Origin of the sequence: Deinococcus indicus (genome assembly GCF_002198095.1) — a bacterium.
Classification (GTDB): Bacteria; Deinococcota; Deinococci; order Deinococcales; family Deinococcaceae; genus Deinococcus; species Deinococcus caeni.
On sequence record NZ_NHMK01000009.1, the window covers coordinates 1 to 55,094 of the forward strand.

Below are 55,094 nucleotides of genomic sequence, written 5' to 3' on the forward strand. Positions count from 1 at the left end.
GGTGGTTTTCTTCGTGTCGCGCAGACCGATGATTTCCACTTCGTCCTGGACCTTCACGACGCCACGCTCCACGCGGCCGGTCGCCACGGTGCCACGACCGGTGATCGTGAACACGTCTTCGACGGGCATCAGGAAGGTCTTGTCGGTGGCGCGCTCGGGGGTGGGGATGTAGCTGTCGACGGCGTCCAGCAGTTCCCAGATGCGGTCAACCCACTTGTCTTCGCCGCGGGCGGTCTTGGGGTTGGCCTGGAGGGCTTCGAGGGCCTGCAGGGCGCTGCCCTTGACGACGGGGAGGTCGTCGCCGGGGAACTCGTACTTGCTGAGGAGTTCGCGGACTTCCATTTCGACGAGCTCGAGGAGTTCTTCGTCGTCGACCATGTCGACTTTGTTCATGAAGACGACGATGTAGGGCACGCCGACCTGACGGGCGAGGAGGATGTGCTCGCGGGTCTGGGGCATGGGGCCGTCAGCGCTGGACACGACGAGGATGGCGCCGTCCATCTGGGCGGCTCCGGTGATCATGTTCTTGACGTAGTCGGCGTGGCCGGGGCAGTCAACGTGGCTGTAGTGGCGGGTGGGGGTGTTGTACTCGACGTGGGCGGTGTTGATGGTGATACCGCGGGCTTTTTCCTCGGGGGCCTTGTCGATCTGGTCGTAGGCCAGTTTTTCGATGGTGGGGTCCGAGGCGGCGGCGGTGAAGGTGATGGCCGCGGTGAGGGTGGTCTTGCCGTGGTCGACGTGACCGATGGTGCCCACGTTCACGTGGGGTTTGGTGCGTTCAAACGTTCCTTTAGCCATGTGTGTGTCCTCCTGGAGTGGAACTGCCCGCAGTGCAGGCAAGCCTTGACAGTGTACAAGTCCGCCGCGGAAACGCAAAGTGCCTTCGGGAAGGCTGGCCTCAGGGTTCTCACGCCGGATCAGGGGAAGAGGGTGGGTAAGAGAAGACGCGACCCGCAGGGTGCAGGTCGCGCCGGTTGTTGGAGCTTCTGATCGGGTTCGAACCGATGACCTCTCCCTTACCAAGGGAGTGCTCTGCCACTGAGCTACAGAAGCGCTGGGAAAAGCGGGAAACGAGACTTGAACTCGCGACATTCAGCTTGGGAAGCTGACGCTCTACCAACTGAGCTATTCCCGCGTGATCGTGGTGGGCAGGGGCGGATTCGAACCGCCGTACACGTACGTGAACAGATTTACAGTCTGTCGCCTTTAACCACTCGGCCACCTACCCGGATTGTCATACCCACTGTCTCGAATCTAGCACGCTCGGGCCTATGGAAGTCCTTTGCGCTTGGAGCCACCCAGGAGAATCGAACTCCCAACCTTCCGATTACAAGTCGGGTGCTCTACCAGTTGAGCTAGGGTGGCACCGTCCCTGTTCGAATGCTGGAACAATGTCCGGCCTCTGAGTGCGGTCGCTGCGGCGCTTTTCGGCGCGTTCACTTCCGGCTGTGAATAGTAGCAGTCACCCCCGAAGGTGTCAATCATTCCCGTGAGGCGCCCCGCCCCCCTCCGGCCCCTGCACCCTGCCACGCACCGTCCGGACGGCTCTGGGACGCCCTCCGGGGCCTGCGCGCGCCGGGCCGGCGTTGCGCCGCCTACCCCACGTTCCCGCGCCCTTGAGCAAACCCTGAACGAGGCGGTGGTATGCGCCATGTGGCGCATTTCTCCCTGAGTCAGCGGGCGTATGCTGACCCGCGCACGGGACCGCGCAGCCGCCCCGCCCGGCCCTGGCAGGCCAGAGCGGCTGAGGCCCCCTGAAAGACCACCTGCCCCTCCCCGCCCGTCCTCACCCGCCTGTTCCCACGAGGTTCCCCTTGGACAGTTTCCGCACCCTGATCCCGTACCTGCGGCTGCACCAGCGCCAGTACGTGATCGGCCTGATCGCCGTCGTGATCGCCAACTCGTTCAGCCTGCTGCCGTACTACTTCATCCGCCTGACCATCGACGGCCTGACCGGGCAGGTGGACACCGACCCCGCCACGACCGGCATCACGCTCGGCACCGCCGGCCTGTACGCGCTGGGCATCGTGGGCGCCGCCCTGACCTCCGGGGCGTTCATGCTGCTGATGCGCCGCATGATCGTGATCGCCTCCCGCCAGACCGAGTACGAGATCCGCCGCGACCTGTTCGCGCACCTGCAGGGCCTGGACAAGCCCTACTACGACCGCGCCCGCACCGGCGACCTGATGAACCGCCTGACCGGCGACCTGAGCGCCGTGCGCGAGATGCTGGGCTTCGGCGCGTGGCAGATCGTGAACATCGTGTCGGGCTTCGTCACGGCCTTCGCGGTGATGTTCAGCCTCAGCTGGCAGCTCACGCTGATCGTCCTGGCGATCGTGCCGGTCATCGTGGGCGTCCTGACGTACCTGGCGCGGCAGATCAACGTCCGCCACCGGCTGGCGCAGGAGCAGAACTCGCTGATCGCCGCCAAGGCCCAGGAGAACTTCAGCGGCGCGCGTGTCGTGAAGGGCTACGCCATCGAGAACCGCGAGATCGACGACTACCGCGCCATGAACCTGGAGTTGCTGCGCCGCAACATCGCCCTGACCAAGGTGGACGGCCCGCTGCGGTCCTTCATGAGCCTGCTGCTGGGCCTCGCCTTCGGCGTGATCCTGCTGGTGGGCGGACGCCTGATCCTGGCGCCGGACAGCACCTTCACAGTCGGGATGTTCGTGCAGTTCGTCGGGACCCTGGAACGCCTGACCTTCCCGATGCTGATGGTCGGCTGGATCACCGGCGTCACGCAGCGCGGCCTGGCCTCCTGGCTGCGCCTGAAGGAGATCTTCGACTCGCAGGCCCTCGTGCGTGACGAACCGGGCCGCACCGACCCCACGCTGCGCACCATGACCGGCGACGTCACCTTCGAGAATGTCAGCCTGCGCTACGGCGACAGGACCGTCCTGAACGGCGTGAACCTGCACGTCCCCGCCGGCACCTTCCTGGGCGTCACCGGCCCCACCGGCAGCGGCAAGACCGTGCTGGCGCAACTGCTGACCCGCTCGATGGACCCCACCGCCGGGCGCGTTCTGGTGGACGGCCAGGACGTGCGGGTCCTGCCGCTGCGCACCCTGCGCGACGCGATCAGCGTGGTCCCGCAGGAACCGTTCCTGTTCAGCGACACCATCGCCAACAACATCGGCTTCGGCCTGGACAACCGCGACCTGCCGCCCGTCCCGACCGGCGTGAGCGTGGTCGGCGCGCCCCCACCCGACGACATTCCCCAGCAGCCCGACCCCGCCCGCGTGCGCGAGGCCGCCCGCCTCGCCGGCCTGACCGAGGACGTGGACGGCTTCCCGCAGGGCTTCGACACCAGCCTCGGCGAGCGCGGCGTGACCCTCAGCGGCGGGCAGCGGCAACGCACCGCCATCGCCCGCGCCATCGTCCGCGAACCCCGCATCCTGATCCTCGACGACTCGCTGAGCGCCGTGGACACCGAGACCGAGCGCCGCATCCTGGACGGCCTGCGCGAGATCAGCCGGGGCCGCACGGTCATCCTGATCGCGCACCGCGTCAGCACCCTGCGCCACGCCGACCAGATCGTCGTGCTGGAGGAAGGCCGCGTGACCGAACAGGGCAGCCACGACGAACTGCTGGAACGCGGCGGCCACTACGCGCAACTGGAGCGCCTGCAACGCCTCGCCAGTGACCTCGACGCCGACGACGAGGCTCCCCTCGACCCCGAGGCGGCCGCCGACCGGCTGGAAACCGCCCCCACCCCCGAACAGGTGACCCGATGACCCGCCCCGACGCCACCGACGCCTTCCAGAAAGGCTTCGACACCCAGCTGACCCGCCGCATCCTGCACTACGTCCGCCCGTACCTGCCGCTGGTGATCGGCGGGGTGCTGCTGGCCCTGCTGATCTCGCTGGCCGCGCCAGTCTTCGCGCTGATCCAGCGGCACGCCATCGACACCTACCTGTCCCCGCTGGCGCTCGGCACGGCCCCCGACCGGGACGTGCTGCGGCGCGGCCTGACCGGCGCGGCCCTGCTGTACATGGGCCTGAAGGTCGTGGAATTCGCCCTGCAGTACGCCTTCACGCTCGCCATCGGCTACCTGGGCCAGAACGTGCTGCGCGACATCCGCGCCGACGTGTTCGGCAAGTTGCAGCGCCTGCCGCTGGCGTACTTCGACCAGAACCCGGTCGGCCGCCTGATCACCCGCGTCACCAGCGACGTGGACGCCATCAACCAGTTCATCACGGGCGGCCTGGTCAGCCTGATCCAGAGCAGCTTCATCATCGTCGTGTACGTGGTCATCATGCTCAGCGTGAACTGGCAGCTGGCGCTGATCTCGTTCACGGTGCTGCCCGTCCTGTTCCTGGCGACCAACTACTTCCGCGCCCGCCTGCGCGACGCCTTCCGCGAAACCCGCACGCAGCAGGCCACCGTGAACAGCAAACTGAACGAGAACATCACGGGCATGCTGACCGTGCAACTGTTCGGCCGCGAACGCCGCAGCGCCCTGGACTTCAACCTGAGTAACCGCGCCCTGCTGAGCGCCAACGAGAACTCCGTGAAGTGGTTCTCGCTGTTCATGCCGGTCGTCGCGGTCCTGGGGCAGGTGGCCGTCGCGCTGATCCTGTACTTCGCCGCCCGGCAGATCCTCGGCGTGGACGCCAGCGGCGCCCTGGCCGGCGCGATCACGGTCGGCACGCTGTTCGCGTTCGTGCAGCTCTCGCAGCAGCTGTTCCAGCCCATCCAGGACCTCGCGGACGTGTTCAACAACCTCCAGGCGGCCATGGCCAGCAGCGAACGCATCTTCGGCGTGCTCGACACCGACGAGAGCGTCAAGGACAGACCCGACGCCCGGACCCTCACGAACTTCGAGGGCAGCGTCGAATTCCGCAAGGTGTGGTTCGCGTACGACCAGACCGTCACCGCCGACACCCCCGACACCGACGACCGTTGGATCCTGCGCGGCATCGACCTCGACATCCGCCCCGGCGAGAGCGTCGCCCTGGTCGGCGCGACCGGCGCCGGCAAGACCAGCGTCACCGCGCTCGTCAGCCGCTTCTACGACGTGCAGCGCGGCAGCGTGAACGTGGACGGTATCGACGTGAAAGACCTCGCGCAGCACGACCTGCGCCGCCACGTTGGGGTCGTGTTGCAGGACGTGTTCCTGTTCGCCGGGACCATCGAGAGCAACCTCACCCTGAACAACCCCGACATCCCCCACGAACGTGTGATCGAAGCGTGCCGGTACGTGGGCGTCCACGACTACATCCTGAGCCTCGACCGTGGCTACCAGACCGAGGTCCGCGAACGCGGCGCCACCCTGTCCACCGGCCAGAAACAACTGCTGGCCTTCGCCCGCGCCCTCATCCAGAACCCGGACATCCTGCTTGTCCTCGACGAGGCCACCGCCAACGTCGATACCGAAACCGAACTGCGCATCCAGCAGGCCCTGACCCGCGTCATGCAGGGCCGCACCAGCATCATCATCGCCCACCGCCTCAGCACCATCGAACACTGCGACCGAATTGTCGTCATGCGCCGGGGCCGCATCGTCGAACAGGGCAGCCACCACCAGCTGCTCGAAAAGGGCGGGTACTACGCCCGCCTGCACCGCCTCCAGTACGCGCAGGCCGACGCCGCCGACTGAATACAGGGAAGCGGGGCGCGGGAGGGCAGTGTCGATTGCCTCCCGCGCCCCGCTTCCCTTGGCCCTTACCGGTAAGTGATGGCCAGCGTCACCTGCGCCCCCTCGCCCAGCGTGAGGTAATCGCTCAGGCCGTTGCTGCGGGCAGTGCCTCCCACGAACGCCAGACGGACCTGGGTGCGGCCGGTCCTGTTGATGGCCGCCAGACCGGCCGCATTCAGGGGCGCGCTGAGGGTCGTGCCGACCCCTGTGCTGGCCGGCGCGCTGAAGGTGACTGCGCTCGCCGCCGTGACGGCCGCCGCGAAATCATCCGTGCCCAGCGTGCAGGCTGCGCCCAGGCACCCGCCCTTCACGTCCCCGTGCAGCGCCGCCCCGCCCGCCCAGGGGTTCCCGTTCAGGGCGAGACTGTAGCGCACCGTGAGGACCGCGCCCGTCACCGTCGCCTCGTCCGGCAGGCTGGCCGTGTCGAACGACAGCACTCCCTTCCACGGGGCGTCGGCGTTGTCGCCCACGCCGATCCCGCCGGACGCCACCACGTAACCGCCGGTCGTGGCGGACGGCGTGTTCGCCGCCACGTACCCGTCCTGGGAGGCCACGGAACCGAACGACACGGACGTGTCGGGCGCGGCCGTCAGCGTATACGCCGAGGTCTGCGTCGCAGAGACGTTCCCGGCCACGTCCACCGCGGACGCCCGGACCGTGCCGCTGCTGCCCAGGGTGAGGCTGCCTCCGCCTGCCAGCGTGAGCCGCGTGGCGCTGCTGGTCGGGTCGCTGCCGTCCGTCGTGGCGTACACCGTGCCGGGCTCGTTCATGGACAGCGTGACCGTCAGCGGCGCCGCGTAGGTGCCCGGTGCGGGCGACACGCTCAGGACCGGCGCGGTCGTGTCCGGCGTCGTGCCGCCTCCACCCGTGCCGCCCGCACTGAAGAAACGCCACATCTCCGCGCTGGCATCCGGCCCTTTCGGGTCCGTGTACGACCCGGCGGTGCTTCCGCCACTCCAGGCGTGCCCCATGCCCGTCACCGACCACTGCTCGACCACGCCGCCCGCGAAGGACTTCACGCTGTACGCCCGGCCGCCACTGACCGTGCCCGAACGGGTCGTGACCTGCGCCACGCTGCGACTCCCGTTGTCCTGCCCGTCGTCGGCCCAGTCGTTCGTCTGCACCCACTGCGCCGACACCTGATCACCGTTCACGGGGGACACCGTGTAATCGCTGCTGCCGTGAAACACGATGGTCCGCACGGTCCGCCGGAAGCTGCCCATCGCGCCGTACGCGGCCGTCCCCTGCGCGTCCGGGTCCGGGCCGCCACTGCTCATGGCCGTGAACGCCGCCGCAGAACCCGTAGCCGCCCTGAACTCCAGCCCCGACGCCACGCCCACGGCACTGAACACGTCCGGGTACGTGGCCCCCATGATCACGCTCATGGCGGCGCCGGCCGACAGTCCCGCCACGTACACCCGCGCGGGGTCCACGTTGACGCGGCCCCTTACAGCCTCCACGACGGCCCGGATCGCGGCCGGTTCGCCCTGCCCGCGCGCCTGATGCGCCGGCTCGAACCAGTTCCAGCACCGGCTCTGATTGGCGCTGCTGGGCTGCTCGGGGTACACCACCAGGAATCCCTGCGTGTCCGCGAGGTCGTTCATGCGGGTGCCTGCCGCGAAATCGGCTGCCGACTGCGTGCAGCCGTGCAGCATGACCACCAGCGGCCGCGCCGATCCCGTTCCGAGCGGCGGCGTGTACAGCGTGTAGGCGCGGGTCACGCCCGAGCCGGTGGCGCTGCCCGTGGTGGTGGTTCCGGTCGCCTGGGCGCTGTACGCGCCTGACGGCAGGGCGGTCGCCCCAGGAACCGCAGGAGAGGACGAGGGAGCCTGCGCGCAGGCAGCCAGCAGCGGAAGGAACAGCAGGGCGGCGCGGTTCATGACGGACCTCACGTGGGCGCGGCGCACCCTGCGGCCGGAACAGCCAGAGGGCCGGTACGGGTCGCCGGAAGAACGGGTTGAGACTGACCGGCCCATCCTACGGGCCAGCCGTCACTTCCCGGTTACAGCCGGGGCAGGGGACGGGGCAGGCCCGGCGTGAGACACTGCCACGCCTGCCCCGCCGATCCGCTGCGATGACCGTTCGTGCTACAGGTACGCCAGTTCCCAGCCGTCCACGCCGTGATCCAGTCCGGCGCGCAGCAGGGCCAGTCCGTCCGGGGCGGGGTCGCGGCGGTGGGGGAGGGGCGCGGTCAGGGCCTCGAAGTCGTCCAGGGCGTGCTTGGCGGGCGCGTGGCGCACCCCGGTCACCGTGCCGGCCTGCACGTCGTACGCGGCGCCGTACAGGTTGCCCTTGCGGGCGTCCATGGACACCGCCTGCGGTCCGTCGCCGCTCACCAGGGCTTCCAGGGTGCTCACGCCGCGCACGGCCGCGCCCCAGACCCGCGCGAGGCCCAGCGCGTAACTCGCGCCGACCCGCACGCCCGTGTACGAGCCGGGGCCGGTGCCGATGACCACCAGATCGGCCCGCAGCGGCAGGCCCGCCTCCGCGAACAGTTCAGCGAGGGCGCCGGGCAGCTGTTCGGCGTGGGCGCGGCCCACCTCGCGGGACAGGGCGCGTTCGCCGCCGGGCCAGCGCAGGGCCAGCGTCAGCCAGGGCGTGGCGGTATCCAGGGCGAGAATCACGGTGGGGGCGGGCGCGGCGGCGGAACTCATCGCCGGGCATTCTAGGCCCCTCGGGGCGGGCGCTGTCACCCCGGCGGGAACGTCCGCTGGACCCGGTGTAAAGCGGGCGGGTGGTATGCTCGGTCATCATGACGAACATCGCCAAAGGGCTCGAAGGCGTCCTCTTCACGGAGAGCAAACTCACGTTTATCAACGGGACCGAAGGCATCCTGACCCACCTGGGCATTCCGATCCAGGAGTGGGCGGAGAACAGCACCTTCGAGGAACTGTCCCTGGCCCTGCTGAACGGCGCCCTGCCCACCGCCGCGCAGCTCGCCACCTTCGACGCGGACCTGAAAGCCAACCGCGCCATCCCCGACGCGCTCGCGCAGGTCATCCGCGACATGCCGCGCGGCGTCCACCCCATGCAGGCACTGCGCACCGCCGTCTCGTACCTGGGCCTGCTGGACCCCCAGTCCGAGGACACCAGCGCCGAGGCCCGCCGCGCCATCTCGGTGCGCATGATCGCGCAGTTCTCGACCATCATCGCCGCCATCAACCGCGCGCAGGAAGGCCAGGAGATCGTCGCGCCCCGCATGGACCTGACGCACGCCGGGAACTTCCTGTACATGCTGACCGGCAAGGAACCCACCCCCGAGCAGGCCCGCCTGTTCGACATCGCGCTCGTGCTGCACGTCGATCACGGCATGAACGCCAGCACCTTCACCGCCATCGCCACCAGCAGCACCCTGTCTGACATGTACTCCTGCATGACCAGCGCCATCGGCGCCCTGAAAGGCCCGCTGCACGGCGGCGCGAACGAGGCCGTCATGGACATGCTCGACGAGGTCGGCACCCCCGACAAGGCCGAGGCGTACATCAACGCCAAACTGGACTCCAAGTCCAAGATCATGGGCGTCGGGCACCGCGTGTACAAGTACTTCGACCCCCGCTCGCGCGTGCTGCGTGACTACGCCGAAGTGGTCGCCAACAAGGAAGGCAAGAGCAACTACTACCAGATCCTGGAAACCATCGAGAAGGTCGTCGTGGACCGCATCGGCTCCAAGGGCATCTACCCGAACGTGGACTTCTACAGCGGCACCGTGTACAGCGACCTGGGCATCCGCAAAGAGTTCTTCACGCCCATCTTCGCGCTGGCCCGCATCAGCGGCTGGTGCGCCAGCGTGATCGAGTACACCGGCGACAACCGCCTGCTGCGCCCCGACGCCGTGTACACCGGCGCCACCGACGCGCACTACGTGCAACTGCAAGACCGCCAGTAACCGGCAGGGCAGGACTGGCAGGCCGCCCTGGTTGGGTGCGCCTGCCATCTGTCTTTTCACCGCTGCCCGCGCCCCGCCCCCTGTTCAGCCCTGCTCGGGCACCGACCTGTTCAGGCGCTGAGCGGTTCGACCACCCACGCGCCGTAGTGGTTCACAAAGTGCGCGCCCGACTCCCGGAAGGCCTGCGCGACCTGCGGCACCTGCCCCGGCTGTCCGGCCACGTCCACGCTGAGCAGGATCTCACCCCAGCCGAGCGCCTCGGCGTAGCGTTCCACGTGCGCGCGCTCGTCGGTCATGCCCTGCATCAGCCGCAGCAGCCGCGCCCACAGGCCGTGGCGGCGGCCGTCGCAGTCCAGGGCGGCCGCGCCGTCCTCGCCCATCAGCAGCTGCACGGACTGCCCTGCCAGCCCCAGGCTCAGCAGCCGCTGGGTGCAGGCCTGCACGTCCTCCAGGGACCGGAACAGGCCGTACACGCGCCCGCGACTGAGCATCGTCAGGTGCATGGGGGCCGGGCGGGCGGCCCGTCCGGCGGGGGAGGGACGACCAGGGGTGGATCGGGTCATGGGAAACCACCTTCGCGTGCCGGGCACGCCTGCGGGACGGGGCCGAGGGGAAAAGACGGCCTGGAAGCGACCGGACGGACGCCGCACCTGCATGAAGTTGACGCCGCCAGGGTACCCGCCCGCCCGTGGCGGGACCATAGGGGAAGACACACACCGCCGCCCTCCTGACCGGGGGCGGCGGTGCAGGAGCGCGGCGGTGTGGGCGGGCTGGCTGTCAACGCGACAGGCGGGAGCCAATCCGGCGGCGGTGCCGGCCGGTCAGGCGCTCATGCCCCGGCTGCCGTGCAGGGTGCGTTCCACGGACTCCGTGACCTCCGCCTCGAAGCGGCGCAGGTGCTCACGCAGGCGGTCCATCTCGGCCACGCCCAGGTCCGGCATCCACAGGACGCTGCGGCCCAGCACCGCGAAGGTCAGCGGCGCGTCCTCGTCGGCGTCCTCGTCCGGGTCGACCGGGTCGAGGTTCAGCGCGCCGTAGTCCAGACCCTGGTTCATCAGGTTCATGCCCATCAGGATGTCCGGCAGGCTGTCCTCCTCGACGTACAGGTCGAGGTCCAGGTGCAGGCGCACGATCACGCCGCCCTGGTGGTCCGGCTCGGCGAACAGCGCCACGCGCGTCTCGCCGTCCTGAATCAGGGCTCCGTCCTCGACCGCCTCGACAGTCAGGCCGCTCTGTTGCAGCGCCGCCATGATGCGCTGCAGTTCCGACTGGGATGCTGTCATGCGCCGGAGTATAAAGCGCAACCACGCCCGGGACGGTCACGGGGTCCACGGTCCGTGGGGGGAGAGAGGTGATGGTTGAAAGTTGATGGAGGGGAAAGATCTATCAACCTTCAACCATCAACCTGAACCCCTCATACGGACTCCGATTGAATGGGCTGCAAAGCCCGTTCAATCCGAGCGGATGCGAGTGGGAGCCACACGGGTTCCGGACGTGGAGCCGGCAATCCGGTGCGGTTCCGGATTGTCGGCGAAACAAACGGAATCCGTATCAGGCGTGGTACAGCCACACGCCGCGCGGTTCGTTCCAGGTTCGGTACAGCTGCCCCAGCAGGCGCAGGTGCTCCAGGTGCGCCAGCGTTTCGGCCAGCGCGAAGCGGCGCCCCGACACGTTCAGTTCGCGGTTGAACATGACCAGCGACAGTTCGTAGGCGGTGCGGGACTCGCGGGCCGCCTCGGCTTTCATGAAGTCCAGCCGTTCGTGGTGATGGCCACGCAGTTCACGTGCGCGGGCCTGCACGCCCTCCATGACCGGCCCGTGATGCCCGACGACCGCGCGGGCCGGGTTCAGCGCCTCCAGTTTCCCCAGCGTCTGCAGGTAGTCTCCCAGCGGGTCCGGGCGGGTGTACGCGTACAGGCCCACGTTCGGGCTGATGCGCGGCAGGATGGCGTCCCCGGCGATCAGCACGCTCTGCTGTTCGTTCCAGAGGCCCAGGTGGCCGTCCGCGTGACCCGGCAACCACAGCACCTCCCACTCCAGGCCCGAGAGGGTGACGTGCTGCCCTTCACGCAGCGGCTGCACGCGGGTCGCCGGGTGGACCCTCTCGCGGCCCCGGCGGTTGTCGGCGCCCATGTCGTTCAGGGACTCGGCGGGCAGGCCGTGGTCGCGCATGTGTTTGAGGTGGCCGGGCAGCCACTCCTCCCACAGGTGCCAGTAGCGTTCGCCGCGCCCGATCTCGACGTCCAGCATGTGGACGGACGCGCCGCTGCGTTCCTCGACCACGCCCGCCAGTCCGTAGTGGTCCGGGTGGTGGTGCGTGATGATCACGCGGTCCACGTCCGACCAGTGCAGCCCCAGGGCGCCCAGGCCGTCCTCGATGGCCTGCCGCGCCTCGGGCGTGTCGAGCGCCGTGTCGATCATCGTGACCGGCCCGCCCCGGGGACGGTCGATCAGGACCGTCACGTACTTCATGGGGTACGGAATCGGGACCTGCAGGGCGTGCAGGTCGCCCAGAACGTGGGTCAGCAGCGGGGCGGAGGGTTCGGCAGTCATACCCGGCAGCGTAGCGTCTGCCCCGGCGTCCGGACCGTGCGAGGCGCGGATCAGGCGCAACCGCACGGGGAACACGTCGCGCCGCCGGGCGCCGGGGCCACGGGTAGGCTCAGCGGACCTCGCAGCGGTACCCGTCGCCCGTGACGCTGCACACCAGCGCCGTCACGCGGCTGGCGTTCACGCGCACCAGCAGGTTCTGCGCCTTCAGGGTCCGGTCGGCGGGTACCACGTTCACCGGGAACACGCCGGGCCGCGCCGGGAGGTCCAGCGGCGTCTGCCCGACCGCGCGGCCCTCGACGAACACGCTGGCCGGCACGTCGCTGCGGACAGTGAGCGTGCCGGTCACGGGCCGCAGGGTCGCCGCGACCTCGGTGGTGGTGTCCGCCTGAACGCTCACGCGCTGCGTGAACGGCTGGTACCCGCCCAGCGACACGCCCACCGTCACCGACCCTTCCGGCAGGTCCGTCAGCGTGACGGGCGCCGCGCCGACCGGGCGGCCGTTCACGCTGACCTGCGCGCCCGCCGGGGACGCCAATACCCGCAGCGTCCCCAGCGGCTCGACCCGGTAGACGGTCGTGGCGACCGTGTACGCCCCGCGCGGCAGGCGGGCTGCCGCCGCCTCGACGGCGCGCGACACCTCGGTGACGCTGCGCGCCCCGGCCGCGCCGCCCAGGTCCAGGGGTTCCAGGCTGGCGACCGTGAACACCTGCGTGAACCCCCGCGTGCCCGGCAGCGCGGCCGTGACCGGCACGCCCGCCTCCACGCGCACGGTCGGCTGCACCAGCGCGCCGCCCGTCGCGGGCAGGACCACGCTGGTCAGGAACGCCGCCCGGTCGGACTGCACCCGCAGCGCGCCCGGTCCCGGCAGGCGGTACAGGCCCTGCTCGCCCGTCACGGGCCCGGCAGCCGGGGTGGCCGGCGCGGCGCTGACCGACAGTTGCGCGTCCGGCTGCGCCCGCAGCGGCGCGGGCACGCAGCCCACCAGCAATCCGGCCAGGATCAACCCGGCCCACCCCCGTCCACCCGCGCCCCGACCCTTCACACCCTGACCCTTCATGCCCCGAACCGTCATGCCCGCAGCGTAGACCATGCCGGCGCGGCGCGGGGTAAGAGTGTCCGATATGGACTCCGATTGAAGGGGCTGCAAAGGCCCTTCAATCCGAGCGGAGCGAGAAGGAGAGGAACGGGTTCCGGGCGTGGAGTTGGCAACCCGGCGATGTTCCGGGTTGTCAGCGAAACAGACGGAATCCGTCTGACGCGACCTTGAGCGTCTGCCCGAAAGAGAGGCGCGGCCCCCGCCTGAACGGGAGCCGCGCCTCGGATGGATGGGATTACTGCAGGCGCTTCATGATGGCCTGGAGGCTGGCGCTGTCGGCCCAGCTCATGCCCTTCTCGACGTACATGCGGGCGGTGGCGTTGTCGCCACGCTGCAGCGCGAGGAAGGCGAGCTTGGCGGCGCTCAGGGAAGCCCACTGCTTCTCCTGGTCGTTCAGTTCGCCCAGGCGGTTCCAGGCGTTGTACGCGTTGATCCACCACTGGGTCTTGGTGTACAGCTGCGCGAGGTACGCGCCGTAGTCACGGTTGCCGGCTTCCATGCTGGCGGCGTAGTAGGAGTGGTCCACGGCGGCCTTCCACAGCGTGCGGTCGTAGAAGGGCACGGGGTAGGCGACGTCCGCCTGCACGGCGTACTCCTGAGCCTTGGCGAAGTTCTCGCTGGCGCTCATGGCGGCCGGGCCGGTCATCTCCATGTCGGTGGTGGGGGCGGTGTCCTGCGCGGCGGCGAGGCCAGTCAGCGCGAACGCGGTCAGCATGAGAATCTTCTTCATAACAGTTCGCATCTTAGGCCGTACCCTGACAGGCGTCCACACCCCGCCACACGCCATGGCCCTACCGTAAAGGGACTGTAAAGGAGCTTACCTTCAGATGAGGATCACCCACATACTTGCCCTTTCCAGCCTGATGACACTGGCTGGTTTTGCCCAGGTGTCCGCCCAGCAGGCACCCGCCCAGACCGCCCCGAAAGTCGCGGTGTTCAAGGAACTGCGCGTCATCTCCGGCGTGACCGTCAGCCCGAACGGCGACCTGACCTTCGTCGGCTCGGACGCCCGCGTGCGCCGCACCGACGCCACCGGCAGCGAGAAATGGTCGTTCCTGACCGGCGACATAGGCCGCGCCTACCCGGTCGTGACCCCGCAGGGCGTGACGATCACCGCCTCGTACGACGACCACGTGTACGCCCTGGACCCCGCCGGGAAACTGCTGTGGAAGACCAAACTCGACGGTGACATCTTCGCCACGCCCGCCCTGCGCCCCGACGGCAGCGTGATCGTCGCCACGGCCGGCGGCAGCGTCCACGCGCTGGACCCCGCCGGGAAGACCCTGTGGACCTTCAAGGTCGGCGCGCCCGTGTTCAGCAGCCCGGCCGTCGCCGCCGACGGCACCATCTACTTCGGGGCGCAGAACAGCCGCATGCACGCCCTGACCCCCGACGGCCGGCTGAAATGGACCTACGCGGCCGGCTCGCTGGTGTTCAGCAGCCCGGCCATCGGCGCGGACGGCAGCGTGTACTTCGGGTCCAGCGACCGCCGCCTGCACGCCCTGAGCGCCGACGGCAAACCCCGCTGGACGCACCTGACCAACCTGTTCGTGAATGCCAGCCCCATCGTGACCAGCGGCGGCCTGGTTGTGGTCGGCAGCTACGACGGCAACGTGTACGCCGTGAACACCAGCGGTGAGCTCGAATGGACCTACCGGGCCGGGGCGGCCGTCGCCGGAACGGCCGCCGAACTGAGCGACGGCAGCGTGGTCGTCCCGGACCTGTCCGGCACCGTCCACGCCATCGGTAAGGCCGGGCAGGGCCTGTGGCAGATCCGCACCGGTAAGAAGATCGACCTGGGCGTGAGCGTCAGCGACCAGGGCAGCGTGTACTTCGTGACCGACGGCGGCGGCCTGAACATCCTGCAGAAGCAGCGGCCACTGGCCGTGGCGCCCTGGCCCACCTTCCACGCCACGCCCGCCGCGTGGGGCCGCGCGCCCAGCGAGGCCGAACTGCAGGCGCAGGCGCAGGCCCGCCGCGCCGCCGCCACCGCCGTCATCAGCGTCCCGAAACCCACCGCGCCGGTCGCCGTGACGCCCGCCCCGCAGCCGGTCACGCCCAGGCCCACCACCCCGGCCCCCACCACTCCGGCTCCCACCAGCCCGAATCCCTCGAACCCCGCGCCCAGGCCCACGACCCCGGCACCCGTCACGCCGGCACCCGTCACGCCCGCCCCGGTGACGCCGGCTCCCGTCACCCCGGCCCCCGTGACCCCGGCTCCGGTCACGCCGCCCCGCCCCGCGCGGACGCCCGCGCAACTGGCGCAGGACGCCGCCGCCCGCGCCCGCAGCGCCGACGGACAGGTGTTCCTGCCGCTCACCGAGGCCGCCGGCGCACTGGGTCTGAGCGTGCAGAACGTGACGGTCCGCACCGCCACCCTGACGGTCGGCGCAGAACGGGTACCGGTCACGGTCCGCACCTTCGGCCGCGAGGTCTTCGTGCCGCTCGCCGCGCTGGGGGACCTGCCCGGCACCCGCACCCGCCTGACCCCCGGCGCGGTGGTCTTCACGCGCGGCACCCAGGACGTCCGCTTCCCGCTGAGCGTCCCGGCCCTCGTGCCGCTTCAGGGTAAACCCGAGTTCCTGGGCCCCCTCAAGAAATCCTGATACGGACTCCGATTGAATGGGCTGCAAAGCCCGTTCAATCCGAGCGGATGCGAGTGGGAGCCACACGGGTTCCGGACGTGGAGCCGGCAATCCGGTGCGGTTCCGGATTGTTGGCGAAACAAACGGAATCCGTATGAGACGGACCGCCGCCCTGCACCCCGACACACTGGCGTGCGGGGTGCAGGGCGGCGCGACAAAGACCGCACCCGCCTGCTTTGAAACAGGCGGGTGCGGTGTGTGGTGGAGCCAAGCGGGATCGAACCGCTGACCTCGTCATTGCGAACGACGCGCTCTCCCAGCTGAGCTATGGCCCCACGGGCGAGAGGGAATCTACCACGCTCCGCGCGCCGCGCGCAAGGGTGCCGGGCGCGGTCAGCTCACATGGACACGCTTACCTTCTGTTCACGTCCGGGCGCTTACACTCGCCTGCATGAGTGCGCCCGCCACGCCCGTCCCCGCTGCCCAGGGCAGCGACCGCTTCGCCCACAAGTTCGGCCAGGAGGGGATCACCTTCGACGACGTGCTGCTGCAACCCCGGCACTCGCAGGTGCTGCCGCACGAGGTGAACATCGAGGCGCAGCTGACCCGCCGCGTGCGCCTGAACATCCCCTTCCTGTCCGCCGCGATGGATACCGTCACCGAGACGAACATGGCGGTCGCCATGGCCCGCGAGGGCGGCATCGGCGTGATTCACAAGAACATGCCCATCGACGCGCAGGCCGAGATGGTCCGCAAGGTCAAACGCTCCGAGAGCGGCATGATCGTGGACCCCATCACGCTGCCCCCGCACGCCACCGTCGGGGACGCCGACCGCCTGATGGGCGAGTACCGCATCAGCGGCGTGCCCATCACCGACCCGAACGGGAAGCTGCTGGGCATCATCACCAACCGCGACATGCGCTTCGTGGACGACCTGAGCACCCCCATCCGCGACGTGATGACCAGCGAGAACCTCGTGACCGTCCCTGTCGGCACCACCCTGGAAGAGGCGCAGGAGATCTTCAAGCGGCACCGCATCGAGAAGCTGCTGGTCGTCGAGAACGAACTGCTGCGCGGCCTGATCACCATCAAGGACCTGACCAAGCGCGTGAAGTACCCGCGCGCCGCCAAGGACAGCCTGGGTCGCCTGCGCGTCGCGGCGGCCATCGGGGTCGGTGCCGACCTGATGGACCGCGCCGGGGCGCTCGTGCAGGCCGGCGCGGACGTGCTGGTGCTGGACAGCGCGCACGGCCACAGCCAGGGCATCCTCAGCGCCCTGAGCCGCGTCAAGGAAGCCTTCGACGTGGACGTGATCGCCGGGAACGTCGCCACGCGCGCCGGCGCCCGCGACCTGATCCTGGCCGGCGCGGACGCCGTGAAGGTCGGCATCGGGCCAGGCAGCATCTGCACCACCCGCGTCGTGACCGGCGTGGGCGTCCCGCAGATCACCGCGATCTTCGAGGCGAGCGCCGCCGCCATGGAAGCCGGGATTCCAATCATCGCGGACGGCGGTATCAAGCAGACCGGCGACGTGCCCAAGGCGATCGCCGCCGGCGCGAACGTCGTCATGATGGGCAGCATGCTGGCCGGCACCGACGAGAGCCCCGGCGAGAGCATCCTGCGCGACGGCCGCCGCTACAAGAGCTACCGCGGCATGGGTTCCCTGGGCGCCATGGATCAGGGCAGCGCCGACCGCTACTTCCAGAGCGGCAGCCGCAAGTTCGTGCCCGAGGGCATCGAGGGCATCGTGGCGTACAAGGGCACCGCCGGCGAGGTCATCTACCAGTTCGTGGGCGGCCTGCGCAGCTCGATGGGGTACTGCGGCGCTCCGGACCTGCAGACGCTGCGTGACGAGGCGCAGTTCGTGCGGATCACCGGCGCCAGCCTCGTGGAGAGCCACCCGCACGGCGTGACCATCACCAAGGAAGCGCCCAACTACGGCGGCCGCTGACCAGCAGCGGGGCAGGGGGGGGCGCGGCGAGGGGTTGCCGCGTCCCCCTGTCTGTTGCACCGCCCGGCCCTTTTCCCAGGGCGGCTCTTGCACCCTGTCCCAATTGACAGACTGTCATCAGGGGCGAGGGGTAGGGTAGGGGCATGCGCCTCCTGACCGCCCCCCGCGAACCCGTGAACGCCCTGACCCACTGGGGCGGCGCGCTCGCCGCGCTGATCGTGCTGGGGCTGTTGCTGAGCTGGGCGCACGCCCGCGGGCTGGTGCTGTGGCCGTTCGTGGTGTTCAGCGTCAGCATGGTCGCCCTGTACGCCGCCAGCGCCAGCTACCACTCCTTCCGCCCCGGCGAACGGGGCCTGCTGTGGCTGCGCAAACTCGACCACGCCGGAATCTTCCTGCTGATCGCCGGAACGTACACCCCGGTCGCGTACTTCGGCCTGTCCGGCCCCTGGCAGGCGGCCGTCCTGTGGATCATCTGGGGCGTTGCCCTGAGCGGCATCACCCTGAAACTCGTCACCATGAGCCTGCCGCGCTGGATCAGTACCGCGCTGTACCTCGGGATGGGCTGGCTGGCCGTGGCGTTCCTGCCGCAACTGGCCCGTAACCTCCCGGCCGCCGCTCTCTTCTGGCTCGCGGCGGGCGGCGTGATGTACTCCATCGGCGCCGTCGTGTACGGCACGAAACGCTGGAACCCCCGCCCCGGCGTGTTCGGCTTCCACGAGATCTGGCACCTGTTCGTCCTGGCCGGCACCGCCGCGCACGTCGTGATGATGTTCCACCTGCGCTGAACCTCAAGGAACGCTCAGCCGAAGATCTGAAGCAGAACGTTGGTCAGAGTGATGCGCAGCAGGTTAATCTGACTGCCGAGCAGGTACAACACTCCAAACACGACGATAAAACTGTAGGGCTGGCGCTCGAAGTCGTCCAGAGAGCGCCCCAGCGACGGGACCAGACCACCCAGAATTCGACTGCCGTCAAGCAGCGGGATCGGGAGCAAATTGATGACCGCCAGCAGGACGTTGATGCTGATGATGTACTGGAAAGCCTGCGTCACGGCCTCGTTCTGAGGCAGAAAGCGGAACAGCAGGATGAATCCGATAGCAATCAACAGGTTGACGGATGGCCCCGCGGCCGCAACTGCCACCCTACCCCAGCGACTGAGGCGGGCGGGGTTGATGGGTGTGCTGGCAAACCCGAACCCAACCAGAACCAGCAGCAGTATCCCGATGGGACTCAGGTGTGGAATAGGGTTCAGAGTGACCCGACCAAACTGCCTTGGTGTTGGGTCGCCCAGCCGATCTGCAACGAAGGCGTGACCCATTTCGTGTGCAGCCAGGGAGAGCGCCAGCACCACCAGGACTGTGATGAACACGCTGGGTTCGCTGAGTAGAGGAAGGAGGCCAATATTCATTGCGCGCATTCTATTGGGTGTTTCAGGTCAGACATTGCGAGCCAGGAATGCCTTCAGCGCCCCGCGCTCGTCGTCGGCGCTGCGGACCTGCCCGGCGCGGCGCAGCCCGGCCAGGTGCGACAGCGCCTCGCCCACACCCCGGCCCGGCGGGACACCCAGGGCCACCACGTCCTTGCCGGTCAGGGGTTCGTAGGCGTCCGGGCGCAGCAGGGCGCGCAGTTCGCGTTCCGGCGTGCCGTCCGGGAAGTGGGTGTCGGACAGCGCGCGGGCCAGCAGCGCCCCCGGCCGGTCCCCCAGGTTCAGGCGCCCGGCCAGTGCCTCGGGGTCCGGCGCGGCGTGCAGCAGCGCCGCCGCGTACGCCGTGAAGGGCGCCGCCGCCCCCGCGTCCCGGCGGGCGTCCAGGGCGTCCAGTAGCGCCGTGTCCGGCAGCAGCGACCCCGCGCCCCAGCCGCGCAGCACGCCCGCCGCGCGGCCCGGCCTGGGCTCGTGCAGCAGCAGCCGCAGTTCCGCCCACAGCCGGGGCGTGCGCCCGGCCATGTCCAGCGCAGCCGGCACCTGCCCGAGCAGTTCCGGCGCGGCGGTCAGGTCCAGGCGCGCGGCCAGTCTCGACCCGCGCACCAGCCGGCTGGCGTCCTCGCGCAGCGAGTCGCCGTGCAGGGGCCGCAGCCGCCGCGCCCGCAGGTCGTCCAGGCCGCCCGTCACGTCCAGCAGCGTGGGCACCCCGGCAGGGGAGAGGTGCAGCGCCAGCGCATTCACGCTGAAATCCCGCCGCCGCAGGTCGTCGGTCAGCGAGCCGGGCAGTGGCAGCGGATTCCCGCCCGGCACTGGGTACACCTCGCGCCGCGCCCGCACCAGATCGGCCGCGCGGCCGTCCGGCAGGGTCACGGTCGCGTTCCCGAACGCCGGGTGAAACACGAACGGCAACCCCGTCGCGGCGGCCAGGGTTGCCACATCCGCGTCCGGCACGACCACGTCCAGGTCCAGCGGGGTCACGCCCAGCAGCGCGTCCCGCACCGCGCCGCCCACCAGCGCCGCGCCACCCGGACCTGCCTGCGCCGCCACGTCCAGCAGCCACGCCCGGTCCTCCGGCCGCAGCGCCGCCCAGACGGCCCGCGCGTTCCCGCCGCCCTCAGCGGAACGAGGTTTCATCCAGCGTGACCTTCACCTCACGCGACTCCCCGGCCCGCACGACCGTCAACGTCACGGTGTCGCCCTCCCGGCGGTCGATCAGGCCCGCCTGCAGGTCCTCCAGCGCGTCCACCGGGTCGCCGTCCACGGCCGTGATCACGTCCCCGCCCAGGCGGATCGCGCCGCCCCGGAAGGACTCGGTGCGCGTGCCGCCCCGCAGGCCCGCCCGCGCGGCCGGCGTGCCCGGCGCGACTTCCCCGATCACCAGTCCCCGCTCTGGCAACTCCAGTTCCCGTTTCCCCTCGGACGACAGCACGCTCAGGCCCACCGCCAGCACCTGCTGCTGCCCGCGCACCAGCAGGCCCGCCGTCACGCCCAGCGTCGGGGCGCGCACCTCCTGCCCGTTCGCCGCCTGGAGGCGCGGCAACAGGTTCTTCGCGGTGTTCACCGGAATCGCGAACCCCACCCCGGCACTCTGCCCCACCCCGGTCGCCTGCCCGCTCGGCGAGTAGATCTGCGTGTTGATGCCGATCACGCGCCCCCCGCTGTCCAGCAGCGGCCCGCCACTGTTCCCCGGATTGATCGCCGCGTCCGTCTGAATCGCCTTCTGCGTGATGCCCTCGGACGCGCCGCTGCCCGAGAACCCGATCGGAATCTGCCGCGCCGTGCTGCTCACGATGCCCTCGGTCACGCTGAAATCCAGCCCGAACGGCGCGCCCATCGCAATGGCCTTCTGCCCCACCTTCAGGGCGTCGCTGTCACCCAGCGGAATCGGCCGGATCAGCTTCGCGTCCAGGCCCACCGGGCGGATCAGCGCCAGATCGTACTGCGGGGCCAGCCCGATCACGCGGGCCTCCACGCTCTGCTCCTGCCCCATGACCCGCACGCTGATCTTCTGCGCCGCGCCCGACCCGGACTCGCCGGCCACGACGTGATAGTTCGTCAGAATGTCCCCCGCGTCGTTCACGAAGAACCCGCTGCCCAGCCCGCGCTGCACCTCGCTGCCCCCGAACATCCCGAACGGATCGCGGCCCATCACCTCGTTCTCGGTGCTGATGAACACCAGCCCCGGCTCGAACCGCCCCACCACGTCGATGGTGTTCTGCTCGTTCTGAAGCCGCGCGCCCGCCTCCGCCGCGACCGGATCGGCCGCACCACCCACCGCCGGAGCCTGCGCCCCGCCCACCGGCACCTGATCGCGCAGCAGCGTCGCCCCCAGACCCAACCCCACCAGTACCAGCACGATTCCCACACCACGACCCTTCATGAGAGGCATTATCCGCCAAGGAGCGGATGCCGGGTGGGGACGCGCTGTGGTGTGCTTCATGCATGAACCCTGAGCGCGCCACGCACGACCTCCGTACGCAGCTGGGAGACTTCCTGGCCGGACACCGCCCGGACGGCGTCTTCCACGTTCAGCCCGGTGGTCCCGGCAACGTGCCCGCCCTCGCCGACCTGGACACCCCGGAACTGCACCTGGACCTGCTGCCCGACCCGCCCACCCACGAGCAGCGCGCCGCCCTGACCCACCTGGGCTACCAGCCACAGACAGAGCGCACCTGGACGCACCCCGGCGGCTGGCGACTGATCCTGTGCGACCACACCAGCGGCTGGCGCGCCGAACAGGCCGCGCTGCAAGGCGTGCTGCGCCACGACCCCCACGCCGCCCGCACCTACCGCGCCGCCTTCACCGCCGCCGGCCGCGACCACGCCGACCACACCCTGCGCCCCGCCGCGCTGACCCACCACGCCCGCACCGTCGGCCTGACCCCCGCTCGGCAGGTCGCCCGTCTGCTCGCCCCACTGGACGCCCCCTGGATGATCGCCGCCGGATACGCCCTCGACCTGCACCTGGGCCACACCGCCCGCCCCCACGACGACCTCGACGTGATCCTGCCCCGCGACGCACAGGCCCGGCTGCCCGAACTGCTGCCCGGCTGGCGGCTCGACGCGCCCATCGACGGCACCTACCGGCCCTACACGGCCCCCCTCGACCCACCCCACCACCAGATCCACGCCCGGCACCCCGACCTGACCGGCGTCCTGATGCTCGACCTGCTCCTGACCGACCTGAGGGGCGGCACCTGGCACTACCGCCGCGACCCCCGCATCACCCTGCCTCTCGACCGCGCCCGGAAAGTCAGCCCCGAAGGCCTGCCGTATCTCGCCCCGGAAGCGGTCCTCCTGTTCAAAGCCGGAACCGCCGGACGCGACCCACGCGGCAAGGACGAACAGGACTACCAGCGCGTCCAACCCACGCTGACTGCCGAAGCCCGCGCCTGGCTGCACGGCGCCCTGACCCACACCCGACCGGACCACCCCTGGCTGACCGGACTGGAATGACAAAACCGCCCCCGGAGGGGCGGCGTGCAGAGGGGACGGGATCAGTTGGCCGCGCAGCCGTTCACTGAAGAAGAAGTATTCCTGGGTGTGGGCGTCCCGGTGGCGAAGTCACTGTTGTTCTGATTTGTGTCCGTACAGCCACCTCCACCACGCAGCACGCTGGTGGTGTTGCTGGGGGCCGCTGCGGGTGCCGCGCCTTCGTACTGATTGGCGGTAGTACCCGCTCCCACAAAGTCCAGGACGTTCCCGCCACTGACGGACCCGGCCGTCGAGGGTGGGAATGCGGAAGACGTGGTCAGGGCGACTTTGAAGGAGGTGGCACCCATGTTAAAGGTGCAGTTGGTCTGGTCCGGATTAGGCAGAGTTGGTGCCGTCGTGCTTGCGCCAGCGGCACACTGCACCAGATAGTAACGACCCGGTGCAAGTGTTACATCATTCAGGGCCAGAGGGGTGGCACTGAACGTTCCTGTAGCGCTGGTCCAGTGGAGATAAAGGCCATTGAGGCTCAGGGAGGCGGCAGTCGGGTTGAACAGTTCAATGAAGTCATTACGGTAGGGCGCTCCAGTGTTCCCGCCACCCCCGTACGCTTGGCTGATCACGATGCCGCTCGGTCCGGCAGTCGCTGTCGTGACGGTCACCGTGAAGGTGGTGGTCGCGTCGCTGATGCCGGTGCCGCTGCCGGTCACGGTGACGGTGTAGGTGCCGGCGGTGGCGCCGGTCGCGTTGACGGTCAGGGCGCCGCTGTTGCCGGTGCCGGGCTGGGTGGTCACGGTGAAGGTAGGGGCGGTGCCGCTGCCGCTGACGCTGGTGGCGAGGTTCACGCTGCCGGTGTAGTTGCTGCGGTTGACGTTGATGGTGTTCGTGGTGCTCTGGCCTGCCACGACGTTCACGCTGGCTGTCGCCGGGGAGAGGCTGACGCTGCTGGTCGGGGTGATGGGCGTCTGGGGGGTCAGGTTCAGGCCGATCAGCAGGGGGTCGTGGTCGCTGCTGCGGAAGGCGTTGGCAGCGTAGAGGCTGGTCAGCTGCCCGGCGCTCTTGAATTCGGTGTTGTAGTCCAGCACGGTGGGTTCGTCGGCATTGATGTGCCACTTAGTCTGACCCGTGACCTGAGTGGCGAGGCTGGCGCTGCTGGTGGCGTGGTCCAGGCTGCCCCACTGACCGTCGAACTGGTACGAGTAGCTGCTGTTGCTGAACAGGTTGGTGTACCCGGCCGTCGCCAGGATGGAGAGCGGTTTTTCCATGGCGTAGGCGTTGTAGTCGCCCATCAGGAGGATGTCGGACTCACCGGTGCCGGTGGGGTCGGTCGCCAGCCAGTTCACCAGGACGGTGGCGGCGTTCTCGCGGGCCTTGTACCCGTTCCCCTGACCGTCGCCTGCATCGGCATCAGCCAGCCCGGAGCAGGAGCTGCCCTTACTCTTGAGGTGCAGGGCCACGGCGGTGAAGCGGCCGCCGTTCGCGTTGCTCTGGAAGGTCTGCGCCCAGCTGGGACGGTTGCAGGTGTCGGTGTACTTCGGATCGAAGCGGTTGTCGAGCAGCGCGAGATTCCCGACGGGCGTGACGGCGGTCGGCTTGTAGATCATGGCGAGGCTGATGGCGTCCGTGCCGACCTTCGCGCCGGGGTTCACGTAGGCGTACGTTCCAGCCCCCAGGGTCGCGTTCAGCTTCTGCACCAGCAGGGCCACGGAGCTGTTGCTGCCCTTGTCGAAGTCGTTCTGGATTTCCATCAGGTTCAGCACGTCGGCGTTCAGGCCGCTGATGGCCGCCACGATCTTGTCCTGCTGGCGCAGGAACTCCTCGCAGTTGTTCGCGCCACGGGCCGCGCTGCCGCCCACGCCGTTGGGCGTGCAGCCCGTGTTGCTCGTGACGAGAGACGTGAAGTAGTTCAGGACGTTCATCGCGCCGACGCGCAGGTTGCTGTTGCCCACTGCTTCCGGGGCGTTCAGGCGGGGGTTGACCGGGTCGAACTGAGCGCTGGTGGTCATGACGCGGTACATGAAGTTGCTGCCGCTGCGGTTGCCGAAACCGTCGTGTTCGTAGTGCAGGACGCCGGTGGCTGTGCCGCGGTCACCGCCTCGCAGGGAGTTGCCTGCCGAGAGCGGCTGGCCGTTCAGGCCATAGATCGGATCGGGATTCTGCTGGAGACTGGAGTTGTCGATGCGCAGTGTCTGGTTGGGCAGGTTGCTGGCATAGGCGCTGTACCCGGAAACGCTGGGCGCGTTGGTCTGCGTGTAGTTCGTGATGCGGTTGGCGGAGAGATCCACATTCCCGAAGCGGCCAAGCGTGAAATTGCTGGTCACGGTGCCGGTCGTCGTGACGAGCATGCCTTCAAACCGCTCGCGCTGCGAGACGGGCAGGTTGGGGGCGATACTGGCCGCCTCGGGGAGGGGGACGCCCGAGCTGAGCGTCGTCACGGTCGGCGCGGTGAGCTGCGTGGTCGTGAGGGGAGCCGTCACGGTCACCGGCGGATTGTTGCCGGAGGCTGGATACGTGTAGGTGCTCCTGTATTCCGTGACGGTGGCGCCGACGCGCACCCGGTCACCCACCTTCACCGTGGGGCAGCTGGTGTCGCAGAACACGAACACGCCGTCACTGGTGGTGGCGTCACCGTCGGCGTCTATGCCTTCTTCCTGGATGAAGAAGCCTTTGAGGGAGTCCGTGACGTTTGCGGTGTTGACAGAAGTGACGACGCCCTCGACGGTGACGTTCTGGCCGTTCAGGGGGCTGGCGGCGTCGCCGCTGGGCGTGCTGCCCTGCACGCTGGCGACGTTGGTCAGGGCGACCTGTCCGGGCGCGTCGGCCACGGCGAACACCAGTTTGAACGCGAAGGGGTCGGCGTCGCTGATCTGGGTGCCCTGAAGGGGAACGCGCGCGGCGAACGTGATTGTCTGGGACATGCCGGGAGCGAGCGCGCCGCCTTCCCAGCCCTGGTGGCTGAGGCCCGCGACGCTCTGCCCGGCGGGCGTGGTGACCTGCAGGCCGCCGGTATCCAGGCCGCTGCGCAGGGGCGTGGCGTTCGGGTCGGCCTGGATGGTGCCGCCCGAGACGTGGTGGGCGACTTCGACCTGCATGCCGGCCGCGCTGACGGGCGCGCCGGTGCGGGTGCGGACCTCGCCGAAGGGGGTGGCGCCGCTGGTACCGCCGGTTCCGTCGGTGTCCACGGGAATGTAGGTGGGGAGCGTGATGGGCGTCTGGGTGGTGTTCGTGACGGTGAAGGTGGCGGTCATGTGGACCACGCGGTTCGCCTCGTCCACGACGTTGGACATGCTCGTCCGGTTGAAGTTCAGTCCGCCCGTGATCTCGGTGGCCTGGGCACTCAGGCTGCCGGCGGGACGGACGGTGGCCTGGGCGGACGGGCCGTTCAGGCCGTTCACGTTCAGTTCGTACAGGCCGAGGACGCGGGCGGTGTTGGGCGTGGGGGCCGGCGCGGTGGTGGGGGTGCCGGTGGTGGCGCAGCCGCTCAGGGCGAGCAGGCCGGCCAGCAGCAGGGCGCGGGATTCAGTACGAGCCACGGTTGTTCTCCTGTCCCGGCAGGCCGGGGAAGCGGTTGAAGCCGACAGAGCCGATCAGGGTGACGGCCTGCCACGCGCCGAGGTCCTGCACGCGGGGCGGCTCGTAGTGGAGGGGTGTGCCCTGCTGGTTGGTGGGGCTGGGGGGGCTGGACGGTGGGACATGGTTCATTCGGACTCCTGGGTGACGCCTGGATAAGAATTCGGAACGCAGGTCGGTGCGGCCGGACAGCCCCTGGCAGACAGGGGGGTCTGTCGGTGTGGGTGGAACGGGAAGTCGCATGGCAGCAGGCGAAGCGGGGGGTACCTTAAGGTCTGACTGTCATGGTTTGTTCAGAATTCTCCGGCAGAATCTCGCGCCCGGACGGTGGACGTCAAGGGCGCCGAGTCACCTGCGTGTGGCGGCGCGCGGCTGCGCTACCCTGCCTGCCATGTGGCGCGGAAACGAGGATGTGCTGGTCACGGACCTGGACGACGAGCTGGTCCTGATGCACGCGGGCCGGAGCGAGATGTTCAGCCTGAATGCGGCCGGGCGGCTGCTGTGGCAGGCCCTTCCGGCCAGCGAGGAGACCCTGATGGACCTGTTGCGGCGCACCTTCGGTCTGGGTGACGTGCAGGCCCGGTCGGACGTAAGCGCGGTCCTGCATGAGCTGGTGGCCCGCGACCTGATCCGGAAGGGCTGAGGAGAGGGGCGGCGTGCGCTCACCCGACCCCCTGGCTGGCGCGCCGGGTGACTGGCGCAGCCTGGACGCCCGCGTGAGGGCCGCGTCCGGTGTGCCGGGTGACTGGATGGACGTCCTGCGGCGTGACTGGGGGCTGGGGTGCGCGGCGCCGGTGGACGCCGGGGAGCGGCAGCTGGAGGTCCGGGTGGGTGACTGGTCACTGGCGCCGCCTGCCGCGACCGGGCGGCAGGTGGTCCTGCCGGACGGCGTGGCGCGGGTGCAGGTGCTGGGTGACGAGTTGTGGCTGGAAGACCGGCTGCACGTCCGTCTGGGCGAGCGGCGCAGCGTCCTGACCTGCGCGCCGCAGGGAGCCGCCCCGGACCTGTGGGCGCTGGCGTTCACCGAGGCGCACCGGGCAGCCGGGTGGGTGCCGCTGCACGCCGCGCTGATCGCCGGGCGCGGTGGGGTGGTGGCGATCACGGGACCCAGCGGGGCCGGCAAGACGACCGCCTGTCTGCGTCTGCGGGCGGCCGGCTGGACGGTCCTGGCCGAAGACCGCGCCTGGATCGGACCGGACGACCGCGCGGCCGGTCTGGACCGCACCCTGCGCGCCCTGGACGACAGCCTCGCGCGCTTTGCGCCGGAGCTGTTGCTGGACGGGCCGGGCGTCACGCGGGACGCGCGGGGCAAGCGGGTGCTGCCGCTGACCGTGCCGCCCGTGTCGCTGCCCCTGACGGCCGTACTGCTCCTGGGGCATCCGGGGCCGCTGGGGCCGGCCGACCGGGTGCGGGAGTTCTGGCAGGCGACCGGCGTGCCGATGGGCGCGTCGGGCCAGCGGGCGGTCAGTGCCGCCGCGCAACGCCTCGTCAGGACGGTTCTGTGGCGTCCGGCTGGCCGGGAGCAGCTGCTGTCGCTGGTGCCGGATCTGCTGGGCGCACCGCTTCAGGAGTAGCCGTGACGGATTCCGGTGGGTACGTGAACAGCACCCGGAAGGTCTGCCGGTTGAAGTCCTCTCCGTAGATTTCGATGATGCCGAGGGTGTCCTCGACCCAGGCGTGACCCGTGATCTGGGTACCGTGCCGGGCCGCGCCGCTCACGAACACGGCCGGGTGACCCAGTCGGCGCAGGGCGCGGTACGTGGCGTATGCGCGCGGCACGCACACCCCGACCTTTCGCTGGCGGGGGTGCAGGGCCTGGGTGATCAGCCGCGCGTTCGTGACGGCGCGGTCCAGCCGGGCGGGGTCCAGCGGTCGGGTCGGGCCGGGCGGGGTCCAGCGGCGCAGGTGGTCGCGCGGATCGCCGCCACGCCGCACGGCGGTCATGGCGGCCAGCACGTCGGCCGCCGCCTGCGGCACGCCCGGCAGCAGGAACGCGGCCCGCTGGACGCGCAGCCAGTTGCGCCGCAGGACCGGGGTCAGCCCGTCCTGGCATAAGGCCCTGGCCAGGACCGGACCGGTACGGGCGGGGTCGAGGCTCAGGTGCCCGGGGTCGCACAGCTGCGCGAACGCCGCCCAGGTGTGCGTGGCGCCCAGTTCGGCGGCGCGGGCGGCCAGTTGCACGTTCCCGGCGGGGCCGGTCAGGGCGTGATGTTCGCGCAGGCGTTGCAGGTCCAGCGGGTCGGCGGGTTTCAGGCCGCCGGTGTCGCCGCCCCAGCTGCGGCTGACGGCGAGTGTCGCGACCAGCTCGTCGGTCGGGTGGGGCCGCCAGACGCGCAGGCCGTCCCAGTCGCGCGGCCGGGCGGCCGCCCAGACCTGCCGGGTCAGGGCGACGGTGCGGCGGCGGCCCGCGTACCAGTCGGGAATCAGCCAGCGGTGGACGTCCAGTCGCGTGTGCCCGCCGGGACTGAACAGGTGCATGGTCTCGTGCGTCCAGCGGTCGGGGTGCGCGTGCTGCCCGTCACTGCTCCAGCCGCGCGCCAGGGCCAGGTGCGCCGCGCGCGCCACAGTCACGGGGTCGCCCGGCAGCAGCAGGTCCACGTCGCCGTAAAAGCGTTCGGTGCGGGTCGCGTACGCGAACTCGCTCAGGGCGAAGCCCTTGAACAGCAGCGCCGGAATGCCCTCCGCCTCCCAGGCGCGCAGCAGGTCACGCAGTTCGGCGCGGATCAGGGCGTGCCGGGCGCCGAGGGCCAGGGCGCCGGCCCTCAGCGCTCCCCGCAGCGGGTCCTGGGGGTGCAGGCGCGCGCGCACGGCGCCGTCCAGTCCGGCGGCGCGCAGGTGGGGGAGGTCGCTGGCGACCGGTGATCCGCCGCGCAGGACCCGTTCCAGGACCCTCAGGTCAGGGACGGTCGGGGCGGGGTCAGGCATGGGTGCCCAGAGTGTAGCGGGCAGGGCGCGGGGCTGTGGATCACCGGCCCGGAGCCCGGCCCGCGTCTGCCCTGCTGTTCAGGCGCGGGCGTGGGTGTCGGTGGCGTCCAGCGCGGCGATCTCGTCGGGGGTGATCTGGTAGTGTTCGCCGCACCAGTGGCACACGATTTCCTGCCCGCCGGCGGCGATCATGTCCTGGCGTTCGGCGGCGTCGAAGAATTTCAGGGAGTCGCTGGCTTTCTCGCGGGAGCAGCGGCATTCGAAGCGGGAGGCCTGCGCCTCGGCGGCGAGTTGCACGTTCAGGCCGTCGGTGGCGCGGTTGATGGCTTCCATCAGGCCGCCCCGGCGGAGGTTGTCGGTGATCTGGCCCATGGCGCGGATGTTCGCCTCGAGTTTCCCGAGGGTCTCGTCGGTGACGCCGGGCATCGCCTGGATGAGCAGGCCGCCGGCGTGCGCGACCCGGCCGCCTTCCTCGTACACGCCGAGCAGCACGGCGTTCGGGATCTGTTCGGACACGCCGAGGTAGGTGCTGATGTCCTCGGCGATCTCGCCGCTGACGAGGTGGGCGCTGCCGGTGTACGGTTCGCCGTTGTCAAGCAGGCGGGTGACGCTCAGTTCGCCCTGGGTGCCGACGATGCCGCTCACGTCGAGTTTGCCGTCCCGTTCGCGCAGCGGCAGGTCCGCGTCGGGCTGGCGGACGTAGCCGCGCACGCGGCCGTCCACGCTGCCCTCGGCGACGATGAACCCGACCGGGCCGTCACCCTCGACGCGCACGGTGACGCGGCTGTCGCTGCGTTTGCCGAGGACGGTGGCGAGCAGCACGCTGCCGGTCAGGGTGCGGCCCAGCGCGGCGGTGGCGGTCTTGCTGAGGTGGTGGCGGAGGCGGGCGTCCTCGACGACCTGCGTGGCGTCCATGCCGACGATCCGCAGGGTGCCGCCGGCGGCCGTGCCGCGCAGGACGTAGGAGGCGGGAGTGGAGGCAGTCATCCCGCCACCTTAACGGGCGGGCGCTGGGGGCGCTGTGCGTGGCCTCTCATTCGTGCCCGCAGCGGTGACAGACGCGGGGCTGGCCGGGGGGACACTTTTACACAGCGCGGGTGTTCCGTATGGAGTACCTTCAGGGTTCTGGGCCGCCGCTCTCATGGAGGCTCTCTAGGATGAGAATCCGTGACGATCCGCCAGGCGCGTGCGCGCCAGCCCGCGCGTCAGTCAGGACCTCGCTGCATACAGCCGGTCCCCGGCAGGGGAGAGCCCCGGTCCAGACACCAGCGTGCCCGATGAACGGAGCGCGAACAGAACCACGTCCGCCCTCAACCGGCGCGGATGTAAGGAGAGACAGATGAAGCGTAACAAGATCTTCGGAGCCGTGGCGTTCACCACCCTCGCCATGACCCTGGCCGCCTGCAACAACGGCGGCAACGCCGGCGAAGGCGCCGGCAGCACCCTGATCATCCAGGAGTCCGCCGACATTCCCACCCTGGACCCCGGCACCACCTACGACACGGCCAGCGGTCAGGTCGTCGAGAACCTGTACGAGACGCTGGTCGGGTACAAGGGCAGCAGCCTGACCGAACTCGAGCCGCTGCTGGCCACCGAGTGGGAAGCGAACGACGCCGGCACCGAGTACCGGTTCACGCTGCGCGAGGGCGTGAAGTTCCACAGCGGCAACGACTTCACCTGCGCCGACGCCGAGTACACCCTGCGCCGCAACCTCGTGACGAACACCGCCGACAGCGGCAACTGGTTCATCAGCGAGAGCCTGCTGGGCACGCCCGCCAACGCCAACGACGACAAGAGCATCACGTGGCAGCGCATCACGGACGCCGTGAAGTGCGACGGCGACGTGCTGGTCCTGAAACTCCCGAAGACCGACCCGGCCTTCCTGGCGAAGCTCGCGTACATCGGGCAGGGCATCGTGGACAGCAAGCACGCCATCGAGATCGGCGAGTGGGACGGCACCGAGGCCACCTGGAAAGAAGCGGTCGGCCAGGACCTGATGGGCAGCCAGCTGGCGCAGAAGCCCAGCGGCACCGGCGCGTACAAGCTGGTCGGCAAGGACGCCACCAGCGTCACCGCCACCGCGTTCGAGGAGTACTGGGGCGAGCAGAAGCCCAGCATCAAGAACGTGATCATCCAGAAGGTCCCCGAGCAGGCCGCGCGCATCCAGGCGTTCCTGAAGGGCGACGCGGACTTCATCGAGGAGGGCGGGCGCCCCATCATCTCCAGCCAGCTGGCCGGCAAGGACGGCGTGGCCGTACTGGACGACCTGCCCAACACGGTCGCGGCGGGCTTCAGCATGAACCAGAACATCGCCCAGGGCGGCGCGCTCGGCAGCGGCAAACTGGACGGCCAGGGCATCCCCGCGAACTTCTTCAGCGACGTGGACGTGCGCCGCGGCTTCGTGGCGGCCTTCGACGTGCCCACCTACATCGAGCAGGTGCAGGAAGGCAAGGGCGCGGCCCGTAACTTCCTGCTGCCCGACTCCTTCCCCGGCTACGACACCAACCTCGCGGCGCCCGAGTTCAACCCGGAAGTCGCCCGCGCGGCCTTCCAGCGCGCCTGGGGCGGTCAGGTCTGGGAGAATGGCTTCACGGTCAGCATCTCCTACCGCGCCGGCGCGCAGACCCAGCAGACCGCCATGGAACTGCTGAAGAAGAACATCGAGGCCCTGAACCCCAAATTCCGCGTGAACATCGTCGCGAAGGAATGGAGCGAGCTGATCAAGTCCACGAACGCGCCCAAGGAAGCCATGATCCTCTCGGCGTGGGCGCCGGACTACGCCGACCCGGACAACTTCGTCACGACCTTCTACGCCAGCACCGGCTACTACGGCCCGCGCCTGAACGCCAAGGACCCCGAGATGGACGCCCTGATCACCGAGGCCCGCAGCACCACCGATCAGGCCAAGCGTGACGAACTGTACGCGCAGATCGCCAAGCGCGCCCAGGACCAGGCGTACTACGTGGTCATGCCCGCCTCCCCGACCGTGTTCACGTACCGCGACAACATCAGCGGCGTGGGCGAGGCGACCTTCAACCCCATGAACGCCTTCTGGGCCGGCACGTACTGGAAGAACCTCAGCAAGAGCTGAGCGCCTTCCGGCAGGACTGCCGAACCGGGCCGTCCCCTCCTGCGGGGGGCGGCCCGTCGCCGTTCCGGGCGGCCTGAACGGGCCGGGTGCACTATCCTGCGCCTATGCTTGACGCCGACACGCTGGAATCCGGGGCGAGTGCGCCCATCACGCTGCTGCTGGTCGACGATCACCCGGTCGTGCGCAAGGGCACGCGCGAACTGCTGGAGACCGAACCGGACCTGCGCGTGGTCGGCGAGGCGTCCAGCGGCGAGGAAGCCATCCTGCGGGCGCGCGCCCTGAACCCGCACGTGATCCTGATGGACGTCAGCATGCCCGGCATGAACGGCATCGACGCGACCCGCGCCATCAAGGCCGAGCAGCCCGGCGTGGGTGTGCTGGTCCTGACCAGCTACGACGACGACGCCTACGTGTTCGCGCTGCTGGAGGCCGGCGCGGCCGGGTACCTGCTGAAGAACGCCAGCGAGGACGACCTGCTGGGCGCCGTGCGGGCCGTCGCGGCGGGCGAGAGCGCCCTGCACCCCAGCGTGGCCCGCAAGGTGCTGGAACGCTTCAGCGCGCACACCACCCCCACCCCGCCCGAGGACGACCTGAGCCCCCGCGAACTGGAAGTCCTGCGGGTCGCCGCGACCGGCCGCACCAACAAGGAGATCGCCCGCGACCTGGAGATCAGCCCCCGCACCGTGCAGGTCCACCTGGCGAACATCTTCTCGAAACTGGGGGTCGGCAGCCGCACCGAGGCGGTCCTGCACGGCATCCGGCGCGGCTGGATCGATCCGCAGTCCGTCTGAGCGCGTGGCAGGGACTCCGTCTGTCTCGCCCCCCACCCGGCACACCACCGGACGGCCGTTTCCGCGCCCGGAACGGTTCGTGAAACCCGGTCGGTCGGAGTCCGCGTGATACGGATTCCGTTTGTTTCGCCAACAATCCGGAACCGCACCGGATTGCCGGCTCCACGTCCGGAACCCGTTTCTCTCCCTCTCTGCGGAGCAGCTCTACGAGTCGCATCCGCTCGAACCCGGCGGGCTTTGCAGCCCATTCAATCGGAGTCCGTATGAGTCACGCCCCGGATGAGCCGAGCCTGACCCTGCCGCCGCTGCCGCCGGGCCTGTCGGCCGCGTCGAGCGTCACGCAGTTCGCGCAGCTGCTGGCCGCCTACGCCTGCCGCGCCACGCACGCGCACGGCACGCGGGTGTGGGTGGTCACGGACGGCCAGCCGCTCCCGGTGGCCGAGGAAGGGCGCGGACTGGCCCTGAGTGACGGCACGCTGGTCGCCCGCGCCCTGAGCGGCGGCGTCCTGACTGGCGAGGGCATGCTGGCCGCCCTGCCGTTCGGGTGCGGCGCCCTGGAATTCGTGGGCGCCGACCCGGCCGCCCTGCGCGCCCTGCTGCACGCGGCGCCGCTGCTGACCCTGGCGGTCGAGGGCGTGCAGGCCAGGGAGGCGCGGCGCGGCCACGGCCGCATCGCCGAGACCGTCGAGGGCCTGATGCGCCGCCTGGGCGGCAGCCTGGACCTCGCGGAGGTCCTGACCGTCACCGCGCAGAGCGCCGCGCTGGCCCTGGGGTTCCGGCGGGCGTTCGTGGCGCTGTTCAGCGAACTGCGCGACGGGGGTGCCCGCACGGGCGAGGTCTTCACGCACGGGTTCACGCAGCCCTTCACGGGCGGGATCGGCGTCGGACCCGTCACCTTCGAGACGCTGGTGCAGCGGGGCGAGGCGATCCGTTTCGAGCGGGGCCGCGACCACGACTCGCCGCTGGCGCGCGGCCTGCAGGAACTGAACCCGGAAACGGCGGTGATCGCGCCGCTCAGCGCCCGTGGACAGGCGCTGGGCCTGCTGTACGTGGACACGACCGACCCCGTGCCCGCCACCGACGACGACGCCCGCATCGTGCTGGCGCTGGCCGAGCAGGCGGCCCTGGCCATCGACAACGCCCGCCTGTACGGCATCGAGACCCGCAAGCGCGAGGCGGCCGAGGCGCTGCGCGAGGCGGGCGCGGCGCTGGCCGGCAGCCTGCACCTGAGCGACACGCTCCAGCAGGTGCTCGAACGCGCCGTGGCGCTGTTCCACGCGGACGCCGCCGCCGTGTACGAGACGCAGCCGGACGGCCGCAGCATCAGCATCCGCTCGGCGGTGGGGCTGCCCAGCGAGTACATGCTGCGCGTCCGCGCGAAGGTCGGCGTGGGCGTCACGGGCCGCGCGGTCGCGCAGGGCACGCGGGTCGCGGCGCGCGACCTGACTGCCGAGGACTACGGCGGCAGCAGCCGCTACGCCCGCCAGCTGCTCGCCAACGGCACGTACCCCTACCGGGGCGTCGTGAGCCTGCCGCTGCGGGTCGGCCCGACCGTGTTCGGGGCGCTCACGCTGTACTGGACGGCCCCGCTGCCGCTGGACGGCGACGACCTGGCGCTGGCGGGCGTGTTCGCCTCGCAGGCGGGTCTGGCCATCGAGAACGCCCGCCTGTACGAGGAAGAGCAGCTGCGTGAACGCGAGGCCGGCGCGCTGCTGGCCGTCAGCCGCGTCCTGAGCGAACGCGCCGACGGCAGCGCCGGCCCGGTCACCAATGCCGGCCCCGTCACCGACGAGGCCCTGCACGGCGCCGTGCGCGAGGCGACCCTGGCCCTGCACGCCGGGCGCGGCCTGCTGGCCCTGTTCCACGAGGAACAGGGCGCGCCCGGCGCCGCGCGACCCGTGACGCGCTGCGCGACGTACAACCTGCACCCGCCGCACCCGCAGGAACTCGCGGACCTCGCCGCGCAGCTCGGGCGCGGCCCCCGCCCCCTGACCCGCCGGCACACCCTGCCCGTGGCGGGCAGCGGCCTGATCGTGCCGCTGATCGGCGCGCCGCCCGAACCGCTGGGCTTCCTGTACTTCGACGATCCCGGCCCCGACGCGCCGGGCGCGCGGACCCTGCAATTCGCGCGCAGCCTCGCCGATCAGGTCGCGCAGACCCTGACCCGCGAGCACCTGCTGGCCGCGCTGGAACGCGAGGAAGCCCGCTACCGGCAACTCGCGGAGGGCGCGCACGACCTGATCGTCAGCACCGACGCGCGCGGCGTGATCGAGTACGCCAACCCGGCCGCCCGCACGCTGCTCGAACCGCTGACCGGCCCGCTGACCGGCGCGGACCTCCTGACGCTGCCCACCCACGACACGCGCCCGGCCCTCCAGGCCGCCTGGACGGACGCCCGGACCCGCGCCAGCGGCAGCCGCGCCGAGATCCGCATCGGCCCGTACCACCTGGAAGTCCGGCTGGGCAGCGTGGACGACGGGCGCGGCATGCTGACCGTCAGCCGCGACCTCTCGGAACTCCAGACCCTCGCCGACGAGATCGCCCGGCGCGGGCAGGCGCTGGAAGCCGCCACCAGCCGCCAGAGCGAACTGCGCAGCTTCCTGACGCTGTTCACGCAGGCGCAGGAGGAAGAACGCCGCCGCATCAGCCGCGAACTGCACGACGACACCGCGCAGGTCCTGACCGCCACGACCCGCCGCGTGGCGCGGCTCGCCCGTGACCTGAGCGGCGAGCAGAAGGCCCGCGCCGACGACATCCTGCTCGACCTGAACGCCGCCATCGACGGCGTGCGCCGCTTCGCGCGCAACCTGCGCCCCAGCGTGCTGGACGACCTGGGCCTGCTCCCCGCCCTGGAATGGCTGGCCACGCAGGCCCTGACCGCCACCCGCCTGGAGGTCAGCGGCGCCGAACGCCGCCTGAGTCCCGCCACGGAACTCACGGTGTTCCGGCTGGCGCAGGAAGCCCTGAACAACGTCGACAAGCACGCCCACGCCCACACGGCCGCCATCCGCGTGGCGTTCGGTGAGCTGCCGCAGGGCGGCGTGCGGGTCGCCATCACCGACGACGGCCGGGGCTTTACCACCGAACAGGCGCACGCGCAGGCGCAGGCCGGCCACCTGGGCCTGCTGGGCCTGCGCGAACGTGTGACCCTGGCCGGCGGCACCCTGGACGTGCAGAGCGCCCCCGGCGAGGGCACCACCCTGACCTTCACCCTGCCCGGCTGAGGGAGCAGCTAGCAGCTCAGCGGCGCAGCAGTTCCTCGATGGCGTCCGCGAGGTGCTCGGGGCTCAGGTAGTCGTCGCCGCGCGCCACGCGCAGTTCATAGGCGCGGCGCAGCACGTCCGCGTCGCGCAGGCCCTCGGGCGTCTGGAACTTGTAGCAGGCCAGTTCGACCTTCATGCCGTTCGGATCGCGGAAGTACAGCGAATCCATGAACCCCCGGTCGCGTTCCAGCACCTCGATGCCGCGTGCCCGCAGCCGCGCGGGGGCCAGCTGGAAGGTCGCGCGGGACACCGTGAACGCGAGGTGCTCGACGGTCCCCGGTTCGCGCGGCGCGTCCCGCCCGGCGTCCACGCGGCCCTCGTCGGTGAACACGGTCAGCAGGCGGCCGTCGCCGGGATCGAAGTACAGGTGGTTCTCGGCCGGGTTGCCCAGGTTGGGCTGCTCGAACACGAACGGCATGCCCAGCACGCCCTCCCAGAAGTCCAGGGCACTCTGGCGGGTGGAACCGACGATGGTGACGTGATGCAGGCCCTGCACCTGCACCCGGCGGCTGAGGACGTCGCGGGTCATGCCCCAGGGTACGCGCTCATACGGACTGCCGTTTGACTCCCACTCTGCGTGGCGGATCTCCGAGGCCGTATCAGCCGTAGCGGCGCAGGAACTCCTCACGGGGCAGCCACGCCATCTTCGGGGTGCCCTCGCTGGGGGTGCGGGTGGTGCCGTACGCGGCGCGCAGCAGCCGGAACCCCAGCCCGTACCAGCGGGCCTGGGCGGGTGGCAGGTCCAGCAGCGTGAACCCCGCCTGTTCCAGCGGCCCGTGGAACAGCGTGACGGCGAACACCGCCTGCGCGGAGGCCAGTTCCGGGCGTTCGCGCAGCGCCGCCCCCACGTCCTTCAGGCTCCGCTGGTACGCCCGGTACGCGCCGAGCAGACTGCGGGACGCCAGCCCCACCACCCGCTGCGAGTGCAGGTGCAGTTCGGCGGTGGGCGTGCCGGGCGGCAGCGGCAGCGGGGCGGGCGCGTGACCCAGCGGCGCGACCCGCATCACGCCGTCGGCCCGCTGCGCGAGGTCGATCACGCCCTGCGAGCGGGCGTAGCGGTCCTCGACGACCCGCACGTACAGGTCGGTCAGCAGGTCGCGGGGCGTGCCGGCCCGCGCGCCCGGCAGGTCCCGCAGCGGCACCGGCCGGTACCCCAGCGCCCGCCACGCCGTCAGCGTGCCCTCCAGCTCGCCGGGCGTGACGGCCCGCAGCGCTCCGGGTTCCGGCGGTCCGGCGGGGCGGGGCAGGGGCCGCAGCCCACCGGCCAGCAGGCGCCGCAGGGCCGGCAGGCTGTCCGGCGCCGCCCAGTCCGTGACGGGCTGACCGGCCGTGGCTTCCAGCAGCGTCAGGCCGGCCGGGTCGCCCTGACCGGCCAGTTCATGACATGCCCGCGCGGCGGCCCGCACGCCCTCCGGGTCCAGGCGGGCCAGGGCCGGGGCGACCAGCAGCGTGGCGGGCGTGCCGGACAGGGCCGTCAGCGCCGCGCGCAGCTGCGCGGGCGTTCCGACCGGGACCAGCAGCGCCACCTGCGGCGCGCCGGGCTGCCCGCCGTGCCACGCGCCGCCCACCCCGGCCCGTAGCGCCGCCCGCATCATGAAGGTTCGTGCGTTCACTCCCGGACTGTAGCGCCCCGTGCCCACACGCGTCCGCGCGCTGCCCGTTCCCCTCACGCGGCAGGGGGGGAGGGGAAGACCTGACGACACTCTCATCTCCGGCGTCGTATGCTCGGCAGTGACGATGCTTCAGGATTCCTTAAACTTTCACGGGTTCCGGACAGCGGAACGCCGCCGCGGTAGGACCGCATGAAACCGCTCCGCATCGGGCTGTTCACCGATACGTTCCTGCCGGACCAGAACGGCATCGTGACCAGCGTGGCGCTGCTCAGCGACGAGCTGCGCGCCCAGGGACACCACGTCGACGTGGTCGCCCCGGACTTCCCGGAACACGTGGACACCCGCACCGACGTCGTGCGCGTCGACAGCCTGCGTTACATGTTCCTGCCCACCTACCGCCTCGCGTGGCCCACCCGGAAGGACTTCCACCAGAAGTACGACGTGGTCCACACCCACACGCCCCTGACGCTGGGGCTGGCCGGGGCGCGGCTGGCGCGCAAGTGGGACGTGCCGCACGTCGCCACGTACCACACGCACATCGAGGCGTACACGCACTACGTGCCGGGCATGACCGCCCTGCAACGCCACACTGGCGTCGTGACGCGCGCCATGAGCCTGCTGTACGGCCGCGCGGACGCCGTCATCACGCCCACCGCCGGCATGATGGACGTGCTGCGCGCCATGCGCGTGCGCAACCCGGTCGTGATTCCCACCAGCATCGACCCGCGCGCCCTGGAGGCCGCCCCGCCCGTCCCCAGCCCCTGGCCCGCCGGGAAACGCCGGCTGCTCAGCGTGGGCCGCCTCGCCCGCGAGAAACGCTTCGACCACGTGCTCGACACCCTGACCGGCCTGCCCGACGCGCACCTCGTGATCCTGGGCGAGGGACCGGAACGCCAGCACCTCGAGGCGCACGCCGCCCGCATCGGCGTGGCCGACCGCGTGACGTTCCTGGGCGTGCGTCCCTGGACCGAGATCGGCGCGTACTACCGCCTCGCGGAACTGTTCCTGTTCGCCAGCGACACCGAGACGCAGGGACTGGTGCTGCAGGAGGCGCAGCTGATGGGCGTTCCGGTCGTCGCCGTCGGCGCGCGCGGCACCCTCAGCGGCGTCGCGCACGAACGCAGCGGGTACCTCGTGACCCCCGCCGACGTGAACGCCCTGACCCGCCACGCCCGCGACATCCTGGACGACCCGCAGCTGTGGTCGCGGCTGTCGGCCGGCGCGCGCGCCTTCGGGGCCTCCACCACCCCGGCCGGCGTGGCCGCCCAGGTGCTCGACGTCTACGCCGCCGTGCTGGGCATGCCGCGCGAGGTCACCTTTCCGGGGGAGTCGGGGACTCAGCCTCGAAATACCCTCGCGTATGACCAGTGATGTTGCGCAGGTGCTGCCACAGGAACGGCGCCACGCCCCGGTCCAGCCGGCGCGCACTGGTCTCCACCAGCGCGCCCGGCACGTACGCCACCGGCCCCAGCCGCGCGAGCGCCTGCCCCAGGATCACGTCCTCATAGGCTTCCACGTCCGCGTACCCGCCGGCCAGCAGCGCCGCCACGCGCGAGAAGGCCATGTTCGCGCCCGCCAGGTTCGGTTTCCCCACGAGCCGGCAGGCGTGCAGGAACGCGCTGTACCCCGCGCCGGACAGCTTCGACCAGTGCGGCGCGACCCCGCAGAACCGCATGGGGCCGTACAGCGCGGTGCGGCCCGGCGTGGCCCCGGACAGCGCCTCGAGCCACTGCGGGCTGGGCAGCGAATCCGCGTCGGTCGTGGCGACCCACTCGCTGCGCGCCGCTTCCAGGCCCATCTGACGGGTGCGGGCCACGCCCGGCTGCTCGCAGCGCAGCACCGTGGCGCCCCAGGCCCGCGCGGCCGCCACCGTTCCGTCCCGGCTGCCGTTGTCCACGACGATCACCTCGTCGGGCGCCTTGCGCTGCGCCTCCAGGGCACGCAGGGTCAGCGGAAGGTAGACCTCCTCGTTACGGGCGGGAATGACAACGGTAAAGCCGGGCACCGGCACAGGCTATCAGGCCGCGCCGCCGATTGCCGGGCCTCGCGGCGGCCCGCAGGCCTCAGAATGGAACGGTTGTGAGCGTCCGATCCCGCCTCCCCCTGCGTCCCGGCACCCTGCGCGCCGTGATCGCCGCGACCTTCTCGCTCGCCTGCGCCGAACTGATCCGCTCGGGCCTGTACCTGTCCTACCTGGGCCAGAGCGCCCAGGCGCAGGACGCGCTGGGCATCGCGCCGTCCGTGGTCGGGCTGGCCTGGGCGCTGCACGTCGGCGCGGACACCGTCATGCGCGGCCCGGCCGGCCTGATGATCGCCCGCTACGGCCTGCGCCCGGTCATGATCGCCGGCGCCCTGCTCAGCCTGATCGCCATGGCGCTGCTGCTGGTCGCGCAGGCCGGCTGGGTCCTGCTACTCGCCGCCGCGCTGCACGGCGTGGGCTTCAGCGCCGCGTGGCCCGGCGCCATGAACCTGACCGCCGACTCCACCGCGGAGGGCGCGCAGGGCCGCGCGCTGACGGCCGTGTCCATGGCCGTCCTGCCGTTCATCGGGCTGGGGTACTTCCTGTTCGGGTTCCTGCGGGACTTCCCGGTGACCGGCGTGTTCCTGCTGTGCCTGGGCATGGTGGGCGTCTCGCTGGTCAGCGCGTTCCTGCTGCCCGCCCACGCCGTCCGCGGTCCCGACCGCACCCCGCCCGCGCCCGGCGAGCGGCGCGACGTGCTGCGCCGCCTGCAACCCCTGATTCCGGCCGCGATCATGCAGACCGTCACGCTGTCGCTGTTCGGGCAGGTGCTGTTCAAACTGACGGACGTGCTGGAACTCCCGTACTGGACCATGATCGCCGTGCTGGTCACGGGCGCCCTCGTCGCGTTCGGCAGCCTGCCGTTCGTGGGCCGCGTTGCCGACCGGGGCCGCGCCCTGCTGACCCTGACCGGCGGGTTCGCCCTGATCGGCGTCGGCATGGCCGGCATCGCCACCCTGCCGCCCACCTGGGCGCTGTTCCCGCTGGCGGCGCTGGTCGGCCTGGGCTTCGCGGGCGTGCAGCCCGGCTGGGGCGCCCTGGTCACCCGCACCCTCCCCGAAGCCCAGCGGCCCGCCGCGTGGGGTTTCCTGATGACCCTGGAGAACATCGGCACCGCCGTCGGGCCGCTGCTGGGCACCCTGGCCTTCGCGCAGTTCGGGGCGCGCGGCCCGTTCGGGCTCGGGGCGACCCTGGCCCTGCTGGCCGCCGCGTTCTACCTGCTGTTCCGCCGCGCCTTCCCCGCCAGCGCCGCGCCTGCCCCCGCGGCGCCCTCTGGGGCGGCCTCCGGGGGACCGTCCTGAACCGCGCACCCACCCGGACGGCGCTGCGGCTGGCCGCGCTGCCCGCCGCGCTGCTGCTGGGCGACCTGATCTTCCGCGCGGCCGGACTGGGAGCCCTGGGCGCCGGTTCCCGCCGCGACCCCCGCGTCGCCCTGACCTTCGACGACGGCCCGGGCCCCCGCACGCCGGACCTGCTGGCCGTCCTGGCCGCCCACGGCGCGCCCGCCACGTTCTTCGTGACCGAACCCGCCTGCCGCGCCCACCCCGGCGGACTGCGCGACCTGCACGCCGCCGGGCACCAGATCGAGGCGCACGGCCGCTGGCACCGCCACGCCCTGCGCCTCACCCCCTGGCAGGAATGGGCGCAGATCGCGTGGCACCCCCACCCCGACCGGTGCGGCCCGCACCTGTACCGCCCCCCCTACGGCGGCCACAGCCTCCTGACCCGCCCCATCGCGCACCTGACCGGCCGCCAGATCGCCCTGTGGGACGTGGAAAGCCGCGACTGGACGGCCCAGCCCGCCGCCGCACTGGCCGCCCACACCCTGGCGCACATCCGCCCCGGCAGCGTCATCCTGCTGCACGACGGCCCGCAGGTCACGCCCGAACTGCTCGGCGCGCTGCTGACCGGCCTGCGCGAACGCGGCCTGACACCCGTCACCCTGAACGACCTGCGCCCCCACCGCATCGGCCTGCGCGAGGGCTGGGCGCGCCTGCGCGGCAGCTACGGGAGGTAGGCAGCAGAGTGTAGGGACACGAAAAAGCCCTCTCCCGTGGGGAGAGGGTTGGGTGAGGGGTCTTTCAGCTGACCGGGGGTTTGGTGACGCGCGTCCGGCCGGCCAGGGCGCGGCCGAGGGTGACCTCGTCGGCGTATTCGAGTGCGCCGCCCACCGGCAGGCCGTAGGCGATGCGGCTCACGACGGCGCCCAGCGGTTCGAGCAGCCGCTGGAGGTACAGCGCGGTCGCGTCGCCCTCGACGGTCGTGCCGGTCGCCAGGATGACCTCCTGACCCTCCTGCACGCGCGGCAGCAGCGGCCGGATGTGCAGTTTGTCCGGTCCGACGCCGTTCATGGGACTCAGGACCCCGTGCAGCACGTGGTACAGGCCGCGGTACTCGCCGCTGCGTTCGATGGCGATCACGTCACCGGGTTCCTCGACCACGCAGATCAGGTTCTGGTCGCGGGTCGGGTCGCTGCACACGTCGCAGCGGTCGGCGTCCGTGATGTTGAAACACACGGGGCAGGTGTGCAGGTCCCGCTTGGCTTCCAGCAGCGCCCTTGAGAGCCGCTCGATGTCCTCGCGCGGCTGCTCGAACAGGTGGAACGCGAGCCGCTGCGCGCTTTTCGGGCCGATGCCCGGCAGGCGCGACAGTTCGCGGATCAGCGCCACCAGCGATGGAGGGTACTTCAAGCGCGCCTCAGAATCCGGGGATGCCCAGGCCGCGCGTGGCGTCCTGTTGCAGGGCGTCGGCCTTGGCGCCCGCGTCCTGCACGGCCACTAGGATCAGGTCTTCGAGGGCTTCCACGTCGTCCGGGTCCACGGCCTCGGGTTTGATCTTCAGGGCCGTGACCTTCCCGTGGCCGTTCATGGTGACGGTGACCAGTCCGCTGGCGCTGCCTTCCACGCTCTTGGCGGCCAGGTCGTCCTGGATCTTCGCGGCGGCGGCCTGCGCCTGCTGCATCTGCTTCATCAGTTTCTTCATGTCCATGCCACGCAGTCTAGCGGGCGGCCGGGGGGCAGAAGGTGGCGCGCGGCGCGGATGGGGGCCGGGTGCCCGTCACGGCGCGTTCCTACAGCGCGGGCGTGCGGGTGCCCTTGGCGCGGCGGTACAGCTGCGCGGGGCGGCCCACGCCGCTGCGGCGCTCGCCGCTGACGGTCAGGGTGCCCTGCGACAGCAGCCGCTTGCGGAAGTTGCGTTTGTCCAGTTTGCGGTTCAGGATCGCCTCGAACACGCCCTGCAACTCGGGCAGCGTGAAGGTGTCGGGCAGGAATTCCAGCGCCAGGTTCGCGTACTCCAGGCGCAGTTGCAGCCGGGCCAGGGCGCGGTCCAGGATCGCTTGGTGGTCGAAGGCGAGGCGGGGCGGGCGGTGCGCGCTGACCCACTCGGCGCCCAGGGTGTGCCCGCCGCCGCTGACGCTGACCGTGCCGTGCGGCAGCACCGCGAGGTGCGCGACGCTGACGATCCGGCCGCGCGGGTCGCGGTTGACCTCGCCGAACGTGAAGAACTGTTCGAGGTGGCGGGGTTCGAGTTCCACGCTGGTCTCGGTGCGCAGTTCGCGCAGGGCGGCCTCGTGCAGTTCCTCGCCGGGGTGGACGAAACCGCCGGGCAGCGCCCAGTCGCGCGCGTGCGGCAGTTCGCCGCGCTGCACCAGCAGCACCATCAGTTCTCCGGCGTGCATGGCGAAGGCGGCGACGTCCACCGCGAGGCCGACCTGGGTGGCCTGCGGGGGAAGGGCGAGGCTGTTCATCCCTGAATGCTAGGGTTTGTGTCCCTGGTACGTCAAGGATAAGTGTCGCTCCACGGGCGGGCGGACGCCTACGCCAGCGCGCTTCAGGTCAGGTTTTGGGTGGACAGCGGCAGTGGCCCGGCCGGCGTGGGCGCCGGGGCGGGCCGCGCCGCCTGCGCCTCGGCCAGCGACACCAGCACGTGCGCGCGCAGCAGTTCCGCCGTACTCCACGCCTGGAACGGACACCCGCCGGGTCGCAGCGAGTCCCCGGCGAACACCTCGGACACGTGCCCGACGCCGGCCTCCCAGACGTGCCCGGTCAGGCCCGCCAGGGCCGCGCGCGCCCGGCGCACCTCGCCGCGCGAGAGCAGCAGCTCCACGAACGCCGTCAGCGGCCACGGCCACACCGTCCCCTGGTGGTACGCGGCGTCCCGCTGCACCTGCGTGCCCCCGTAGTTGCCCCGGTAACGGTCGTCCAGCGGCGACAGCGTGTGCAGCCCGACCGGCGTGAGCAGCTGCGACTCGACCTCGCGGATCACGCGGTCCACCTGCGCGGGCGTGGTGGGCGTGTCCGGCAGCGCCAGCGCCAGCGCCGCGTTCGGGCGCACGCTGCGGTCCGGGGTGCCGTCGGCGCTCAGGGTGTCGGCGTACGCGCCGCCCTGCCAGAACGCCGGGAAGGACTCGCGCGCGCGGGCCAGGGCGCCCACGTACTGCGGGCGTTCCCCCAGCGCGTCCGACAGCCGCGCCTCGGCCCCCAGCGCCGCCAGCCACAGCCCCTGCACCTCGACCGGCTTGCCGTGCCGGGGCGTGACCACCCAGCCCTCCACCTTCACGTCCATCCAGGTGAGCTGCACACCCGGCTCGCCCGCCAGCAGCAGCCCGTCGCGGTCGTCGGCGCGGATGCCGTGGTCCGTGCCGCGCAGGTGCCAGTCCAGCAGTTCCCGCAGCGCCGGCAGTGACGAACGCGCAAAACTCAGGTCGCCGGTCACGCTCACGTAGCGTTCCAGCGCCACGGCCAGCCACAGCGCCCCGTCCACCGTGTTGAACCCGGCGCCGCCCCCGTCGTCATGGAAGTTGTTGGGTGTCAGGCCCCGGCGCAGGCTGGCCAGGAACGTGCCCAGCAGGTCGCGCGCCTCGGCGTGCCGGCCGGTCAGCAGGGTCAGGCCCGTCAGGGCGATCATGGAATCCCGGCCCCAGTCCGCGAACCACGGGTACCCGGCGATCACGGTCACGCCCGCCGGCCGCTCTCGCCGCACCAGATAGGCGTCGGCGGCGACGGCCAGCGTGGCGACCAGTTCGTCGCGCACGCCGCTCGTGTCCTGCGCCCGCCGCGCCAGTTCACTGCGGCGCGCGGCCTCCTGCGCGTACGCCGCCCAGGGGTCCGTGACCGTGTGCGCGGCCGTCGCGGGCGTCAGGCCCTGCACGACCAGCGCCGCGCGCCCCCCGCCCGCCGGGAAACTGACCTCCCACAGGTCGCTGCCCAGCGTCACCTCGTGGTCCGGTTCGCCGCGCGCCGCGTCGTGCCGGTAGTACACCCGCTGCGGGTGCGGCTGCGGGCTCAGCGCGTCGATCACCGCGCCCGGCGCGTGCAGCGTGGCCCGCGTGACCGGCCCGCCCTCTGCACGGCCGTCCCCACTGCCGTCCGGGCTGCCGTCCGGGCCGCGCACCGTCACCTCGCGCCCCCCCGCACTGAACTGCAGCTCCGGCACCCGCGCGTGAACGTGGTGCATATCGCGGCTCACGAACAGCCCGCCCAGGCGCAGCGTGACCGGCTCGCGGCTCTGGACGTCGTACAGGAACACGGCCGCGCCGGAACCGGGCGGCATGAACACCCGCCGCCGCACCCGCACGCCCGCGAACAGCTGCTCCCGCTCGGGCAGCAGGTCCCACACGGCCGCGCCGGTCAGCAACTCCAGCCCCCGGCCCTCGAACACGCCGGGCGCGATCTCCAGTGCGTGCAGCGTCACCTCGCGCCCCGCCACGCCCAGCGTCTCCAGCGGCGAGATGAAGTGCGTGCGGCGCCGCACCGGCGGCTGAGCACTGACCACCAGCCCCGAGTAGCAGCGGGTGGGCACGCCCGCCACGCTGCTCAGCGCGAAGCCGCCCAGCCCGTCGGTCAGCAGCACCTCCAGGTCCGGGTCGCGGGCGGCCAGCGGACCGTACGTGTACACCGACGCGGGGCCAGGGGCGGCGGGACGGACAGGGCCGGAAGTTGAGGAACCGCTCATGCCCACAGCATGGCAGACGCCCGGTGGGTCGGCGCCACGCAGCCGCGTGGTAGACTGAGCCTCATTCGCCCGCGAACCGTCGTGGGCAACAGCCGCCCGGACGGCCAGCGTGCACCGGGCGCGTAAGAGGTGATGAACATAGCGAAAGAACACAAGGTCAACGAGCAGATTCGTGTGCGCCAGATCCGGTTGATCGGCGCGGAAGGCGAGCAGGTGGGCATCATTGACACTCGCGACGCCATGCAGATGGCCCGCGAGGCGGGCATGGACCTCGTGATGGTCAGCCCGCAGGCCGTGCCCCCTGTCTGCCGCCTGCTCGACTATGGCCGGTTCCGCTACGAGCAGCAGCAGAACGAGAAGGAAAACCGCAAGCGCGCCCGCGCCCAGGAAGTCAAGGCCATCAAATTCCGCGTGAAGATTGACGACCACGACTTCAAGACCAAGACCGGGCACGTCCGCCGATTCCTCGAAGAAGGCCACAAGGTCAAGGTGACCATCATGTTCCGCGGGCGCGAACGCACCCACCCGGAACTCGGTGAGCGCATCCTGGTGCGCGTCGCCGAGACGCTCGCCGACATCGGCGCGCCCGAGGGAACGCCCAGCATGATGGGCATGGACATGAACATGATCATGACCCCCAAGGCCGCCCCCGCCCCGAAAAAGGAGCGCACGGACGACGCCTCCGCCGAGGCTGCGGCCCGCACCGAGGCCCCCGCCGCTTCCGGCGAGGCCGCCAGCGCCTGAACGCCGGTCGGACCACCCACTGCTGAGCACTGACCCAGCACAGAACGCGCGGCCTGCCCTGTACCGGGGTGGGCCGCGCATTCTGTCGGGAGGATCGGTGCGGATGAACGGACGCTCAGTGCGTCGGCAGCCCGCATTGTTGCCCGCCCCTCAATCCCCCGGATGCTTTATTTTATAAACTGACGTGCGCTTCGGGCCGGATCACCCCGACCCCCACCCCAAGGAGAACCCACCATGATCAAGATGTACACGACCAGCTGGTGCCCCGACTGCCACGCCACCAAACGCGCCCTGACCAGCAAGGGCCTCGCCTTCGAAGAAATCAACATCGAACAGGACGACCAGGCCGCCCAGTACGTCATGAGCGTCAACGGCGGCAAACGCAGCGTCCCCACCCTCGTCCACGGCGACGTGGCCGCCAGCCTCAGCGGCTTCCGCCCCCAGAAACTCGACGCCTTCCTGGCCGAAGCCGGACTGTAAAACACGTCGAAAGTTAAAAGTTGATGGTTGATGGAGGACACCCCTCTATCAACCATCAACCTTTGACCATCACCCCCTGCGCAGTCGGGCGGCCTCGCGCGCGGTCACCACGCCGTCCTCTGCCACCGTGTACGCCCAGACGGTCAGTGCGTCCGGCGTGATCTCCAGGCGCAGGAAGCCCGGCTGACCGTACGCCGCGAACGCCGCCGGGCGCACGCCGACCGGGCCATCCCCCACCTCGCCCGCCGCGCCCGACACGGCCGTCCACATGCCCGCGCAACCCGGCTGCGGCGCGAAGACCTCCAGCGCGTGCACGTGCCCGCTGAGAATCACGTCGGCCACGCCGCACGCCGCGCCGTACAGGTCCCGCACCGCGCCGCCCTTCTGGAACGTCAGCGGCAGGTCGTCGTACTCACCGGCATCCCCGTGTTTCCCGTTACTGAACAGCGGGTGATGCCCCAGCACCAGCCGCCAGCGCGCCCCGCTGCCCCGCACCGCGCCCGCGAGCCACGCCCGCTGAGCGGCCACGCGCCACCCGGCCGGTCCGCAGGGCGCAGGCCCGGCAGGTACGCAGCCAGCGGCGCCGTATCCACCGCGAAGAACTCCGCCAACGCCCCGACCAGCGCGCGGTACGACCGGCCCGGCATCACCCACTGCGCGTTCAGCCGCGAATACGCCACCTGAACCTCCGCGCCACGCGCATCGGCACCGTCACCGCCCACCAGCCACGACTCGTCATGATTGCCCGGCACCATCAGGAACGGCACGCCCAGCGGCCCGTACACGTCCGCGAACCGCTCCCGGAACAACGGCGAGGACGCGTCCTTCGGCCCGGACGGGTAGAAATTATCCCCCAGCCCCACCCCCAGGTCACAGCCCTCCCGCGCGCAGACCTCCCGCATGGCGGCCGCCACCCGCCACTGCACGTCCGTCCCCGTGCCCTGATCCCCCATCACCAGCACCCGCAGCCGATCAGCGGGCAGGGTCGGGAGGCCCGCCTGCACGTCCGGCACGTTCATGTTGTCTGTCAGGCGCGGCGCGCAGGCCACCAGCAATCCCCCCAGGACCAGCGCCAGCCCCATCCTCAACCTTGGCAACATGCGCCCACTCTCCTCCGTACACTGCCCTCAAGCAACACGCTGCGCCACAGGGAGACACCATGAACGACTACGTCAATGCCATCCGCAACAACTACGCCAACTTTCAGGGCCGCGCCCGCCGCCGCGAGTACTGGATGTACACCCTGATCAACAGCATCATCACGTTCGTGCTGGCCATCCCGATCTCCGGTGTCCTGATGGGCCTGGCCATGCAGACCGACGCTGGCATGGATCCCAGCGCCGCCCTGACCGGCAGCACCCTGATCTTCGCCGCGATCTACGCGCTCTACGCACTCGCTACCTTCATTCCCAGCCTCGCCATCGCCGTGCGCCGCCTGCACGACACCGGCAAGAGCGGCTGGTGGTACCTGCTGAACCTCGTGCCCTTCGGTAGCCTCGTGGTCCTCGTCTTCATGGTCCTCGACAGCGAAAGCGGCAGCAACAAGTGGGGCCCCAACCCCAAAGGCCTGACCGGCAGCGCTACCCCCGCGCAGACCTCTGTGCAGAACTGGTAAGCCTCCGCCCTGAACGCCGCCTCCGGTCGCCTGGGGCGGCGTTCCTGCATGAGGGCCGCACCTGCGCCCAGACGAGTGCCACCCGCACGGCTACGCTGAGGGCATGATCGGAATGTCAGGAACGATGAGGGCCGCCCTGCTGACTGGAATGCTGGGCTGGCTTGGGCTGGGCGGTGCGGGCGGCGCACACGCCGCCGACTGGAGTGTCGGCGCGCAGGTCGCGGGCGGCGCCGCCGTCAGCGGGTCCGGCGCAGCGGTGGCCGAAGGGGGCGTTCAGGTTGCCGTGACCGGCACGCTGCCCGGCCCGGCCGGCGCGGTACGCGGCACGCTGGAACTGAACGCCGCCACGCCCGGCGCGTTCAGCCGCGCGTTCCTGCGCGTGGACGCCACGTACCTGCGCCCCGGCGGTGACTGGTACTACGGGGTGGAGGCCGGGACGGGCGTCAGCCTGGACGTCCGCACGTCGGATTCCGGGTTGCCGGACGCGCTGCTCTCACCGGTCGCACTGGCGAACGCGCACGCCCTGGTGGGCTGGCGCGGCCCCGGCGTGAACGTGGAAGGCATCGTGCGGGCCGGACCGACCAGCCTGATCGGCCTGCGCGTCCTGGTGCCTCTGCGCTGATGCGGTGTGGTGCGTGACCCTGACCGCGCACGTCACGCCCCGCGCGGCCCTCACGCCGGAACTGGAGGCCGGGTTGCGGTCGCTGCTGATCGCCGCGTACCCGCACTTCGCGGACTTCTGGGCGGGTACGTCGTACTGGGGTAGCGAACCGGAGTGGCACCTGTGGCTGGCCGACCCGGCTGGAGTGCCGGTGGCGCAGATGGGATTCGGGCGGCGTGTGGCGGAGATCGGGGGGCGTGACGTGACCATCGTGGGGGTGGGCGGCGTCGCCACGCACCCCGCATTCCAGCGCCGTGGCTTGGGCCGCCGACTGCTGCGCGACCTGCACGCCTTCCTGCAGACGCTCCCGGACGTGGAATTCGCGTTCCTGCAATGCCGCGAGGAGGTCGTCCCGTTCTACGAGAGCGGCGGATTCGTCCGCGTGCCGAATCCCGCCCACTACCTCGACCCGGACGAGGACCAGTGGGTCACGAACGCCGGTCCCACCCTGATCCTGCCCGTCCACGCCGCCCTGCGGGACTGGCCGGTGGGGGAGAGGATGAACCTGCGCGGATGGCCGTGGTGAGGAAGCAGATGAGGCAGTGACGGTCCTGTCAGTCAGTTAAGCTCGGTTTATGCGACGACTCCTGGCATCCATCCTGATCCTCGGCGCCTCCGGCGCGGGCTGGCTCGGTTCAGCGCAGGCGCAGCAGAGCTGCAACGCTCCGGCGGGGACTTTTGACCGGGTGTACTGCGACGCCAAGCTGCTGATCCGCGCGGATGACGAGCTGAACGTGACCTACCAGAAGCTCCTGAAGAGATTGACGCCCCAGGCGCAGCAGACCCTGCGGCAGACGCAGCGGAACTGGATGAAGGAACGCGACTCGACCTGTGTGGACGTCGATCCGCGCTGGGGAAGCGTGGTGTACAGCGACTGTGCGGCGCGCAAGACCGTGGACCGACTCAATTTCCTTAATGACCGCCTACGGGAGTGTCTGAGTACCGGCTGCCAGCCCAGCAAACTGCGCTGACCTTGCCGCTGCGTGCTCCTGGGCGCTATCCTGACCGCATGAAGCTTCCCGCCCGTCACTCCGGTCTGGTGATGCGTGGCGTGGGGCTGCACCGAATGCCGCTGTTGCCCGGACTGGTCACGCGAACTCTCCGCGCCTGAGAACCCACCTTCCGTGGTTCTCAGGCGTTTCGCTGGGTGTGGTCAGACCGGGCTTTCTCTATGCACTTGGGTGGGCGCCACAGGCGACCTGCCGGAAAAGAGGTTGATATGCACGTAGTTCTTCCCGACGGTAAACAACTGGAACTCGCTCAGGGCGCCACCGCGCTGGACGCCGCGCGGGCCATCGGTGAACGCCTCGCCGGTGACGCCGTCGCCGCCACCGCGAACGGTGAACTGGTGGACCTGATGACCCCCCTGCCCGACGGCGCGGCCATCACGCTGATCACCAAGAAGAACCCGGCCGACGCCGCGCCGCTGTTCCGGCACTCGCTGGGCCACGTCATGAGTCAGGCGGTCGGCGAGTACTACCGCGCCAAGGGGTACGCGGACGACCAGATCAAGCGCGGTGTGGGCCCCAGCATCGAGAACGGCTGGTACCAGGATTTCGACCTGCCCGAACCCATCAAGGAAGAGGACCTGCCGGAAATCGAGAAGGTCATGCGGGACATCATCAGCCGCAACCTGCCGTTCACGCGCCGCGAGATCACCCGCGCCGAGGGCCTCGCGCAGTTCCCGCACGACCCGTACAAGCAGGAACTCATCGCGGGCCTCCCCGAGGACGAACCCATCACGTTCTACACCCAGGGTGACTACACGGACCTGTGCCGTGGACCGCACTTCCCGAGCACGGGCCGCCTGCCCGGCGCGTTCAAGCTCATGAGCACGTCCGGCGCGTACTGGCGCGGCAACGAGAAGAACCCCATCCTGCAACGCGTGTACGGCGTGGCGTTCGCCACCCAGAAGGAACTCGACGAGTACCTGCACGCCCTGGAAGAAGCCAAGCGCCGCGACCACCGCAAACTCGGCAAGGAACTCGAACTATTCACCATCGACCCCATGGTCGGCAAGGGCCTCCCGCTGTGGCTGCCGAACGGCACGGTCCTGCGCGAGGAACTCACCGCGTTCCTCAAGGAACAGCAGTTCAAACGCGGGTACCAGGGGGTCATCACGCCCAACATCGGGAACCTCGACCTGTACCGCACCAGCGGCCACTACCCCTACTACGCCGAATCGCAGTTCAACCCCATCGAGGTCGATGAAGAGCAGTACATGCTCAAACCCATGAACTGCCCGCACCACGTGCGCATCTACGGCAGCAAACCGCGCAGTTACCGCGATCTGCCGGTCCGACTGGCAGAATTCGGCACGGTGTACCGCTATGAGCAGAGCGGCGAACTGAACGGCCTGACCCGCGTGCGCGGCTTCACGCAGGACGACGCGCACATCTTCTGCCGCCCGGACCAGCTGAAAAGGGAATTCCTGGACGTCCTCGACCTGACGGTGCTGGTCCTGAAGACTTTCGGCATGACCGACGTGCGCTTCCGCGTCGGCACCCGCGACCCCGAGTCGGACAAGTACGTCGGCGACGAGGCCAACTGGACCCTCGCCGAGAAGCAGATCATCGAGGCTGTCGAGGAAGTCGGCCTGCCGTACACCATTGAACCTGGCGACGCCGCCTTCTACGGCCCCAAACTCGACTTCGTCGTCAAGGACGTCCTGGGCCGCGAATGGCAGCTCGGCACCATCCAGGTCGACTACAACCTGCCTGAACGCTTCGACATCAGCTACGTCGGCGAGGACGGCCAGGACCACCGCCCGATCATGATCCACCGCGCCCCGTTCGGCAGCGTCGAACGCTTCACCGGCATCCTGATCGAACACTACGCCGGGGACTTCCCGCTGTGGCTCGCGCCCCGCCAGATCATGATCATCCCCATCGCCGACCGCCACAACGACTACGCCTGGCAGTTGCGGGACGAACTGCACGCCGCCGGCCTGCGCGCCGAAGTCGACGACTCCTCCAACCGCATGAACGCCAAGGTCCGCACCGCCGAACTCAGCAAGATCCCCGTCATGCTGATCGTCGGCGACAAGGAACAGGAAGGCCGCGAAGTCAGCGTCCGAGAACGCACCCCCGAAGGCCTCAAGGAACGCAAAGGCGTCGCCTTCGACGACCTGAGAAGCGAACTGCTCACGCGGTACAAGACCCGCGCCTGAAGGACGGCAGGAGTTGGGGTGACCGTTATGCAGTACGGTCACCCCTTTTCAGTTACAGCAGCGGATTGATTCCCTCATTGCCCGGGGCGGGACGTTCCTGTCTCCAGGGTGAGGGTACGTTCCGGCTCGTTCACGATGCCCATGTCCGCCGCTAGGCGCAGGTTACGGGGAATTTCGACCAGCATGGTGACGGCGTGCCCGTCCCTGACCTGCGTCAGGAAGTGCTCGCGGGAGTTAACCAGGCGGAGCAGACCGAATGGCGAGGGGCTGGCGTCACTGATGGGGATGGTCAGTCGACCGTTCGCGCTGGGGATGGCGACCGCGCTGAGCGAGGCGATGATCACCGAGTTGGGACTGAGGCGTCGCTCCGGCAGGAACGATACGGCGGCGTACAGCCTGTCCGGGCCGGGTGTCGGCAGGGTTGCCCGGGGGCTGGCCCGCCGGAGGACGTGTGGGGAGGCAGTCCAGGTAGAGGGCGTCCACCAAGTCAGGTCGGGCGTGATGCTGGCGGCGTCGCGGACGGCGACCGTCAGGTGCTGGTCGAGCAGTTCACTCAGGTAGAGGCTGGCGGCCATCGGCGCGACGACGTTCTCGTCAGGGACAGTGTTCCCGCCGACCTCCAGGCTGTACGAGGTGCCGCTGAGTTTCAGCGTGACTGGCCAGCCGAGTTGCGCGGCGTCGACCAGGGTGCGTGGCAGATTCAGGTACCCTCCATGCGTGCCGGTCTCTTCGAAACGGCCGATCCGGTTGGGATGAACCCGGACGTCCGGATAGCCGGGCAGCGTCAAGTGCTTGTTCAGCAGACCGCGCACCCGTATGTCCGTGCCGTTCAGGTAATCACTGGCCTGATTCAGGGGGATCAGGCCGTAAGAGCGTGTTCCTGTCAGGGTCAGGTCGGTACCTGATTCGACGGTGACGCAGTCGGGGCGGTTCTGGCAGGGATCGGATACGTGCGGGGGATACAGCACGCGGTTGACGGTGGCGGAGATGAACGGGTTGCCCTGGGCGTACAGGCGGGCCGTGAGACTGGTGAGCAGGGTCAGGCCGATCAGGGTACCCAGCGCCAGCTGCGCGGCGGTCGTGAATCCCTGTTCGCGCCGCAGGCTGCGGGCGACGGTGGGTGGGGGGCCGAGTTCCTGCATGGCCTGCGTGCGGGCCTGTTCGGGGGGCAGGCCGGTCAGGGTGAGTTGTCGGGTGCGTTCGGTGATGTGGTCGAGCAGTTCGGCCTGGGTGTCTTGGCGGACCTTGCCGCGCAGACCGCGGGTGGCGTTGCGGACGTACTGCTGTTCGGGCCTCATGCGAGTTCCAGGTAGGGGCGCAGGGCGCGGGCGTGGGCGCGCTGTTCTTCGCGCTGGCGGGTCAGTTCGGTCTGGCCGGTGGGGGTGAGGTGGTAGTACTTGCGTGGTGGGCCGCCGGTGTCGCTGGGGCGGGTCTCGCCCTGAATCAGGTTTCGTTTTTCCAGGCGGTGCAGGGCGGGGTAGAGGGTGCCTTCCTTGAAGTTGAAGTGCCCGCCGGTGCGTTGCTGGACGTCCTGAATGATCCGCAGGCCGTAGAGGGGGCCGTGTTCGAGGCTGGCGAGCAGCAGGAAGTCGAGGGTGCCGCGCAGCAGGTTGCCGTCCGTACTACTTTGCATGACTACATAGTGAGACAAAATAGAGGCGGGAATCCAGACCCCCGCCGGTGGTATGACCCGCCCGAAGCGGGCCGATCCTGCTTACCGGAACAGCTTCAGTCGCGCGTCGATCAGTGTGGCGGCGCCCGGTCGGGCCGTCGTGACGGCCCGGACGCGCGCCAGTTCGGCCGCGTCGGAATAATCGGTGAGTTTCATGCCGTTCAGGAACACGGTGGGGGTGCCGCGCACCTTCACGTTCAGGCCGGCCTTCATCTGGGCGTCCACGTCCGCCTGGAAGGTCCGCTGGCCCACGCAGGTCTTGAAAGCGGCCGTGTCCAGACCGGCGGCTTTGGCGTACCCGGCGTACTTGGCGGGGGTGTCTTTAGGGTCCAGCGGCGTCCAGGCGGCGAAGTTGGCGAACAGCTGATCCGCGAACGGCATGAAGCGTCCCTGCGCGGCGGCGCACTCGCTGGCCTCGGCGGCGCCCTGCGCGTTGCGGTGGAACGACAGCGGGAACTCGTAGTGCACGACCCGGTAGTTGGCCGGAGCGGCCCGCCACTCGCGCATGGAGGTATCCCACAGCTGCTTGCAGTACGGGCACTGGAAATCGCTGAAGATTCGCAGGACGTTCGGTGCCGTGGCCACGCCGGTGGTGGCCCTGACGGGCGGGAAGGCGCTGTCCGGCCAGACTTTCATGGCGACGTACCCCAGGTACCGGGTCGCGGCGCCTTCGCCGGTGACTTTCAGGGCGATCAGGTCCGTGCCGCTGTCGTCCGTCAGGTCCACGAAGCCGGTGCGGGCGGCGGCCAGCAGTTGCGGGTTCGAGAGGTTCTGCGTGAGTTTCGGGATGTCCTTCTCGGCGACGTTCCAGCCGGCCGCCACGCCCCGCGTCAGGCCACCGACCGAGTCGGACTCCACGAACACGCCCACGACGCGCCCACCGGCCACGTCCGGCGTGACCCGCGTGCCGCCGCTGACCAGGGCGCTGCCCTGCGCCGTGAAGCCTTTCAGGGCGGGC

Annotated in this window: 49 protein-coding genes and 5 tRNA genes (1 of these 54 running past the window's edge); 22 read left to right on the forward strand and 32 right to left on the reverse strand. The window is 70.4% G+C overall.

The annotated features are described in order from the left end of the window. The 5 genes from CBQ26_RS02615 to CBQ26_RS02635 form a co-directional block, all read right to left on the reverse strand. Positions 1 to 798, reverse strand: a 798-nt coding sequence (locus CBQ26_RS02615) for an elongation factor Tu (protein WP_088247056.1), incomplete at its 3' end; no start/stop codon positions are given. Positions 799 to 978: 180 nt separating this feature from the next. Continuing rightward, a tRNA-Thr gene (locus CBQ26_RS02620) sits at positions 979 to 1,053 on the reverse strand. Between the two features lie 9 nt (positions 1,054 to 1,062). After that, positions 1,063 to 1,135 (reverse strand) — tRNA-Gly (locus tag CBQ26_RS02625). A 7-nt stretch (positions 1,136 to 1,142) separates the two neighbouring features. Further along, positions 1,143 to 1,228 (reverse strand) — tRNA-Tyr (locus CBQ26_RS02630). 61 nt (positions 1,229 to 1,289) lie between these two features. After that, positions 1,290 to 1,365 (reverse strand) — tRNA-Thr (locus CBQ26_RS02635). A 449-nt stretch (positions 1,366 to 1,814) separates the two neighbouring features. Here CBQ26_RS02635 and CBQ26_RS02640 point away from each other — a divergent pair. Together CBQ26_RS02640 and CBQ26_RS02645 are read left to right on the forward strand one after the other, a co-directional pair. Next, positions 1,815 to 3,737, forward strand: a complete 1,923-nt coding sequence (locus CBQ26_RS02640; protein ID WP_088247057.1) for an ABC transporter ATP-binding protein — start codon at positions 1,815 to 1,817, stop codon at positions 3,735 to 3,737. Continuing rightward, entirely contained in the window at positions 3,734 to 5,602 is a 1,869-nt protein-coding gene (locus tag CBQ26_RS02645; RefSeq protein ID WP_088247058.1) for an ABC transporter ATP-binding protein, read from the forward strand. Before CBQ26_RS02640 ends, CBQ26_RS02645 begins: the two co-directional genes overlap by 4 nt. A gap of 65 nt (positions 5,603 to 5,667) precedes the next feature. On the opposite strand, the gene CBQ26_RS02650 is transcribed toward CBQ26_RS02645, so the two are convergent. After that, a complete protein-coding gene (locus CBQ26_RS02650; RefSeq protein ID WP_088247059.1) occupies positions 5,668 to 7,521 on the reverse strand; it encodes an extracellular catalytic domain type 1 short-chain-length polyhydroxyalkanoate depolymerase in 1,854 nt (617 codons plus the stop codon). Between the two features lie 207 nt (positions 7,522 to 7,728). Then, positions 7,729 to 8,295, reverse strand: a complete 567-nt coding sequence (gene tsaB / locus CBQ26_RS02655) for a tRNA (adenosine(37)-N6)-threonylcarbamoyltransferase complex dimerization subunit type 1 TsaB (RefSeq protein WP_088247060.1) — start codon at positions 8,293 to 8,295, stop codon at positions 7,729 to 7,731. 98 nt (positions 8,296 to 8,393) lie between these two features. On the opposite strand from tsaB, the gene CBQ26_RS02660 reads away from it, so the two are divergent. After that, the gene (locus CBQ26_RS02660; RefSeq protein ID WP_088247061.1) at positions 8,394 to 9,527 is read left to right on the forward strand and encodes a citrate/2-methylcitrate synthase; all 1,134 of its coding nucleotides are present in this window, start codon (positions 8,394 to 8,396) and stop codon (positions 9,525 to 9,527) included. Between the two features lie 110 nt (positions 9,528 to 9,637). Here the strand turns inward: CBQ26_RS02660 and CBQ26_RS02665 are convergent, their stop codons facing one another. The 5 genes from CBQ26_RS02665 to CBQ26_RS02685 all read right to left on the reverse strand — a co-directional run bounded on the left by CBQ26_RS02665 (position 9,638) and on the right by CBQ26_RS02685 (position 13,906). Next, positions 9,638 to 10,090 carry a hypothetical protein gene (locus CBQ26_RS02665; RefSeq protein WP_143341956.1) on the reverse strand — a complete coding sequence of 151 codons (453 nt, stop codon included), beginning with the start codon at positions 10,088 to 10,090 and terminating at the stop codon, positions 9,638 to 9,640. A 258-nt stretch (positions 10,091 to 10,348) separates the two neighbouring features. Then, positions 10,349 to 10,810: a hypothetical protein gene (locus CBQ26_RS02670; protein ID WP_088247063.1), complete on the reverse strand. Its 462-nt coding sequence runs from the start codon at positions 10,808 to 10,810 to the stop codon at positions 10,349 to 10,351. A 268-nt stretch (positions 10,811 to 11,078) separates the two neighbouring features. Next, positions 11,079 to 12,080: an MBL fold metallo-hydrolase gene (locus CBQ26_RS02675; RefSeq protein WP_088247064.1), complete on the reverse strand. Its 1,002-nt coding sequence runs from the start codon at positions 12,078 to 12,080 to the stop codon at positions 11,079 to 11,081. A gap of 109 nt (positions 12,081 to 12,189) precedes the next feature. Further along, positions 12,190 to 13,152 carry a PEGA domain-containing protein gene (locus tag CBQ26_RS02680; RefSeq protein WP_172417890.1) on the reverse strand — a complete coding sequence of 321 codons (963 nt, stop codon included), beginning with the start codon at positions 13,150 to 13,152 and terminating at the stop codon, positions 12,190 to 12,192. Positions 13,153 to 13,411: 259 nt separating this feature from the next. Then, on the reverse strand, positions 13,412 to 13,906 hold the full coding sequence (locus CBQ26_RS02685; protein ID WP_229844407.1) for a hypothetical protein: 495 nt from the start codon (positions 13,904 to 13,906) through the stop codon (positions 13,412 to 13,414). A gap of 133 nt (positions 13,907 to 14,039) precedes the next feature. Between CBQ26_RS02685 and CBQ26_RS02690 the strand changes: the two genes are divergently transcribed. Beyond that, positions 14,040 to 15,782, forward strand: coding sequence for an outer membrane protein assembly factor BamB family protein (locus tag CBQ26_RS02690; RefSeq protein WP_088247066.1), 1,743 nt, complete (start codon positions 14,040 to 14,042; stop codon positions 15,780 to 15,782). 238 nt (positions 15,783 to 16,020) lie between these two features. On the opposite strand, the gene CBQ26_RS02695 is transcribed toward CBQ26_RS02690, so the two are convergent. Next, a tRNA-Ala gene (locus tag CBQ26_RS02695) sits at positions 16,021 to 16,096 on the reverse strand. 116 nt (positions 16,097 to 16,212) lie between these two features. Here CBQ26_RS02695 and guaB point away from each other — a divergent pair. Together guaB and trhA are read left to right on the forward strand one after the other, a co-directional pair. Next, positions 16,213 to 17,712: an IMP dehydrogenase gene (gene guaB / locus CBQ26_RS02700; protein ID WP_088247067.1), complete on the forward strand. Its 1,500-nt coding sequence runs from the start codon at positions 16,213 to 16,215 to the stop codon at positions 17,710 to 17,712. 143 nt (positions 17,713 to 17,855) lie between these two features. Further along, the gene (gene trhA / locus CBQ26_RS02705; RefSeq protein WP_088247068.1) at positions 17,856 to 18,497 is read left to right on the forward strand and encodes a PAQR family membrane homeostasis protein TrhA; all 642 of its coding nucleotides are present in this window, start codon (positions 17,856 to 17,858) and stop codon (positions 18,495 to 18,497) included. Between the two features lie 14 nt (positions 18,498 to 18,511). On the opposite strand, the gene CBQ26_RS02710 is transcribed toward trhA, so the two are convergent. From CBQ26_RS02710 to CBQ26_RS02720, 3 genes are read right to left on the reverse strand one after another with little or no spacing between them, the layout of a single operon-like run. Then, on the reverse strand, positions 18,512 to 19,120 hold the full coding sequence (locus CBQ26_RS02710; RefSeq protein ID WP_088247069.1) for a site-2 protease family protein: 609 nt from the start codon (positions 19,118 to 19,120) through the stop codon (positions 18,512 to 18,514). Between the two features lie 27 nt (positions 19,121 to 19,147). Further along, positions 19,148 to 20,269, reverse strand: a complete 1,122-nt coding sequence (locus CBQ26_RS02715) for a tRNA nucleotidyltransferase/poly(A) polymerase family protein (RefSeq protein ID WP_088247070.1) — start codon at positions 20,267 to 20,269, stop codon at positions 19,148 to 19,150. Beyond that, positions 20,250 to 21,515, reverse strand: coding sequence for a S1C family serine protease (locus tag CBQ26_RS02720; RefSeq protein ID WP_088247071.1), 1,266 nt, complete (start codon positions 21,513 to 21,515; stop codon positions 20,250 to 20,252). The genes CBQ26_RS02715 and CBQ26_RS02720 overlap by 20 nt, the downstream gene beginning before the upstream one ends. Before the next feature lie 62 nt (positions 21,516 to 21,577). Between CBQ26_RS02720 and CBQ26_RS02725 the strand changes: the two genes are divergently transcribed. Beyond that, positions 21,578 to 22,591, forward strand: a complete 1,014-nt coding sequence (locus tag CBQ26_RS02725; RefSeq protein WP_088247072.1) for a nucleotidyltransferase domain-containing protein — start codon at positions 21,578 to 21,580, stop codon at positions 22,589 to 22,591. Positions 22,592 to 22,632: 41 nt separating this feature from the next. On the opposite strand, the gene CBQ26_RS02730 is transcribed toward CBQ26_RS02725, so the two are convergent. Together CBQ26_RS02730 and CBQ26_RS02735 are read right to left on the reverse strand one after the other, a co-directional pair. After that, entirely contained in the window at positions 22,633 to 26,100 is a 3,468-nt protein-coding gene (locus CBQ26_RS02730) for an ExeM/NucH family extracellular endonuclease (RefSeq protein ID WP_229844406.1), read from the reverse strand. Continuing rightward, on the reverse strand, positions 26,087 to 26,269 hold the full coding sequence (locus CBQ26_RS02735) for a hypothetical protein (protein WP_088247073.1): 183 nt from the start codon (positions 26,267 to 26,269) through the stop codon (positions 26,087 to 26,089). Before CBQ26_RS02735 ends, CBQ26_RS02730 begins: the two co-directional genes overlap by 14 nt. Before the next feature lie 259 nt (positions 26,270 to 26,528). Between CBQ26_RS02735 and CBQ26_RS02740 the strand changes: the two genes are divergently transcribed. Beyond that, entirely contained in the window at positions 26,529 to 26,780 is a 252-nt protein-coding gene (locus tag CBQ26_RS02740; protein ID WP_088247074.1) for a PqqD family protein, read from the forward strand. Between the two features lie 13 nt (positions 26,781 to 26,793). After that, on the forward strand, positions 26,794 to 27,711 hold the full coding sequence (locus CBQ26_RS02745; protein ID WP_143341958.1) for a hypothetical protein: 918 nt from the start codon (positions 26,794 to 26,796) through the stop codon (positions 27,709 to 27,711). Here the strand turns inward: CBQ26_RS02745 and CBQ26_RS02750 are convergent. Together CBQ26_RS02750 and hslO are read right to left on the reverse strand one after the other, a co-directional pair. Then, positions 27,626 to 29,062, reverse strand: coding sequence for a lasso peptide biosynthesis B2 protein (locus CBQ26_RS02750; RefSeq protein WP_088247076.1), 1,437 nt, complete (start codon positions 29,060 to 29,062; stop codon positions 27,626 to 27,628). The genes CBQ26_RS02745 and CBQ26_RS02750 overlap by 86 nt on opposite strands. Positions 29,063 to 29,140: 78 nt before the next feature. After that, positions 29,141 to 30,049, reverse strand: a complete 909-nt coding sequence (gene hslO / locus CBQ26_RS02755; protein ID WP_088247077.1) for an Hsp33 family molecular chaperone HslO — start codon at positions 30,047 to 30,049, stop codon at positions 29,141 to 29,143. Between the two features lie 352 nt (positions 30,050 to 30,401). Here hslO and CBQ26_RS02760 point away from each other — a divergent pair, with 352 nt between their 5' ends. From CBQ26_RS02760 to CBQ26_RS02770, 3 genes are all read left to right on the forward strand, one after another. Then, the gene (locus CBQ26_RS02760; protein WP_088247078.1) at positions 30,402 to 32,153 is read left to right on the forward strand and encodes an ABC transporter substrate-binding protein; all 1,752 of its coding nucleotides are present in this window, start codon (positions 30,402 to 30,404) and stop codon (positions 32,151 to 32,153) included. Between the two features lie 104 nt (positions 32,154 to 32,257). Further along, positions 32,258 to 32,944: a response regulator gene (locus tag CBQ26_RS02765; protein WP_088247079.1), complete on the forward strand. Its 687-nt coding sequence runs from the start codon at positions 32,258 to 32,260 to the stop codon at positions 32,942 to 32,944. A gap of 263 nt (positions 32,945 to 33,207) precedes the next feature. Beyond that, positions 33,208 to 36,168 (forward strand): GAF domain-containing sensor histidine kinase, encoded by a 2,961-nt coding sequence (locus CBQ26_RS02770; RefSeq protein ID WP_088247080.1) that lies wholly within the window; start codon positions 33,208 to 33,210, stop codon positions 36,166 to 36,168. Positions 36,169 to 36,184: 16 nt separating this feature from the next. Here the strand turns inward: CBQ26_RS02770 and CBQ26_RS02775 are convergent, their stop codons facing one another. Together CBQ26_RS02775 and CBQ26_RS02780 are read right to left on the reverse strand one after the other, a co-directional pair. Continuing rightward, on the reverse strand, positions 36,185 to 36,736 hold the full coding sequence (locus CBQ26_RS02775; RefSeq protein ID WP_088247081.1) for a VOC family protein: 552 nt from the start codon (positions 36,734 to 36,736) through the stop codon (positions 36,185 to 36,187). A 70-nt stretch (positions 36,737 to 36,806) separates the two neighbouring features. Beyond that, positions 36,807 to 37,820 (reverse strand): YkoP family protein, encoded by a 1,014-nt coding sequence (locus CBQ26_RS02780; RefSeq protein WP_229844303.1) that lies wholly within the window; start codon positions 37,818 to 37,820, stop codon positions 36,807 to 36,809. Between the two features lie 189 nt (positions 37,821 to 38,009). On the opposite strand from CBQ26_RS02780, the gene CBQ26_RS02785 reads away from it, so the two are divergent. Next, positions 38,010 to 39,191: a glycosyltransferase family 4 protein gene (locus tag CBQ26_RS02785; protein WP_088247082.1), complete on the forward strand. Its 1,182-nt coding sequence runs from the start codon at positions 38,010 to 38,012 to the stop codon at positions 39,189 to 39,191. On the opposite strand, the gene CBQ26_RS02790 is transcribed toward CBQ26_RS02785, so the two are convergent. After that, entirely contained in the window at positions 39,133 to 39,825 is a 693-nt protein-coding gene (locus CBQ26_RS02790; RefSeq protein ID WP_088247083.1) for a glycosyltransferase family 2 protein, read from the reverse strand. The genes CBQ26_RS02785 and CBQ26_RS02790 overlap by 59 nt on opposite strands. 74 nt (positions 39,826 to 39,899) lie before the next feature. On the opposite strand from CBQ26_RS02790, the gene CBQ26_RS02795 reads away from it, so the two are divergent. Next, the gene (locus tag CBQ26_RS02795) at positions 39,900 to 41,141 is read left to right on the forward strand and encodes an MFS transporter (protein WP_229844302.1); all 1,242 of its coding nucleotides are present in this window, start codon (positions 39,900 to 39,902) and stop codon (positions 41,139 to 41,141) included. Between the two features lie 95 nt (positions 41,142 to 41,236). Further along, on the forward strand, positions 41,237 to 41,857 hold the full coding sequence (locus CBQ26_RS02800) for a polysaccharide deacetylase family protein (protein WP_280522575.1): 621 nt from the start codon (positions 41,237 to 41,239) through the stop codon (positions 41,855 to 41,857). Positions 41,858 to 41,921: 64 nt separating this feature from the next. On the opposite strand, the gene recR is transcribed toward CBQ26_RS02800, so the two are convergent. From recR to CBQ26_RS02820, 4 genes are all read right to left on the reverse strand, one after another. Continuing rightward, the gene (recR, locus tag CBQ26_RS02805; protein ID WP_088247084.1) at positions 41,922 to 42,530 is read right to left on the reverse strand and encodes a recombination mediator RecR; all 609 of its coding nucleotides are present in this window, start codon (positions 42,528 to 42,530) and stop codon (positions 41,922 to 41,924) included. 7 nt (positions 42,531 to 42,537) lie between these two features. Further along, a complete protein-coding gene (locus tag CBQ26_RS02810) occupies positions 42,538 to 42,828 on the reverse strand; it encodes a YbaB/EbfC family nucleoid-associated protein (RefSeq protein WP_088247085.1) in 291 nt (96 codons plus the stop codon). 82 nt (positions 42,829 to 42,910) lie between these two features. Continuing rightward, entirely contained in the window at positions 42,911 to 43,588 is a 678-nt protein-coding gene (locus CBQ26_RS02815) for an NUDIX hydrolase (protein ID WP_078300475.1), read from the reverse strand. A gap of 83 nt (positions 43,589 to 43,671) precedes the next feature. Beyond that, positions 43,672 to 45,795 (reverse strand): amylo-alpha-1,6-glucosidase, encoded by a 2,124-nt coding sequence (locus CBQ26_RS02820; RefSeq protein WP_088247086.1) that lies wholly within the window; start codon positions 45,793 to 45,795, stop codon positions 43,672 to 43,674. Between the two features lie 129 nt (positions 45,796 to 45,924). Between CBQ26_RS02820 and infC the strand changes: the two genes are divergently transcribed. Together infC and CBQ26_RS02830 are read left to right on the forward strand one after the other, a co-directional pair. Continuing rightward, on the forward strand, positions 45,925 to 46,539 hold the full coding sequence (infC, locus tag CBQ26_RS02825; protein ID WP_088247087.1) for a translation initiation factor IF-3: 615 nt from the start codon (positions 45,925 to 45,927) through the stop codon (positions 46,537 to 46,539). A 234-nt stretch (positions 46,540 to 46,773) separates the two neighbouring features. Beyond that, positions 46,774 to 47,019, forward strand: a complete 246-nt coding sequence (locus CBQ26_RS02830) for a glutaredoxin domain-containing protein (protein ID WP_055362196.1) — start codon at positions 46,774 to 46,776, stop codon at positions 47,017 to 47,019. 69 nt (positions 47,020 to 47,088) lie between these two features. Here the strand turns inward: CBQ26_RS02830 and CBQ26_RS22375 are convergent, their stop codons facing one another. Together CBQ26_RS22375 and CBQ26_RS22380 are read right to left on the reverse strand one after the other, a co-directional pair. After that, positions 47,089 to 47,484, reverse strand: coding sequence for a metallophosphoesterase family protein (locus CBQ26_RS22375; protein WP_229844301.1), 396 nt, complete (start codon positions 47,482 to 47,484; stop codon positions 47,089 to 47,091). Continuing rightward, a complete protein-coding gene (locus CBQ26_RS22380; RefSeq protein ID WP_229844300.1) occupies positions 47,412 to 48,119 on the reverse strand; it encodes a metallophosphoesterase in 708 nt (235 codons plus the stop codon). Before CBQ26_RS22380 ends, CBQ26_RS22375 begins: the two co-directional genes overlap by 73 nt. Positions 48,120 to 48,178: 59 nt before the next feature. Here CBQ26_RS22380 and CBQ26_RS02840 point away from each other — a divergent pair, with 59 nt between their 5' ends. The 5 genes from CBQ26_RS02840 (at position 48,179) to thrS (ending at position 52,464) form a co-directional block, all read left to right on the forward strand. Continuing rightward, positions 48,179 to 48,634: a DUF805 domain-containing protein gene (locus CBQ26_RS02840; protein ID WP_088247088.1), complete on the forward strand. Its 456-nt coding sequence runs from the start codon at positions 48,179 to 48,181 to the stop codon at positions 48,632 to 48,634. A 103-nt stretch (positions 48,635 to 48,737) separates the two neighbouring features. Further along, positions 48,738 to 49,256 carry a hypothetical protein gene (locus CBQ26_RS02845; protein ID WP_143341960.1) on the forward strand — a complete coding sequence of 173 codons (519 nt, stop codon included), beginning with the start codon at positions 48,738 to 48,740 and terminating at the stop codon, positions 49,254 to 49,256. Between the two features lie 13 nt (positions 49,257 to 49,269). Further along, entirely contained in the window at positions 49,270 to 49,821 is a 552-nt protein-coding gene (locus CBQ26_RS02850) for a GNAT family N-acetyltransferase (protein WP_172417892.1), read from the forward strand. A 49-nt stretch (positions 49,822 to 49,870) separates the two neighbouring features. Next, complete coding sequence (locus tag CBQ26_RS02855; protein ID WP_088247091.1) at positions 49,871 to 50,266, forward strand: lysozyme inhibitor LprI family protein; 396 nt, start codon at positions 49,871 to 49,873, stop codon at positions 50,264 to 50,266. A 248-nt stretch (positions 50,267 to 50,514) separates the two neighbouring features. Beyond that, entirely contained in the window at positions 50,515 to 52,464 is a 1,950-nt protein-coding gene (thrS, locus tag CBQ26_RS02860; RefSeq protein WP_088247092.1) for a threonine--tRNA ligase, read from the forward strand. A 74-nt stretch (positions 52,465 to 52,538) separates the two neighbouring features. Here the strand turns inward: thrS and CBQ26_RS02865 are convergent, their stop codons facing one another. The 3 genes from CBQ26_RS02865 to CBQ26_RS02875 all read right to left on the reverse strand — a co-directional run. After that, the gene (locus CBQ26_RS02865) at positions 52,539 to 53,762 is read right to left on the reverse strand and encodes a permease prefix domain 1-containing protein (protein ID WP_088247093.1); all 1,224 of its coding nucleotides are present in this window, start codon (positions 53,760 to 53,762) and stop codon (positions 52,539 to 52,541) included. Then, positions 53,759 to 54,097 (reverse strand): PadR family transcriptional regulator, encoded by a 339-nt coding sequence (locus CBQ26_RS02870; protein WP_088247094.1) that lies wholly within the window; start codon positions 54,095 to 54,097, stop codon positions 53,759 to 53,761. Before CBQ26_RS02870 ends, CBQ26_RS02865 begins: the two co-directional genes overlap by 4 nt. An 81-nt stretch (positions 54,098 to 54,178) precedes the next feature. Continuing rightward, on the reverse strand, positions 54,179 to 55,094 hold the 3' portion of the coding sequence (locus CBQ26_RS02875; RefSeq protein WP_229844299.1) for a DsbA family protein. 113 nt of this gene lie beyond the right edge of the window; 916 of the gene's 1,029 nt are visible here — the last part of the coding sequence; the start codon falls outside the window, past its right edge; the stop codon is at positions 54,179 to 54,181.

What these genes read in the sequence shown, in the direction of transcription:
- CBQ26_RS02645 (WP_088247058.1), top strand. Translation starts at nt 3,734, where the DNA reads ATGACCCGCCCCGACGCCACCGACGCCTTCCAGAAAGGCTTCGACACC.
- CBQ26_RS02650 (WP_088247059.1), bottom strand. Translation starts at nt 7,521, where the DNA reads ATGAACCGCGCCGCCCTGCTGTTCCTTCCGCTGCTGGCTGCCTGCGCG.
- tsaB (WP_088247060.1), bottom strand. Translation starts at nt 8,295, where the DNA reads ATGAGTTCCGCCGCCGCGCCCGCCCCCACCGTGATTCTCGCCCTGGAT.
- CBQ26_RS02660 (WP_088247061.1), top strand. Translation starts at nt 8,394, where the DNA reads ATGACGAACATCGCCAAAGGGCTCGAAGGCGTCCTCTTCACGGAGAGC.
- CBQ26_RS02665 (WP_143341956.1), bottom strand. Translation starts at nt 10,090, where the DNA reads ATGACCCGATCCACCCCTGGTCGTCCCTCCCCCGCCGGACGGGCCGCC.
- CBQ26_RS02670 (WP_088247063.1), bottom strand. Translation starts at nt 10,810, where the DNA reads ATGACAGCATCCCAGTCGGAACTGCAGCGCATCATGGCGGCGCTGCAA.
- CBQ26_RS02675 (WP_088247064.1), bottom strand. Translation starts at nt 12,080, where the DNA reads ATGACTGCCGAACCCTCCGCCCCGCTGCTGACCCACGTTCTGGGCGAC.
- CBQ26_RS02680 (WP_172417890.1), bottom strand. Translation starts at nt 13,152, where the DNA reads ATGACGGTTCGGGGCATGAAGGGTCAGGGTGTGAAGGGTCGGGGCGCG.
- CBQ26_RS02685 (WP_229844407.1), bottom strand. Translation starts at nt 13,906, where the DNA reads ATGAAGAAGATTCTCATGCTGACCGCGTTCGCGCTGACTGGCCTCGCC.
- CBQ26_RS02690 (WP_088247066.1), top strand. Translation starts at nt 14,040, where the DNA reads ATGACACTGGCTGGTTTTGCCCAGGTGTCCGCCCAGCAGGCACCCGCC.
- guaB (WP_088247067.1), top strand. Translation starts at nt 16,213, where the DNA reads ATGAGTGCGCCCGCCACGCCCGTCCCCGCTGCCCAGGGCAGCGACCGC.
- trhA (WP_088247068.1), top strand. Translation starts at nt 17,856, where the DNA reads ATGCGCCTCCTGACCGCCCCCCGCGAACCCGTGAACGCCCTGACCCAC.
- CBQ26_RS02710 (WP_088247069.1), bottom strand. Translation starts at nt 19,120, where the DNA reads ATGAATATTGGCCTCCTTCCTCTACTCAGCGAACCCAGCGTGTTCATC.
- CBQ26_RS02715 (WP_088247070.1), bottom strand. Translation starts at nt 20,269, where the DNA reads ATGAAACCTCGTTCCGCTGAGGGCGGCGGGAACGCGCGGGCCGTCTGG.
- CBQ26_RS02720 (WP_088247071.1), bottom strand. Translation starts at nt 21,515, where the DNA reads ATGAAGGGTCGTGGTGTGGGAATCGTGCTGGTACTGGTGGGGTTGGGT.
- CBQ26_RS02725 (WP_088247072.1), top strand. Translation starts at nt 21,578, where the DNA reads ATGAACCCTGAGCGCGCCACGCACGACCTCCGTACGCAGCTGGGAGAC.
- CBQ26_RS02735 (WP_088247073.1), bottom strand. Translation starts at nt 26,269, where the DNA reads ATGAACCATGTCCCACCGTCCAGCCCCCCCAGCCCCACCAACCAGCAG.
- CBQ26_RS02740 (WP_088247074.1), top strand. Translation starts at nt 26,529, where the DNA reads ATGTGGCGCGGAAACGAGGATGTGCTGGTCACGGACCTGGACGACGAG.
- CBQ26_RS02750 (WP_088247076.1), bottom strand. Translation starts at nt 29,062, where the DNA reads ATGCCTGACCCCGCCCCGACCGTCCCTGACCTGAGGGTCCTGGAACGG.
- hslO (WP_088247077.1), bottom strand. Translation starts at nt 30,049, where the DNA reads ATGACTGCCTCCACTCCCGCCTCCTACGTCCTGCGCGGCACGGCCGCC.
- CBQ26_RS02760 (WP_088247078.1), top strand. Translation starts at nt 30,402, where the DNA reads ATGAAGCGTAACAAGATCTTCGGAGCCGTGGCGTTCACCACCCTCGCC.
- CBQ26_RS02765 (WP_088247079.1), top strand. Translation starts at nt 32,258, where the DNA reads ATGCTTGACGCCGACACGCTGGAATCCGGGGCGAGTGCGCCCATCACG.
- CBQ26_RS02770 (WP_088247080.1), top strand. Translation starts at nt 33,208, where the DNA reads ATGAGTCACGCCCCGGATGAGCCGAGCCTGACCCTGCCGCCGCTGCCG.
- CBQ26_RS02775 (WP_088247081.1), bottom strand. Translation starts at nt 36,736, where the DNA reads ATGACCCGCGACGTCCTCAGCCGCCGGGTGCAGGTGCAGGGCCTGCAT.
- CBQ26_RS02785 (WP_088247082.1), top strand. Translation starts at nt 38,010, where the DNA reads ATGAAACCGCTCCGCATCGGGCTGTTCACCGATACGTTCCTGCCGGAC.
- CBQ26_RS02810 (WP_088247085.1), bottom strand. Translation starts at nt 42,828, where the DNA reads ATGGACATGAAGAAACTGATGAAGCAGATGCAGCAGGCGCAGGCCGCC.
- CBQ26_RS02815 (WP_078300475.1), bottom strand. Translation starts at nt 43,588, where the DNA reads ATGAACAGCCTCGCCCTTCCCCCGCAGGCCACCCAGGTCGGCCTCGCG.
- CBQ26_RS02820 (WP_088247086.1), bottom strand. Translation starts at nt 45,795, where the DNA reads ATGAGCGGTTCCTCAACTTCCGGCCCTGTCCGTCCCGCCGCCCCTGGC.
- CBQ26_RS02830 (WP_055362196.1), top strand. Translation starts at nt 46,774, where the DNA reads ATGATCAAGATGTACACGACCAGCTGGTGCCCCGACTGCCACGCCACC.
- CBQ26_RS22380 (WP_229844300.1), bottom strand. Translation starts at nt 48,119, where the DNA reads ATGTTGCCAAGGTTGAGGATGGGGCTGGCGCTGGTCCTGGGGGGATTG.
- CBQ26_RS02840 (WP_088247088.1), top strand. Translation starts at nt 48,179, where the DNA reads ATGAACGACTACGTCAATGCCATCCGCAACAACTACGCCAACTTTCAG.
- CBQ26_RS02845 (WP_143341960.1), top strand. Translation starts at nt 48,738, where the DNA reads ATGATCGGAATGTCAGGAACGATGAGGGCCGCCCTGCTGACTGGAATG.
- CBQ26_RS02855 (WP_088247091.1), top strand. Translation starts at nt 49,871, where the DNA reads ATGCGACGACTCCTGGCATCCATCCTGATCCTCGGCGCCTCCGGCGCG.
- thrS (WP_088247092.1), top strand. Translation starts at nt 50,515, where the DNA reads ATGCACGTAGTTCTTCCCGACGGTAAACAACTGGAACTCGCTCAGGGC.
- CBQ26_RS02865 (WP_088247093.1), bottom strand. Translation starts at nt 53,762, where the DNA reads ATGAGGCCCGAACAGCAGTACGTCCGCAACGCCACCCGCGGTCTGCGC.
- CBQ26_RS02870 (WP_088247094.1), bottom strand. Translation starts at nt 54,097, where the DNA reads ATGCAAAGTAGTACGGACGGCAACCTGCTGCGCGGCACCCTCGACTTC.